The organism is Veillonella sp. CHU740 (assembly GCF_003992055.1).
Taxonomy (GTDB): Bacteria; Bacillota; Negativicutes; order Veillonellales; family Veillonellaceae; genus F0422.
In genome coordinates this window covers 115344-173014 of sequence record NZ_RQVD01000002.1, presented here as the reverse complement: position 1 = coordinate 173014, position 57671 = coordinate 115344, and the positions used below count along the sequence as shown (strand labels likewise).

Sequence of the window (57671 nt, the reverse complement as noted above, 5' to 3'; positions counted from 1 at the left end):
ACTTGCTTCTGGACGAGGTAGAGGTAATTCAGGACGTTCAGGAGGCGGCGGGTTCGGAGGATTCGGCGGTGGCTCTTCAGGAGGCGGTGGAGCCAGTCGACGTTGGTGATATGTATGCATTCGTTGAGGGTATTCAATATGTTGTACTAAACAGTTGCTATGCGTAGTTTGCAAATAGGTATACAAAAATAACATAGAAAAAGATTGATGATATATTGAAAGTTTTCGATTGTGGTGGTATACTGTTTACAGATGAAGTATCTGAGATAACTAGTTAGTACGAAAGGTGGTGCACACGATGGATAAAAAATACGTTTGCGTAGTATGCGGTTGGATTTATGACGAAGCTGTTGAAGGCGTTAAATTCGAAGATCAACCAGCTGATTACCTTTGCCCAGTTTGTGGGGTTGGTAAAGACCAATTCGAAGAAATGTAATTAATTTATTTGGTAAATTAATCCACATACATAAGGGCTCTCCAGTAGGGGAGCTCTTTTTCACATGACAAGCCAGCGCTAAGTCTTGTATGAGTTTTTAGGAAAATCAACAACATATAGTGCTAGTATTTGACAAAGATAGTATAGGTAGCTATAATAGTATAGTCGAGGTAAAATTATGAAACTGCAAGTAGAGCAAGCAAAAGAACAGATTGGACGTATAGTCCCTTTTCTATGTACGACATCAGGGGATGATCTTGGTGACGTATCTGCTTTTCCTTGGAGCCGTCATGATATAACCATTAGTGGTGAGCTTCGTTACGATGGTCAACATTATGTGGTGAATGGCACGATTACGACAAATGGACATTATGAGTGCTCAAGATGCTTAACCGATACTAATTATACCCATACTGTTCCATTTGAAGAGACTTTTGGTGTTTCACATTCCACCTATGGAGACGATGATGTGATTTCTTTCGATGGGGAAGAAATTGATCTAACGGAGACCATTCGGGAAACATTAATCATCAATGAGCCCTCTCAAGTGTTATGTCAGGATGATTGCAAAGGATTGTGTGTTCATTGCGGAGCAAATCAAAATGTTTCACCATGCTCTTGTGAATCCTTTGTGGTAGATCCTCGATTAGCAGTGCTAAGAACATTGCTGAAGGAAGAAAATGATGATTAATACCTAGTGATTATGTTAAGGAGGTGCAGATAATGGCAGTACCAAAGCGTAGACTTTCCAAATGCCGTCGCGATCGTCGTCGTGCTAACTGGAAATTAGAAGTACCTGGTTATGTAGCTTGTCCACAATGTCACGAACCAATGATGCCGCATCGCGTTTGCCCAACATGTGGTTCTTACAAAGGAGAACAAGTAGTTTCTAAAAATGCATAATAGAAACGAATGAAGAGGTCTTGTAAACAGAAGTTTGCAAGGCCTTTTTTGTATGCATTTTCTAAGCGTTTATGGTATAATGTAAGAACATAATAAATAACTCAAGTGAAGATTATATGAGGTGACACTATGTTAAGAGATACAATTTTAGTGACAGGACATAAGAGCCCTGATACAGACTCTATTTGTTCTGCTATTTCTTATGCAAACTTAAAAAATCAAATGGGTATTCCAGCACAACCAATTTGTGCAGGCCAAGCTAATAAAGAAACATCCTTTGCATTACAATACTTTGGATTTGAACATCCTGAGATTGTTACATCTTTTGCAGTTACAGTAGAAGATGTAGTAGAAACTATTCCAGCGGTAGATGCAAAAGCGTCTTTACAAGATGTATTAGCATGGCGTAAACAATATGAAATGAATCGTATTCCAGTGGTGGAGAATGGTAATTCCTACGTAGGTACGATTACAGCACAACGTTTGATTGATGCTTTAGAAGCAGCTATGGGTGGTAATTCTGGTGTAACAGCTAGTGAAATTTGCACAAAAACTTCTTGCCAAGTAATTAGTAAAGAAATTAAATTGCGTGACTTCAAAGCTAACTCCCATATCGGTGGCTATCCAGTAGTAGACAATGGTACATACTTAGGTATCATTCGCTCTAATGTGGAAGCGCCAAAACAAAAAACTAAAGTAGTGTTGGTAGACCACAATGAAAAAGTACAAATTATCGATGATATTGAAGAAGCAGAATTAATCGAAAATATCGATCATCATCGTATCGGTGGTTTAGTGACAGACAATCCTATTTTCATTCATTATGAAACTGTAGGATGTACTTGCACGATTCTTGCTAATTTATACTGGCAATATGGTCAAGAGATTCCTAAAAATATTGCAGGGTTGATGTTATCTGCTATCATTTCTGATACAGTATTGTTCCGTTCTCCTACTTGTACCGAAAAAGATAAAGAAACTGCAAGAAAATTAGCAGACATTGCTGGTGTTAACTTAGAAGAGTATGGCATGGAATTATTAAAAGCTGGATCTGATGTGTCCGACTATTCTGATGAAAAAATTGTTCGTACAGATTTAAAAGAGTTTGAAGCAAATGGTAAAATCATCAGTATTGGACAAATCCAAGTGATGGATACGACAGATATTTTAGGTCGCAAAGGCTGCTTGTTAAAAGCGATGGAAGAATTGCGCAGTGCTAATAATTATAGTGCTTCTTACTTAATGATTACAAACATTTTAACAGAAGCTACTAATTTAATATTTGTTGGTGATGCGAATGATGTGGTAGCAGCTGCATTTAATGCACAACCTGTGGACAATGAAGTATATTTAGAACATACATTATCCCGTAAAAAACAAGTAGTACCACCTATCGTAGGTGCTATGAAAGGCTAATTGATACTAGGGGGTGCGTTGGAGTATAAACTCAGCGCACCCTTGTTCTATGCAAGAGAGGTATTATGATATTTGACGGTTTAAATAAAGAGCAACAAGAGGCTGTATATGCTACAGAAGGGCCTCTACTTATATTGGCTGGTGCTGGGTCAGGAAAAACACGAGTGTTAACATATCGTATCGCCTATTTGTTGACACAAGGGGTAAGCCCCTATGAAATTTTAGCCATCACCTTTACCAATAAAGCAGCAAAAGAAATGAAGGAACGTGTAGAAGGTTTGGTTGGTGATACGGCACATCGTATTTGGCTCAGCACATTCCATTCTTTCTGCGCTAAATTCTTACGTTTTGAATTAGATTCCTTTATGGGATATAGTAAAAATTTTTCTATTTATGATTCTGGTGATTCACAGACTGTTATCAAACAAGCTATAAAGGCATTAAATTTAGATGATAAATATTATCCTGTAGGAGCGATGCAGGCGCAGATTAGTGATGCAAAAAACAGATTGCAGTTAGCTAAGGATTTCAGACGTAATGCTCGTGACTTTTATACGCAACAAGTGTCTAAAGTGTACGATTATTATGAAGCAGAATTGCGTAAAAACAATGCCTTAGATTTTGATGACTTATTATTAGTGGCCGTTAAATTATTGCAAGAAAATCCTACTGTATTAGAAAAGTATAGTCATCGATTCCGATACATAATGATTGATGAATATCAAGATACAAACCATGCTCAATACACATTGGCATCTTTACTAGCCTCTAAATGGCATAATCTATGTGTCGTAGGGGATGTGGATCAAAGTATTTATGCGTGGCGTGGGGCGGATATTCAAAATATCTTAGATTTTGAAAAAGATTATCCTAAAGCAAAACTTATTAAATTAGAGCAAAACTATCGGTCTACAAAAACAATTTTAGAGGCTGCTAATGCTGTCATTGATTACAACGAGGGGCGTCCTGAAAAAGTATTGTGGACAGATAAAGCAGAAGGTGCCAAAATCCGTCATTTTGAAGCACAGTCGGAACAAGAAGAAGGGGCTTTCATAGGGGATACTATTAAAAAGAAAAAAGAGATTCATAATCGAAGCTATGGAGATATGGCGATTCTGTACCGTACAAATGCGCAATCTCGTGTACTAGAGGAATCTATGATTAAACGGGGAATTCCTTATACTATGGTGGGAGGGACAAAGTTCTATGATCGTAAAGAAATCAAAGATATCTTAGCCTATCTACGAATTTTGATGAACCCTTTTGATGATATTTGTTTACAACGTATTATTAATGTGCCAAAACGCAGTATTGGATTAACTACTGTTGGTAAATTACAAGATTTTGCACGTTCTACCAATAGTTCTATGTTTCTAGCCTTAAGCCAATTGGATCAAATATCTACTATTAAAGGGAAAACAAAAGAAAAGTTAGAAGATTTTATGGGCCTAATTTTTACCCTTGTGAATGAAGCTACAGAGCTTTCTGTACAAGGTATTATTGAAGCTATTTTAGATAGAACTGGTTATGTAGTGGAGCTAGAAAATAGTACGGATCCACAGGATCAAGCTCGGTTAGAAAATATCGGTGAGTTAGTGTCTGTGGCAAAGGAATTTATGGATACCAATCCTGAAGGCACATTGCAAGATTTCTTAGAGCAAGTAGCATTGGTGAATGACGTAGATTCCTTTGAACAAGAAGAATCTAAAGTGACCTTGATGACATTACATGCCGCAAAAGGTCTTGAATTTCCAGTGGTATTTCTAGCTGGCTTAGAAGAAGGGTTATTCCCTCATAGCAGGACCTTAATGAACCCTGAGGAAGTGGAAGAAGAGCGTCGTATTGCCTATGTAGGGATTACAAGGGCAGAAGAAGAACTATATGTATCGAATGCTGCTTCTCGTACGGTATTTGGTAAAACGATGAGTTATTTACCATCTCGATTTTTGAAAGAGATTCCTCAGGAATTGGTAGAAGAACTACGTCCTAAACGTACGGTAAAAGAAGAATTGCAACGCAATGTGCCATTTCATCAGTCGGTGGCGAACCGTCCTGTCACAAAACCGATCATTCGGAATCCACAAGTTGTTGACTGGGCTGTAGGTGATACAGCTCTGCATACGAAATGGGGCGAAGGTACAGTGGTTGATGTAGTTGGTGAAGGTGCTAATGTAAAATTAAAAATTGAGTTCCCTACACAAGGGTTGCGTCAAATTATGGCTAAATTTGCACCGATACAAAAAGTAAGGAAATAAATATAATGAAGATTCAAGAAGAAATTCAACAATTGCAAAGAGAATTAGCTCATCATGCCTATTTGTACTATGTAAAAGATGCGCCTATCATTTCAGATTATGACTATGATGTGTTATATCGAAAATTAGTAGATTTAGAAACAGCTCATCCAGAATATATTGTACCTACGTCTCCTACACAACGAATAGGGGCAAAAGTAGAAGGTAACTTTGAAAAAGTAGTGCATGGACAACGCATGCTCAGTTTAAGTAATGTATTCAATGATGCTGAAGTAGAACAATTTGGGGTGCGCTGTGAAAAGGAGCTAGGTCATGCTCCGCAATATGTGGTGGAATTGAAGATTGATGGCTTAGCGGTTAACTTACATTATGAAAATGGTCTCTTTGTGCGAGCTGTCACACGTGGTGATGGTCGTGTAGGGGAAGATGTAACAGCCAATGTAAAAACTATCCAGTCTATTCCATTAGTCATTGAAAATGCACCTCCTTTCATTGAAATTCGTGGAGAAGCTTATATGCCGCACAAGGAGTTCAAACGGATCAATGAAGAACGAGAAGAAGCTGGTTTGCAGACGTTTGTCAATCCACGCAATGCGGCAGCAGGTTCGTTACGTCAACAAGATCCAGCCATTACGGCAAGCCGAAATTTAGATTTTTTTGCCTATGCTATAGGATCTTCAGAAGGATCTAATATACATACACAATACGAATTGCTTCAGCAATTAGAAGCTTTCAAATTTCATGTAAATCCTCATTATAAGTTATGTAATTCTATTATAGAGGTTGTGGACCATATACAGTATTGGGATACAGAGCGTCATAGCTTGCCCTATGATACAGATGGCATGGTGATTAAAGTCAATGATTTTGAAGACCAAGAGACATTGGGGACCACAGCGAAGGATCCCAAATGGGCGACCGCATTCAAATACCCACCAGAAGAAGTGGAAACGATTGTGAAGGACATTACAATCAATGTAGGACGTACAGGAGTGCTCACGCCAACTGCAGAATTGGAATCTGTCTTCGTATCTGGCACGAATGTATCACGGGCTACTTTGCACAATGAAGACTTTATTAAAGAAAAAGACATTCGCATTGGTGACACAGTGCGTATTCATAAAGCCGCAGAAATCATTCCAGAGGTCATTTCTGTGGTGGTAGATAAACGAAAATCGGATTCTGTACCTTACGAAATGCCCAATGCTTGCCCGGTATGTGAATCTCCTACGGTACGTCGTGACGGGGAAGTGGCGATCTATTGTAGTAATGAACATTGCCCTGCAGTAGAGAAGGAAGGGATCATTCACTTCGCTTCTCGTGATGCCATGAATATTGATGGATTAGGACCAAGTATTGTAGAAGCCTTAGTAACCAACCATCGTATTAAAACGGTAGTGGACTTGTATCATTTGAAAGAAGAGGATATTACATCCTTAGAGCGAATGGGTAAAAAGTCGGCGCAAAACTTACTAAAAGCGATTGACGATTCTAAACAACGTGGCTTAGGTCGAGTTTTATTTGGACTAGGTATACGTTTAATTGGTGCTAAAGCAGGGCAAACCATTGCGAAATACTTTACTTCCATTGATAGTTTAATGAATGCCACCATAGATGAGTTGACTAGCATTGATGAAATCGGCCCTACCATGGCAAAAAGTCTAGTAGAATACTTCGGTGATGATCGTAATAGACGATTGGTAGAAGGATTGCGTAGTGCTGGTGTACGATTAGAAGAGGAAGTACAAGAAGCAGCTGGAAATGAATTAGAAGGACAAATTATTGTATTGACTGGTAAGCTCAATTCCATGGGACGTACTGAAGCAGGGGCAATCCTAGAAGCTCATGGAGCGAAGGTAACAGGCTCTGTCAGCAAAAAGACAACCTTAGTGATTGCTGGTGAAGATGCAGGTAGTAAATTAACTAAGGCAGAACAATTAGGCATCCCAGTGATGGATGAGGAAGGCTTGTTGAATTTAATCAAGGATTTCTAGGTCTATCTATTGATAATGAGGTAGTATATCCTCTATAATAAAGAGATAAGCTTAGAGAGGTTACAAATATGGAACATAAGACATTACTGGAATACTTCCAAGACCATACAAGTTCACATCCTTTTGAAGTGTTGCATCATGTAACACTTAAGAATGTATCTCCTGGACATGTGGAACTAGACTTTCACAGTGAAGAACAATTACATAGTAATCCACGAGGCGATGTGTATGGTGGGGTACATTTGAGTTTATCAGATTACCTCATGGGATTGGCTTGTATTACCTTAGGAAAGCAAGTGACAACGGTACAAATCAATGGTAACTTTGTGAAATCATTGCCTAACAATGCAAGAATTCGCGGTGTATCCAATGTGGAGCACAAAGGACAAAGTACGATGGTTACATCTTGTCGTTTGTATAACGACATGGGAGAACTTGTCTATATGGGAAGTGGAACCTTTATGGTTCTTGACGATTTGGTATTACCAGAATTACCATGGTCGTTATTAGATGAAGAATAGTTGGAGGATAGGAATCAATGAAAGAACAATTGCAAGCATTGCAAGAGAAAGCAATTGCCCAAATTCAAGGGGCTGCGAACTTGCAGGAACTACAAGATATTCGCGTTACCTATTTAGGTAAAAAAGGGGAAGTTACATCCTTGTTGAAAGGCTTAGGTAAACTATCTCCAGAAGAGCGTCCTGCTATGGGAGCCTTGGTGAATACAGTTCGTGTCGCATTGGAAGCGGCATTAGACAGTGTACAACAACAAATGGAAGCTGCTGTACTTGCAGCTAAATTAGAACAAGAAACCATTGATATTACATTACCTGGTCGTCCTGTTCGCAAAGGTCATTTGCACCCGTTAACACTAATCAACGAAGAAATTGAACAATTCTTTGTGTCTATGGGCTATGCTGTAGAAGAAGGCCCTGAAATTGAGTCAGACTATTTTAACTTTGAATGCTTGAATTTAGCTGCCGATCATCCAGCTCGTGATATGCAGGATTCTTTCTATATTACAGATTCCGTATTACTTCGTACGCATACATCTCCAGTACAAGCTAGAACATTACAACGCAGCGAAAAAAATGCACCTATCCGCATGATTGCACCGGGAAAAGTATATCGTTGGGACTATGATGCCACACATTCTCCAGTATTCCATCAAGTAGAGGGTCTTGTCATAGACAAGAATATTACCTTCTCTGATTTGAAAGGAACATTGGAATTGTTCTTGAAAAAAATGTTTGGTGAAGATACTGCGGTTCGTTTCCGTACAAGCTTCTTCCCATTCACAGAACCAAGTGCAGAAGTAGATATTTCTTGTTGCATGTGCCATGGTGAAGGATGCCGTGTATGTTCTCACACAGGTTGGTTAGAAATTCTTGGTTGCGGTATGGTACATCCAAATGTGTTGAAATTAAATGGCTATGATCCTAATGAAGTGCAAGGGTTTGCCTTCGGTATGGGTGTAGAACGTATTGCAATGTTGAAATATGGTATTAATGATTTACGTTTATTCTATGAAAATGATAAACGTTTCTTAACGCAATTCTAGGAGGTTATCGTGAAAGCTAGTTTACAATGGATGAAAGACTATGTATCTGTGAATATTGGCGAGAATCCTCAAGAGTTTGCAGATACCTTAACACAAGCGGGTATTCCTGTAGAGGAAGTCATTAACTGTGATACAGGTATAAAAAAAATCTATACAGGAAAAATCGTAGAAATTACGAAACATCCTGATGCAGATAAATTGCAAGTATGCCAAGTAGAATGCTTAACCGAAGAAGGGGAGCCAGTTACGAAACAAATCGTAACAGCCGCTACGAATGTAGCAGTAGGACAGATTGTCCCTGTGGCGTATCATAAATCTCGTTTGGCAGATGGTACAGAAATTAAAAAAGGCAAACTTCGTGGACAAACATCAGAAGGCATGTTCTGTTCTGTGGCTGAGTTCGGCTTATCCACAGATGTAGTATTGCCAGAAGAAGCTACTGGTATTTATATCTTCCCTGAAGGTACAGCTATTGGACAAGATGTAAAAGAAGTACTAGGTCTTACTGATGTGGTCTATGAATTTGAGTTGACGCCAAACCGTGCAGATTGTTTTTCCATGGTTGGTTTAAGTCGTGAATTCGCAGTATTAGATAAAACAGAGGCTATATTCCCAGCTGTGACAGTACCAGAAGAGGGACTATCCATTGAAGGTCGTTTGAATATTTCTATTGCTGATACAGAGTTATGCTCTCGTTTCATGGGGCGTTTGATTGAAAACGTAACAGTTCAAAAATCTCCATTATGGCTACAAAATCGTTTGCGTAATTGCGGTATTCGTCCTATCAATAATGTGGTGGACGTAACGAATTATGTGATGTTAGAATTAGGTCAACCAATGCATGCTTACGACTATGATCATCTTCATGGACATAGTTTAGTGGCTCGTAAAGCTACAGAGGGAGAAGTAATTCAAACCTTAGACAGCAATGATCGCACATTAGCAGATACTATGCTTGTTATCGCTGATGCTGACCGTCCTGTAGGGGTAGCTGGTGTGATGGGTGGGGCTGATAGCGAAGTATCCAATGAAACAACAACGGTTGTATTGGAAGCTGCTGTCTTTAATGGAGCATCCATTCGTCGTACCTCTCGTGCATTAGGTTTACGCTCTGAAGCATCTGGCCGTTTTGAACGTGGTGTGAATAGCGAAGTGACACCATTGGCATTAGATCGAGCAGCACAATTGTTATTGGATATTACACCAGGTGCTACCGTAGCAAAAGGTGTAATCGATGTATATCCAACTGTGAAAGAAGTGCGTACAGTGTCTTTCACGAGTGAAGCTGTGAATGCGTATTTGGGTACGAATATTGCAGAAGAAGAGATGGTTAGCATTTTAACAACCTTATCCTTCGGTGTGAAAGTTGATGGTGAGACATTAGTGGCTACTATTCCATCTTGGCGTGATGATGTAACAGGCATGCCAGATATTGCGGAAGAAGTAGCGCGTATTCATAATTATGATAATATTGCACCTACTACGCCATTGGCACGAATCCAAACGGGTACAGTATCCCCTATGCATGCGTTAGTGCATGATGTGAAACATGCGTTGGCTGAATCTGGTTTAGATGAAATTATTACTTTCAGTTTCATGCATAAAGATAGTTTGCAAGATTTGTTGATTCCTGAAACAGATAGGAGACATCAAGCGATTCCTATTCTGAACCCAATTTCAGAGGAATTCCCTGTAATGCGTACTACTTTGGTGCCTAGCGTATTAGAAACAGCAAAACGCAATGTAGCACAAAAGAATTTAGACTTAGCTGTCTTTGAAGTGGCTGCTGTATACGAACCTAATGCGTTGCCACTTACTGAATTACCAAAAGAACGCATGATGGCAGCAGGGGTTATCCTCGGCAAATGGGATCGCCAAGAATGGAATGTAGCAGCTAGAAATGTAGACTTCTATGATCTAAAAGGTATTATTGAATCTGTATTAGCAAATCTTGGTGTTGAAGAGTATGAAATCAGCCGCAGCCAAGAACATTATTTACATCCAGGTGTGAGTGCTAGTATCACTGTAGATGGTGTAGAAATCGTACGTTTTGGTGAATTGCATCCACAAGTTGCAAGCCATTATGATATCAATGGTAAAGCGTACTTGTTCGAAATGGATTTAGAAGCATTGTTACAAGTAAACCGTAAAGGTATTTCTTTCACAGGTATTTCTAAATTCCCTGGTACAAGTCGTGACTTAGCGATTGTGGCACCAAAAACGGTACAAGCTGGTGAAATTTTGACTGTCATGGAGCAAGAAGGCGGCCAGTATTTAGAAGATGTTCGTATCTTTGACGTATATGAAGGAGAACATATTCAAGAAGGATATCGTAGTTTAGCGTATACGTTATCTTTCCGTTCTCATGAAGGAACATTGGTAGATGCTGATTTTGAAGATAGAATCCAAGCGATTTTAGCAACATTAGCTGATAAAGGTTGTACATTACGATAACATGTAAATCCTACGGGATGTATAGAATCGGTCATCTCTTTCAGGGGTGACCGATTTAGTATTAAGGAGTTATGATGGAATTATTAGCCCCAGCAGGGACAATGGAAAACTTCATGGCAGCCCTTGAAGCAGGGGCTGATGCCATTTATCTAGGCGGCAAGGTATTCAATGCGAGATCTCATGCGGGAAATTTTGAGTACGATGAGTTGCGAGAAGCTCTGCGCCTAGCCCATATATTACAAGTGGGTATTTATGTAACCGTAAATATTCTAGTAGGTGACCGTGAAAGCAAAGCTTTAGCAGATCATCTACGTGAGTTAGAACGCATTGGTGTAGACGGCATTATTGTACAAGATTTGGGTGTGGCAAGAATTGCTCGTCAAGTAGCACCTTCTCTAGAACTTCATGGAAGTACCCAAATGACAGCTACCAATTTAGAGACCGTACAATTTCTAGAACGCTTAGGATTTACAAGAGTGGTTCTATCTAGGGAACTGAGCTTAGATGAGATTCGTCATATTTGTGCACATGCAAAGGCTGAAATAGAAGTATTTATTCATGGGGCCCTTTGTATATCTTATTCAGGACAATGTTTGATGAGTAGTTTTATCGGTGGTCGTAGTGGCAACCGTGGATCTTGTGCCCAACCATGTCGCTTGCCATACCAATTGGTTACTTTAGATGGTGAGCAAATTACACACGACAAAGAAACTTATATTATGAGCCCTAAGGATTTGAACTATAGTGCCTATATGAAAGAACTTATAGAAGCAGGTGTGGCTTCATTTAAAGTAGAAGGTCGTATGAAAAAGGTAAGCTATGTGCATGAAGTCATCGGCACGTATCGGACCATAATTGATCGTGCGGGACAGGCGACACAGGAAGATTTCGCTCGTTTAGAAGAGGGATTTAATCGTGGTTTCTCTACAGCCTACTTAGAAAATAATGGTTCCAAGTCTATGATGACCATCAGTGCGCCTAACCATTTAGGGAAATACCTTGGGGAAGGGCAGGTTAAAGGACGTATGCTGGTCTTGTGCACTAATGAGGCTGTAGCAGAAGGCGACTTGCTGAAAGTCATCGCCCATACGGGAGATGTGCACTATATTACGGTGACGGCGGATATGACTTTTGATCGTGATATATGTCGGATTCCACTTACAGAAGCTGTTAGTGCAGGCAAGGTCTATCGTGCTAGCCAAGGTGGATACACCAAACAACGGGGGTTAAAAGATTTTACTCGTAAATACAAATCCTATATGTTCTTACATGGTGAAGAAGGAAGTACAGTGTCATTGACGATGATGTTAGAGTCTGGTCAAACCGTAACTGTCACTGATGAATATGTATTACAAATTGCTAATAACAAACCTACCTCTGTGGAGAAAATTACGGAGCAATTAGGTCGTTTAGGGAATACGCTATTTGATTTAGACCATGTAACAGTTCCAGAGGGGCCTTATATGTGGCCTAGCAGTGTCTTGAATAGCCTTCGAAGAAGTGCTGTAGATGCTATGGAGGAATTACTTATCGGTCAATACGTCGAGTCCTGGGAAGCTCGTAAAGAGAATTTGCCAAATGGGATGGAACTATTGGGTGATATGACAAAAACTGTAGGACAGGTGTTAGGATTTACACAGGCGGATATCCTAGAATCTAATACAAAACAATTAGAAATCTTAGTGGATTCCTTAGAAGGCCTGCAGCAGGCAGTCAAGACACCAGTAGACCGTATTGTGTTTGGCGACCCATTACACAGAATCCCAGTGGCAGATTCTGTATATCAAGAAGCTGTACAAATGTGCCGTGAGGCTAACAAAGAAATTGTATTTAGTACCCCAAGGGTGATTAAGGATAATGAAAGTACCGCTTTCAGAGATATGGTATCCCATATGGTACAAGCCAATCCAGATGGAATTCGAGTACATTTCCTAGGGGCTTTGGAAGTGTTGCATCAACTGGGATATACCGGTGTGGTGGAAGGTGATACAGGTTTGCAAACTTTCAATTCTCAAACCTTAGGAATATTGAATGATTTAGGATTTAGTACTGTCAATGTGTCCTTAGAAGCGACATTATATCAAATGAATACGATGGCCAGTAAAGGAATTATGCCCATTGGTGCTATTGTACAAGGTCGTGTGGAGCTGATGATTTCAGAGTATTGTCCTATCAGCAGTTTTGCAGGTACAGGCTATAAACGGGGATGCCCTTTAGTATGCACGAAAAAAGAGTATTCCTTACAAGATAGAAAAGGTGAGATATTCCCTATCTATACAGATCCATTCTGTCGTACCCATATTATGAATAGCCGAGAGCTAGATATGAAAAGCTATATCGACGACTTACGCCGTTCTGGGTTACAACGGTTGGTCATTGATGGAAGGCAACGAGGTCCTAAATGGATTGATAAAGAGGTGAGTATGTATCATCAATTACTAGAGGGGGCTGTAAAAGCACCGAGCAAAGAAGGAGCTACTCATATCACACGGGGACACTTTTTTAAAGGAATTTTAGGGGAATCATAATGAATAGTGAACAAGTCTTAGACTTTCAACATATACGACAAAAGCTAGCTGATGTGTGTTCATCTGCCATTGCTAAAGAATATGCACTAAATTTGCAACCTATGCACAACCGTCAAAAAATTGAAGATGCTCTAGATGAAACTGTGGAAGCTATGCGCTCCTTAGAACAAGAAGTGGAGCAACCTATCAGTGGCACGAAAGATATTCGTACTACCTGTTCAAAAAGTCGTAAAGAAATCATTTTGACTCGAGAAGAGCTTTGGGACTTGCATACCACTATCTTGGCATATAATCGGATGCATCGTTTTTTTAAAGAAAAGTATTTGCTCTATCCATTATTATCTTTGTGGGTACAGGATTTACCAAGTCATGATAAGTTGACAAAACGCTTTGAACGGACTTTCGATGCCTATGGTGTGTTATTGGATAGTGCTACACCGAAACTACAACAGTTGCGTATGACCATGAGTCGCACAAAGAATGCCATAAAAAATGATTTACAGCGGATATTACAAGATAAGGATAATCAAAAATACTTTCAAGAAGCTATCGTGACTATGCGTAATAATCGCTACGTCATTCCTGTAAAACAAGAATATCGAGGAGCATTTCCTGGTCTTATCCATGATAGATCTGCGACAGGTGCCACTTTATATATTGAGCCTATGCGGTTGGTAGATTTAAATAATGAATTGCAAGAAGCTACCTTGGCAGAGGAACAAGAAGTACTTCGTATTTACAAAGAACTAACAGAACTTGTACGAGCTCATGCAGATACATTACTGGATGCATGTAAGCGTGTATCTCACGTAGAATTTGTGTATGGTAAGGCGGAGCTGGCTATACGGATGAAAGCTGTTCGTGCCACCATCAGCCAAGGTCGAGAAGTAAACCTACTACAAGCTCGTCATCCTATGTTGGCTCCTAATGTGGTGGTGCCTACTACCATCACTTTGGGGACAAAGTATCGTATTTTACTGATTACCGGTTCCAACACTGGGGGTAAAACGGTATCCTTAAAGACTTTAGGGCTATTGGCATTGATGAACCAAAGTGGATTATGTATTCCAGCGGACAGTGGGTCTACGTTACCAATCTTTCACCATATTTATGCGGATATTGGAGATGAACAAAGCATTGAAGCTAGCTTAAGTACCTTCTCTGCCCATATGTCGCAGGTCATTAGGATTCTAAAAAAAGTAGGACCTAATGATTTAGTACTTCTTGATGAGTTGGGGTCTGGTACAGATCCAGAAGAAGGAAGTGCGTTGGGGATTGCCATTATTGAATACTTCCGTAAAAAGGGCGCATTAATGATGGTCAGCACTCATTATAATGAGTTGAAAACTTATGCATACCAAACGGAAGGTGTCGAAAATGGTCATGTAGAGTTTGATGAAAGAACTTTGCGTCCAACATATCGTTTACATATTGGCGTAGCAGGTAGTTCGCATGCACTTAGCATTGCCGCACGTTTAGGGTTACCACAAGAGGTGGTAGACTTAGCCCGTAAACAGTGGGAGCTGAATGGACGCAGTGCTATGGAAGATATGCTTCGTGACTTAAATCAAGAGCTGAGAAAAACGCAAGAGCGAGAACGAGCTTTGAAAAAAGAACAAGAAGAAGTTCGCCGTATGCGTACCCAAGTGATGCGAGATAAAAAAGCATTACAAGATAAGAAAAAAGTTATCTTAGAAAAAGCACGCGAAGAAGCGCAAAATATGAAGCGTTCAATTCGTATTGAAAGTGAACAAATCATTAAAGAGTTGAAAGGTTCTTTCAATGAAACGGATAAACAAAAGCGTCAAGATGCTATTTCTAAAGCAAGAAAAGGCGTATCCAATGTAGCTGTTCCTACAGGTGTGATAGAAAAACGAGATCGTTTAGATGTGACTAAGGTACAAGTGGGAGATGTTGTGTTCCTAGATAACTTACAATCGTTAGGCACTATATTGGCTATTCAAGGAAAACGGATTCAAGTGGATATGAATGGACTGACAGTGACTGTGAAAGAAAAAGATTTATTAGCAGCCACTCGTGAGGAAGCTAGTGCTTTATTGCGTAAAAAAAATCCTGCACCTATGTCCAATCGTCAACGGAAACGGTCAGGGATGGCTGTAGTTCGCCAACAACAGGCGTCAACGGAGTTAAACATCATTGGTAAAACAGTAGATGAAGCTGTTATAGAAGTAGGTCGATTTATTGATCAAGCTATCTTGGCAGGGTTGAACTCTGTTCGTATTATACATGGTAAAGGAACTGGTGCCTTACGTGCTGGAGTACATGAATATTTAAGGACTTTGCCTGGTATTGGTAATTACGATGTGGCAAGCTTAGATGAAGGTGGTGCAGGTGCGACTACAGTACTGTTGAAATAACGAATCTTATGTTAGGTTTGGTTTGATGACGTTCATGTTTTTCTAAGTTGTAGTGATATGCTAGGGATATAATTCGATTTGTACAAAAATATGCAAATAGAGTATAATTAAGGGAGTTCTATAGGAAATAATGAGCTTTAGAGAGGTGACATATGAGTCCTAGTTTATCAACGTCTGTTCCTCCTCGGAGACGGATTGTGAAAAAGAAACCGGTAAAGAAAAAATCATCATGGAAACGATCCTTTTGGATGTTCTTTATCTTGTTTATATTAATTGTGGCAGGCGCAGGTTGTGGCTTTTTAGGAGCCACTATGTCTTCGTTGCCAGATGTGAGTAATGTAAAACCAGCAGCTTCATCTCAAATTTATGATGCTGATGGGGAGTTAATTACGACGGTTCATTCCACGGAAAATCGATTGCCAGTGAAATTGGCAGATATGCCAAAGAACCTTCAAAATGCATTTATTGCGACAGAGGATAATCGTTTTTATAGTCACCATGGTATTGATCCAATTGGTATCATGCGTGCTTTGTGGGTAAATCTTGCTCATGATGGTGTAGCTGAAGGCGGCTCTACTATTACGCAACAGTTAGCTCGTAATGCTTTCTTAACGCAAGATCGTACATTCAAACGTAAAGTGATGGAAGCACTGTTAGCATTGCGGATTGAACAAAAATATACGAAGCAAGAAATTTTAGAAATGTATATGAACCAAATTTATTTTGGTCAAGGTGCATATGGTGTACAAACTGCATCACATGTATACTTTGGTAAAGATGTACAGGATCTTTCATTAGCACAAATGGCGGTATTGGCAGGATTACCACAAAGTCCAAACTATTACTCCCCATTTACCAATTTACAAGCAGCTAAAGATAGACAGGCTGTTGTGTTGGGACAAATGGTAAAATATGATTACTTATCTCCTGCACAAGCCGAAGAAGCAAAACAAGCAGATTTACAGTTGGCAGAAAAACCAGAAACTACATCTGAACATGGTGGTTTAGGGTATTTCATCGATTATGTGATCAATGAAGTATCTGAACGATATGGAGCTGATGCCATCTATAAAGAAGGTATGAAAATCTATACGACTATCGATAGAAAAGCACAAAGTGCTGCAGAGAAAGCTATGCAAAACTTGCCTGATTACTATACTGATGAAAATGGATTACATCAGCCTCAAGGTGCATTGATTTCTATAAATCCTCATAATGGACATATTGTAGCCATGGTGGGTGGTAGAGGAACAGATTCCTTTAACCGTGCTACTATGGCAGTACGTCAACCAGGTTCATCCTTTAAACCGTTTGTATATTTGGCAGCTTTAAAACATGGCGATAATCCAGGTACTGTGTATGTGGATAAACCGTCGGAGTTCCATGGTTGGAAACCGCAAAACTATTCACGTAAACACTACGGTGCCATGACGATGCGTAATGCGGTAGCACATTCTAATAACGTAGTAGCTGTATTGGCCGCCGATAAAGTAGGTATGTCCAATGTGCTAGATTTAGCAGAAAAAATGGGTATTTCTACTATCCAGGAAGGCGATCGAGATAATTTAGCGGTTGCATTAGGTGGTATGACACATGGAGTTAAACCAATTGATTTGGCTGTTGCTTATGGTGTATTTGCAAATAATGGTGTGAAAGTTAAACCTGTATCCATTACAAAAATCATTGACCGTAACGGCGCTATCGTAGAAGAAGGGTCTCCAGAAGAAACTCGTGTTATAGATGCTAAGTATGCATATATGATGACGAATATGTTGGAGTCTGTTGTAAAACATGGTACAGGTACTAAAGCGTACTTTGGTCGACCAGCAGCCGGTAAAACGGGAACAACTGATGATGAAAAAGACGCTTGGTTCGCTGGATACACTCCTGAGTTAGTCACTGTAGTATGGATTGGTGATGACAGCGGTGCTGAGAACTTACGAGGTATTACAGGTAGTCAAACGCCTGCGATTATCTGGCGTGAGTATATGCAATCTGTCTTAGCGAATACGCCAGCATCTAATTTCCCTGTTCCAGATGGTGTTGGACAAGAAGCCTATGCAGGTAATGTAAATCCAGCTAAAGACAAAAAAGACGATAAAGACAAAAAAGATGACAAAGATAAAGATAAGGATAAAAAAGACGAGGTAAGTAATGATGAAAGTCCATCACCATCAGATGATGGAGGATCTAAAAAACAAGCAGGTCCTACAAAAGAACCAGCTACAGTACCTAAATCCTCGAAAGGTTCAGAATAGGAGATATGTATGATTAGTGCAGCAGAACAGTTTCGCCTCATTTCCCATGGGGTGGCTGATCTTTTACCAGAAGATGAATTTAAAAAGAAATTAGAAAAATCCGTGGCAACTAATACGCCGTTGATTATTAAATTAGGTTTGGACCCAACGGCACCAGATATTCACTTAGGACATACGGTAGTATTGCGTAAGTTGAAATTATTTCAAGATTTTGGACATAAAGTCATTATCTTAATCGGTGACTTTACAGCTCGTATCGGTGACCCTACTGGTAAAAGTGTGACACGTCCTCCATTGACAGAAGAACAAGTCATTACCAATGCGAAAACATATCAAGAGCAAATCTTCAAAGTCTTAGATCCTGAAAAAACAGAAGTTCGTTTCAATAGCGAATGGTTGAGTAAATTAGACTTTGCAGATGTATTGAAATTAGCTTCTAAATACACCGTAGCTCGTATGTTAGAACGAGATGACTTTCACAAACGATATACAGAAGGTCGACCAATTAGCATTCATGAGTTCATGTATCCATTGATGCAAGGTTACGATTCCATCGCTTTGAAAGCTGATGTAGAATTTGGTGGTACTGACCAAACTTTCAACTTGTTAATGGGTCGCCATTTACAAGGTGAAGAGGGAATGCCAGAGCAAACGATTATTACGATGCCGATCTTAGAGGGCCTTGATGGGGTTCAAAAAATGAGTAAATCCCTTGGCAACTATATCGGTATTAGTGAGGCTCCCGCTGAGATGTATGGTAAAGCTATGTCGATTCCAGATGAGCTGATGATGCGTTATTTCATGCTTGTTACAGATATGTCTATTGAAGAGCAAGAACAATTGGCTAAGGACCTAGAATCTGGTACAGCGCATCCAAGAGATGTGAAAATGAAATTGGCTCATACTATTGTTCGTTTGTACCATGGTGAAGAAGCAGCTAACTTTGGTCAAGAAGAGTTTGTTCGTGTGTTCCAAAAACATGCGATGCCAACAGATATTCCTGAATATAAAGTGGCTATTACAGAAGAGCCTGTTTTTGTGCCACAATTACTATCTGATGCAGGATTAACAGCAAGTAATGGAGAAGCTAGACGATCCATTAAAGCTGGCGCATTTAAAATTGATGGTGAAAAATGCAACGAAGAACATATTGTGTTGAAAGACGGCATGGTGTTGCAAGTTGGAAAGCGGAAGTTCATCAAAATCGTCTCTTGTTAGTCTATGTAGCCTGTGGCGGTTTTAACTAAATAGTGCAAAGGGAAGAGCACCACATATTCCTTCTCAAACTGATCCTACGGTAGGTTTGTTCAGGAACATGTGGTGCTCTTCTTGTTTTGTGTGAGTTAGACAGTATGTGACCGCTACAAGGCTACTACGTCTAACTGCGTTCCTCTGGGGTTGCTAGAGCACCACATATACATCGAATAATGCTTGACTATTTATTATATGTGTTGTACTATATAATTAAATTATGAGTACTATTTCTGATGGAGGGATAATCATGAGTCGTGATACTGCATATGTTCTTTGGTTTGATGAATTGCATCGTGAGGATGTGGATATTGTTGGTGGTAAGTCTTCTTCTTTAGGAGAAATGACTTCTTCTACGAATGTTCCTGTTCCTTATGGTTATGCGACGACAGCCCATGGCTATCGTTATTTCATGGAAGAAACTGGTTTGGTGGAACGTATTAAAGCTAAATTAGAAGAATTACATGATGTGGAAAACTCTGCATTGTTACGTAAGGTGACTGCAGAAGTACGTCAAATGATTATGGATGAAGAGATGCCAGCTCCATTGGCTGAGGCGATTCGCAAGGGTTATGAAGAGTTAGCTCAAAAGGTAGGGGAAGAAAACCCATTTGTGGCGGTACGATCCAGTGCTACTGCAGAAGATTTGCCAGATGCTAGCTTTGCAGGTCAACAAGATACATACTTAAATGTTCGTGGTGCTGATATGATCATTGCGAAAGTTAAAGAATGCTATGCATCTACTTTCACAGACCGTGCTACCTATTATCGTGTGAAACAAGGGTTCGACCACATGACAGTAGCTTTGTCTGCGGCTATCCAAATGATGGTATACTCCAAAGCAGCAGGTGTTATGTTCTCTGTGAACATTATGAATGGCGATGATAAATCGATCATCATCGAAGGTTCTTGGGGCCTTGGTGAATATGTAGTACAAGGCACAGTGACACCAGATAATTTCACTGTAGATAAAGCTACATTGCAAATTACAGATCGTATGATTAATGATAAAAATGTGGCATTAGTTCGAAAACCTGATGGAGATTGTGAAGAAATTCAAATTCCTGATGAGCAAGCTCGTGCGCAAGTGATTACTGATGCACAAGTTATCGAACTTGCAACGTATGCGAAAGCAATTGAAAAACATTATGGATGCTATATGGATATGGAATGGGGCATCGATGAGCGCGATGGAAAAGTATGGATTTTACAAGCCCGTCCAGAAACTGTATTCTCTCAAAAGAAAGAAAAAGAAGAAGCTGTAGTAGAGGCGACTACTACAGAACGTAAGATTGTTGTAAAAGGTCTTCCTGCAAGCCCTGGTAAAGCAGCAGGTCGTGCTCATGTCATCGAAAATCCAGAAGATATCGATGATTTCAAAGAAGGAGAAATCCTTGTTACTACTATGACCGCTCCTGACTGGGTTCCAGCCATGAAAAAAGCAAAAGCTATCGTCACAGATGCTGGTGGTATGACTTGTCATGCGTCTATCGTAAGCCGTGAGTTGGGTATTCCATGTATTGTAGGTACAAAATCTCGCAGTGAAGAGGCTACAAAAACGATTACAGATGGTCAAATGATTACTGTGGATGCTACCAATGGTATTGTGTATGATGGCATTTTAGAAGAAGCAACTAAAAAGGCAGAACCTGCAGCAGAAGCACGGTATGTTGAGCCAACTCCAATTACAGGCACTAAAATCTACATGAACTTAGGCGATCCAGACTTGGCTGAAAAATATGGCGTATTACCTTGCGATGGCATCGGCTTAATGCGTGAAGAGTTCATTTGGACTACGTTCATCCATGAACATCCAATGCATTTAATCGAAACAGGTCGTCGTGATTTTGCTATCGATACATTAGCAGAAGGCATGCGTAAAGTATGTGCAGCCTTGGCACCTCGTCAAGTTGTATTGCGTTTGAGTGACTTCAAATCTAGCGAATATCGTGATTTAAATGGTGGTGATAAATACGAACCAGAAGAATCTAGTGCGTTACTTGGATTCCGTGGCGCTTCTCGTTACTATGATGAACGCTATGCACCAGCTTTCTTATTAGAATTAGAAGCCATCAAGAAAGTGCGTAATGAATTTGGCTTTAAAAACTTGCAAGTCATGATTCCATTCTGCCGTACTGTGAAGGAAGCAGCCGAAGTGACTCGTATCATGGCGGAACATGGCTTACAACGTAATGCGGACTTTAAAGTATGGTTGATGGCTGAAATCCCTGCGAACATTATTTTAGCAGATCAATTCAATCAATATGTAGATGGTTATTCTATCGGTTCCAATGACTTGACTATGCTTGTATTGGGTTGTGATCGCGATAATGAAACAGTACAACATATTTATGATGAAAGAAACTTGGCCGTGAAACGTGCTATCAAACATTTAATTGAAACGGCACACAAAGATGGCAAGACTGTATCCATCTGTGGACAAGCGCCAAGTGTATATCCAGAGTTCTGTGAGTTCTTAGTTCGTCATGGCATTGATTCTATTTCTGTGAATCCAGATGCTGTAGTATCCACGAAAAAAATGGTGGCACAACTGGAACAACGTATTATGTTAGATGCTTTGACAGGCAAAGGTCGTCAAAATACAGAAGCTTTAGATTGGTAATAGATGAGGAGGCTCTGGAAAGAGTCTCCTTTTTCATAGAAAGGCAATACTATGAATCTTTCAAAACGACAAGAATCGATCGTGCAAATTGTGAAACAAGAGGGACCCATCACAGGAAAAGCCATCGCTACAAAATTAGATCTAACACGTTCTGCTTTGCGATCTGACTTGACAGTATTAACGATGATGGGGATTTTGGATGCACGACCAAAAGTAGGTTATTATTATGTGGGGAAAGTAGCCAATAATCCTTTGGCGGCAGAAATCAATAGCTTTACAGTAGCACAAGTGATGTCTAGCGTTGTGGCGGTAAGTTCTACGGCATCTGTATATGACACAATCGTTACCATGTTTACAGAAGATGTAGGAACTATTTTAATCTGTGATGATGGCATATTAAAAGGTGTAGTATCTCGTAAGGATTTATTACGAGCTTCCTTAGGTGGATCTGATTTAAATACTATGCCTATTTCTATGATTATGACACCCACCAGTAAAGTAGTAGTAGCATACCCGGATATGCCTGTTGTGGAAGCAGTAGAACGGATGATTGATTTCGAAATTGATTGCGTCCCTGTGATAGATAAGGTATTATTAGAAGCAAATAAGGAATATCGAGTGCTAGGTCGTATTTCAAAGACGACAGTGACTCGTTTATTCTGGGATTGTGGAAAACGATAGGAGTAAGTATGGCTAAAATTATTTATGCAATCTCTGATTCTTTAGGAGAAACAGCAGAATCAGTGGCGCGTGCTACGGCGAGTCAATATGATAAAGAAACGATTGATATCGTTCGTGTGCCCTACATTAATGATGAATTACAAATCAATGAAGTGGTGAAAGAGGCAGCAGCTGGTGGACATGTAATCTGTCATACCATTGTATCGCCAGATCTTCGTGCCTACTTGGATATGGCTTGTAAAGAGCAAGGGGTGCAATCCGTGGATATCATGGGCCCAGTGATGAATGCAGTGGGGACTATGACAGAGACTGAGCCTCGATTGGCACCGGGTATGATTCATAAGCTAGACCAAGAATATTTTAAAAAGGTAGAGGCTATTGAATTTGCTGTAAAATACGACGATGGCAAAAATCCAAAAGGCTTTGAAAAAGCAGATATTGTCATTATTGGTATTTCCCGTACAAGTAAAACACCATTGTCTATGTTCTTAGCCTACAAAAAAATAAAAGCTGCTAATTTACCATTGGTACCAGAAGTACCATTGCCAGAGGAATTATTCCAAATCCCTGGCCGCAAAATTGTGGGATTAATTATTGATCCTTTCAAACTAAACAATATTCGTGAAGAACGTCTTCGTACAATGGGTTTACATGCAGATGCTAATTATGCAAATGTAAGCCGTATTGAAGAAGAATTAAATTACGCAAAAACTGTGATGAGACGGTTGCATTGTCCCGTCCTTGATGTGACAAACAAATCCATTGAGGAAACGGCAGGAATGGTAATGCAAATTATTCAAAAAAATCGTGTCATGGAAACGCGATAAGTGAGGAGGTGTCATATGAGTATTCGTGAAATGCTAGAAGAACGAGAATACACAATTCTAAGTCCTTATGCAGCTAAGAGCAGAGAGTCTGTTCGTGACCGTGAGGAAGAGCAAGATCCGTATCGGACAGATTTTCAGCGGGATAGGGATCGCATTCTTCATAGTAAATGTTTCCGACGATTAAAACATAAAACTCAGGTCTACATTGCACCGGGAGATCATTACCGAACTCGTATGACACATACTTTGGAAGTAGGTCAAATTGGTCGGACTATTGCCCGTGCTTTGCGTTTGAATGAAGATTTGACCGAGGCCATTGCTATGGGCCATGATGTGGGACATACGCCATTTGGTCATGTAGGGGAATATGCTCTTCGTGATATGGTAGGCCATTTCAATCATAATGAGCAAAGCTTGCGCATGGTGGAAAGTATTGAAAAAAATGGACGAGGACTCAACTTAACTACGGCAGTTCGTGATGGTATTTTAGGTCATACAGGTTCTCATATACCGATTACTCTAGAGGGGCAAATTATTCGTACAGCTGACCGTATTGCGTACTTATGCCATGATTTTGATGATGCACTGCGTGCACATATGCTAAAGGTAGATGATTTGCCGAAAGAAGTGGTGCAAGTCTTTGGAGATACCCATTCTAAAATGATTACGGCTATGGTGACAGATATGGTGACATCCTCTATGGATCAACCAGTGATTTCTATGTCAGAACGTGGCGTAGAAACCATGAATATTTTCCGCCGCTTTATGTTTGAGCGCGTCTACCGAGCACCGTCATTAATCCCAGATCGGAACAAAGGTGACTATGTGGTAAAACATCTCTTTATGTATTATAAAGAACACCCAGAGGCCATCCGCCATGAAATTCATCATGACAATCCCATCACAGACCAAGATATCGTGGACTATGTAGCGGGACTAACAGACAATTATGCGATTAAACTATTCACTGAATATTACATACCGAAAGTATGGGATAACTAATCTGCTTTTACAGAAATGCTGCGCCAAGGCGTGGCATTTTTTGTTTGTAAATTTAGGGCGTTCATGCCCTAAATTCTTAAAAATAAAAAGTTTGGGGTATTCATGCCCTAAACTTTCTAAAAATAGAAGTTTGGGGTATAATACATGTAAAAGGAGTGATACGAATGAATCGTAGGAAACAACTAAAAGTACGACACAAATATTTAGAACAGCTGATTGCTTTTAAAGATACAGAACCTGTTAAAGTCATCACTGGAATCAGACGTTGTGGAAAATCTAGCTTGATGCTTTTGATGCAGGAATATTTAATACGGCAAGGAATCCCCGAGGAGCAAATTATAGCTATTAATTTTGAGTCTTTAACATTTCAAGAGATGACCTATAAAGATTTATACAATTATGTGAAAAATAAAGTTACCACAGAGAATACATACTATTTATTTTTTGATGAACTTCAGAAGATTGATCAGTGGGAATTAGCTATTAATTCGTTCCAAGTAGATTTTAATTGCGATATTTATATTACGGGGTCAAATTCGTATTTGTTATCATCGGAATATTCCACTTATTTATCTGGAAGATATGTTGAAATTAAAATGTATCCGTTATCGTTTAGTGAATTTATAGACTTTCACGGATATCAAGTTACAGAATATAAAACGCCCATGGGACATGTTAAGAAACGCGCTGTGAATGAGCAACAGGATATTGTAGAACTAAGTGATTTATTCGATGCGTATATGCGGTATGGTGGTATGCCAGGGATTGCAGATGTAGGATTAGAACAGGATAAAGCTTTCATACTATTAGAGGGCGTGTATTCTACTGTAGTGGTGCGTGATATTTTAGAGCGTGAAAGAAATCGAAAAGGACGGCAAGTCACCGATGCAGAATTACTTAGAAAAATAATTTTATTTTTAGCCGATAATATTGGAAATACTACATCATTTAACTCTATTAGCAATACTCTTGTATCTGAACAGATGATAGTGAATCGTGAAAAACAAGGGAAGCCTGCCAATCAAACGATTGCTGCTTATATAGGCGCGTTAAAAGAAACCTATTTATTCTATGATGTCAAACGATTTGATATAAAAGGAAAAGAATATTTGCGTACCTTGGGTAAGTACTACATTGTCGATATGGGATTGCGTAATTATTTACTAGGAATACGTGATAGGGATCGAGGGCATGCTTTAGAAAATGTAGTATATCTTGAGCTATTGCGAAGAGGATACGATGTAGCTATTGGTAAAATAGATACATTAGAAGTGGATTTTATTGCAACAACAGCAACGGAAAAACTTTATATTCAAGTGACGGAAACAATGAAGGATGAAACAGTAAGACAAAGAGAGCTAAAACCATTACAAAAAATTCCTAATAACTATAAAAAAATAGTTCTTTCTATGGATTTGGCATTAGATGATGATTATGATGGTATACATGTAGTAAGTATAGTAGATTGGCTACTTTCTTAGTTTGACATTTGTTCCTATTTTGAGTAAACTTAAAAGTGGTACTGAACAATGTAGATTGAGTTTTTAGTGTTTATATAAGAGAGTGTGAAAGGAGGGCTATATTGGTTACCGTTAAAGAGAAAATTTTAGCAGCGGCGGCGATTATGATTGAGGAAAGAGGTATATCATTTCGTATGGATGATTTAGCAAAATCTCTTACCATTAGTAAGCGCACGTTGTATGAACAATTTCATTCTAAACATGAAATCGTGGAAACCATTTTAGTCCATGGAGCAGAAGAGTTTTACAGACAACATGAGAATATTGTAAAAAATAAAAATCTCACTTTAGAAGAAGTATTAGATCAGTATTTTAAAGTACGGTCAAATTTGTATGCGGCTTTCAATGGGGAATCTTTCATAGAAATCTTTTTAGCTATACCGCAACTACAAGAAACTCTGAAAAGTTTGTTCAAGAAAGATTGGGACTTGCTCAAAGACTATTTAGTACGCCAACAAGAGCAAGGTTATATTGCTCAATACGTAGATATTGATATTATCATTATGATGTTGCAAGGGGCTGTACGAAACATTGTATTTGAAAGCTCCAGTCATCATGAGGATGTATATACATATATGCCAAAAGTTATTTCAGTCATATTACAAGGTATTATAAATAAGGGTGAAACGAATGAAAAAACAAGCTTATAATGGTTTAGTGGCAGCTAGCTTGGCAGCCCTTGTACTAGTATCTGGTTGTGGTGGACAGGCTCCAGGTCAAGGTCCAACGGAGGTAAACTCCTATAAAATCACAGCTACTGATACAAATGTACAAGAATCTTTTAATGGTACTGTATTAGCACAAAATTCCATTGTGATTCGAGCGAACGTATCCGGTCGAGTTGTGGAAAAATATGTAAAAGGCGGCGACACGGTAAAAGCCGGTCAAGCATTGTATCGTCTCGATGGACGTCAATACGAAGCGAACCTAGTTAGTGCGCAAGCCAATGCAGCACGATCTAGCGCAGCGTACCAAAACTCTCAAGTCGATTTACAGCGCTATCAAACATTGGCCAATGAAGATGCTATTGCCCGCCAAACATTAGATACACAAGCTAGTGTGGCAGCCCAAAATCGCGCAGCCTTAGAAGCGATGGAAGCACAAATTCGCTTAGCGGAAAATAATTTGCAAGATACAGTTGTGTATGCGCCATTTGATGGTACATTAGAAATGGATGATGTAGATCTAGGAACATTTGTGACAGCAGGTCAAACAGCACTTGTTACATTGAACTCTACAGATCCAGTATATGTACAATTTAGCATGAGTGAAGCAGAATACTTAGAATACAAAAAAGCACATCGTTCTGTTGATGGGGAAGTAGAATTGAAATTGTCCAATGGTGAGATTTATGGTACCTATGATGATAATCATAAAATTGTAAGTACTATTAAAGGTCATATCGTAGAAGCAGCGAAAAACTTGGATAATGGTACAGGTCAATTGATTTTGAAAGCGGTCTTCCCGAACCCAAATCATATGTTGTTGCCAAATATGTATGCATCCGTTATTACTAGTGGTGAAACTATTCAAGGGGCTATCTTAGTGCCATCTCGTGCTTTATTACAAGTATTGGATAAAACATTTGTGATGGTCATCCGCGATGGTAAAGTAGAACAAGTGCCTGTCACAACAAGTGGTACTAATGGTAAATACACCATCATTCGTCCTTCCAAAGATGGTAAAGGTCTAACAGTAGGCGATGAAATCGTTGTAGACGGCTTAACAAAAGCGAAAAATGGCGCAGAAGTTAAGGCAACTTTATTAAGCAAGGAAGATATTGAGAAAGGTAATTAGGGTGATATTGTGTCAAAATTCTTTATTAATCGCCCTATCTTTGCTATCGTAATCTCTATTATCATTACATTGCTAGGGTTGATTTCCTTATCAAAACTGCCGATCGACAGATACCCACAGATTTCTCCACCGCAAGTACAGGTACGTACTGCCTACATGGGGGCCAATGCTGAGGTTGTAAGCGAATCGGTAGCGGCAGTCATCGAAAAACAAATCGTTGGCGTCCAAAATATGGATTATATGAAATCCACGAGTACAGGGGATGGCTCCTATAACTTGACAGTTCAATTTGAGCAAGGAACTGATGCCGATATGGATACGGTAAACGTACAAAACCGTGTAGCCCGTGCCTTGGCATCCTTGCCATCCGAAGTACAAACGGTGGGCGTGACCACTACGAAATCATCTGGGGATATGGCCATGGTATTCTCTTTGGTATCTCCAAATGGTAGTTATGATAGAACGTTCTTGAAAAACTATGCTACGAACTACATGATGGATGCCATCCAATCTGTGAATGGTGTTGGTACGGTGCAGGAGTTCGGTGCTGACTATGCCATGCGTATTTGGCTAGATCCTACGAAAATGTCTAAGTATGGCGTTACGATAACAGATGTAAGCAATGCGATTCGGAGTCAAAATAAACAGGCTGCAGCAGGTGCTTTAGGATCTGATCCAATCGACAAAGATCAAGCTTTCAATACATCTGTAAAAGTACAAGGTCGTTTGGCTGAAATTTCAGAATTTGAAAATATCGTAATTAAAAAAGATAAAAAGAATAATTTATTGCATTTAAAAGATGTAGCTCGTATTGAATTAGGCGCACAAAGTTACTCTGTAGAGCCTACAAGCTTCTCAAAAGAGACTGGTAATGATAAACCAGTAGCAGTATTTGCGGTGTCCTTAACAAACGATGCGAACGCATTAGAAACTATTAGCGCTGTAAAAGAGGTTATTCACCAACAAGAAGAAGCATTCCCACCGGATATGCAAGCGAAGATTATTGTAGATAATACAAAATTCGTAAAAGCTTCTATGAAAGAAGTAGTCAAAACCTTTGCAGAAGCCTTGATTCTCGTAGCGATTATTGTTTACTTGTTCTTGCAAACATGGCAGTCCACAGTGATTCCAATGATTGCAGTGCCAGTATCTTTGATTGGTACTTTTGCGGCGTTCCAAGTGATGGGCTTTACTGTTAATACATTGACCTTGCTAGCCATGGTGTTAGCGATCGGTCTCGTCGTGGATGATGCGATCGTCGTAATCGAAGCTGTAGAATATGAAATGCGCTACAATGGGTTGAAACCAAAGGCGGCTACCGTAGCAGCCATGGAAAAAGTACAAGGCCCTGTTATTGGTATTGCCTTTGTATTGATTTCTGTTTTCGTACCTGTTGCTTTTATGGGTGGTCTAACTGGTGTATTGTATAAGCAGTTTGCTTTAACCGTAGCTATCTCAGTCATTATCTCCGCTTTTGTGGCATTGACTTTGACACCAGCCTTGTGCGGGATTATGTTAAAACCACATGTGCAGAAACCAAGCACTAATATAGTAGGACGATTCTTAGAGTGGTTTAATGGTTTCTTAGATCGCAGAATCGATCAATATGGTATCTTATTAGCGCGGTGGGCGAATCGATTGTGGGCTACTTGGTTAGCATTAGCGGTGTTCTTGGTGGCTACTTTTGGAATGATGCGCATGGTTCCGAGTGGGTTCGTACCAGCTGAGGACAGTGGCTACTTTATGGTTGCTGTTTCATTACCTCCAGGTGCTACGACTAGCCGTACGAAAGAAGTATTAACTGATTTAGGACATTTCTTGAATGAAGATAAGGATATGAATGGTACGATTACTGTACCAGGTTTCGATATCTTAGCTGGGGCGGCACAAACTAGTGGTGGTGTTATCTTTACATCTTTAACGGACTGGGGCGACAGAACACAGCCAGATCAACAACTTGGCGTGAAGATTCGCAATACTTTCATGCATGGTTCTAAAGATCCACGAGCTACGATCATTCCGTTGAACCCACCATCTATTCCTGGCCTTGGTAATACAGGTGGTTTCTCCATGTACCTTATCAATAAAGCAGGCCACACTACAGAGCAAATGAATGCGGTAATAGAACAGTTCCTAGCAGAGGCTAGAAAACGTCCTGAGTTCCGCACCGTTTACACGACTTTCAATACGGCCACACCGTCTTATAATTTTGATGTGAATCGTGATAGAGCGGCTCGTGATGGCGTAGCTGTGACAGATATTTATACGGCTTTACAAGGGTATTATGGTGGCATGCAGTTAAATGACTTTACTAAGTTTGGTAAAAACTATAAAGTTATGTTGCAAGCGGACAATCAGTTCCGTACAGATCCTAGCATGAATCATCTGTTAACAGTGCGTAATGCAGCCGGCCAAATGGTACCAGTAGATACCTATATTACACCTCAAAAAACAACATCTGCTTTTGTGGTGACACGGTATAATAACTTCCCAGCTGTGAGCATCGGTGGTAATGCTGCACAAGGTGTTAGCTCTGGTGATGCTATCAAAGCATTGGAAGAAGTGGCGAAAGATACATTGCCACAAGGGTACACCTATGATTGGGGTGGACAAACTCGTGAGGAAATCAAAGCAGGATCCCAAGTGTTGATTATCTTTGGATTCGGTATCGTCTTTGTATTCCTTGTATTGGCTGCCTTGTACGAATCTTGGAAAGTACCATTTGCTGTATTATTATCTGTTCCAACAGGTATCTTTGGTGCCGTGCTTGGTCCATGGTTATTCAATATGATTGGGGCCATGATGAAATCTACACACTTCTTTGCTTTGGATATTTACTTCCAAATCGGCTTGCTTACATTGGTGGGATTGGCAGCGAAGAATGCCATCTTGATCATCGAATATGCTAAGATTCGTGTGGATGAACAAGGTATGAATTATGTAGATGCCGCTATTGAAGCAGCGAAGATTCGTTTACGTCCTATCTTGATGACGTCCTTAGCATTCATCATTGGATGTTTGCCATTGATGTTGGCAAGTGGCGCTGGTGCTGGTGCCCGTGCATCCTTGGGCGTAACAGTAGTATTTGGTATGATTACAGCTACATTCTTTGGGGTGGCAATCATTCCTATGCTGTTCATTATTATGGAAAAAATGGGATTTAAACGTCACTAATTAGGCTATGCAGCCTTAACTGAATATGATAAAGGGAAGAGCACGACATATTCCTACGCAAACTGATACAGTGGTTAGGTTTGCTCCGGAACATGTCGTGCTCTTCTTGTGTTTGTGTGATTTTGGCAGTAAGGGCGCCACAAAGGCTGCTACGCCTCACTGCGTTCCTTAATTATAGATATTTTTCGTTTCTTTAACTAGAAATGACAAAGCCTAACGTAAATGATAAGTGTTCGTAGCACTTATACACGTTAGGCAAGTCAAATTTTCACAAAATTTTGAGATGAGCCTAACGCCAGCACACGTTGATGGCTCTTCTTATTTACAAATCTAGTATAGCATACTTTACGATAAAATACTACTTTTTAGAGTATGCAGTCTTGTGGGTCGTCACTTGTAAGGCTATGCAGCCTTGTGGCGGTTTTAACTGAATAGGATAAAGGGAAGACCGTAACACACCCCTTCACAAACTATACAGTGGTTATGTTTGCTCAGGGGTATGTTATGGTCTTCTGCTTTTGTATCAATTTGTCAATAAGGGGCGCCATGAAGGCTGCTATACCTAACTGCGTTCCTTAATTATAGATATTTTTCGTTTCTTTAACTAGAAATGAAAAAGCCTAACGTAAATGATAAGTGTTGGAAGCACTTATACACGTTAGGCTTATCATCTTTTAAGCTTTGAGATGAGTCTAACGCCTGCGCACGTTGATGGCTCTTCTTTTTACATGTCAAGTATATCATACTTTGTGGAATAATACTACTTGTTTCGCTATGGATTGTTTGGTGGTTGTGAGTAATAAAGCAAAGAGCACGACATATTCCTACCCGAACTGATTCAGTGATTAAGTTTGTTGAGAGAGCACCGTTATCTTATGGTGTTTAAATTGAATAAATAAACATAATTTCAAAATGATGAAAGTATTTAATTCGTTTAAAACTCGGAGGGTGACAGGATAAAATATTGAGATATATGAATATTTTAATATTGCATTCATTAGATGGTATGCATTATAATAGATATATATTTAAAAGTGTAGATATGCAAACTAAACGGGTATGTGCTATAGGAAGTGGCTCATGCCACATTGGTGTTATAGCAGTTTGGGAATTTTAAAATCGTTAAGTATTTAAACTTTATAATATAGATAGTTGATGTAGCAACGCTTTCACATTCATTGTGATGATTTGATATGTATAGAGTATGAAAGTTATTGGATAGTATCCGTCATAGTGGTAATGTGTAAGGAAAGTAGAAAGGAATAGAATGTATGAAAGATAACTTTTCAAAAAAACGTAAAAAATACGCTGTTGCATTGTTGGCTGCAACGGCAGCGACAGTAGCGACGTCATTCAGCCCTAGTGCACCATGGGTGATGGCTAGTGGAGGGGCATCTGATACGGATCCTTTTTTACCACCTGACTTTAATCCTCCAGAATATACGGAGGTGCCCTTTGATCCAAATGCGAATAATATAAATATTCCTTTTTATCATGTGCAAGCAGGTAATAATGTAAGTGTTACAACGAATACTTTTAAAGCAGGAGATTTTAATGGGAACGAGGCAACGTTTAATAATTTTATTGTAAAAGCCAATGATACTCTTGTTGAGGATAGCGATGATATCGTTGTTGATCAAGGTAATAGTGAACATGCTGAAAAAGGTAATGAAAACGGCGTTACTCGTAAGTATAAGTTAACTTTAAGTAAGGAATTAAAAGACAAAATTGACAAAGCTGCTGGCGGCGGTGGCGGCGGAGCGGCTCCGTCTAAACTTGAGGCAGGTACGAATACAACTGTTGAGGGCGATGGTACAGAGGGTAATAAATATAAAGTAAACATAAACCCAGAGTTAACAGGAATTACGTCTATTACTGGTGATACATTGACATTGAATGGTGGCACAACAACCGTTGCGATCAACGATGATGGTGTTAATGTAGGTGGTAAAAAAATTACTAACCTAGCAGATGCAGCGTTAACAGGTAGCTCTACCGATGCTGTAACAGGTAAACAATTACATGAAACGAATGAAAAAGTTGAAGGTAAGTTAGATAAAACAGCAGAACGTCATATTAAACCAGGTGCATATACAGTGGAGAACGGTACTGTTACATTAACATATGTAGATGGTGACGGTAACGACGCAGCAGGAAAAGCAACAATTACTGGTTTAAATGCTGTTAAATCTGTTACATCTGGTGATGAGAGCAAATTAACTGTTGCTAATAATAATGGTGCTATTACAGTAACGCCTGTAGTGGCTACTAATGTTACAGATGCTGGCAATGCAAATAAACTAACGACAGCAAGCGTAGTCAATACAGCCATCAATAATGCAACAAGTCCATTGGCGAATAAAGCCTTATCCAACATCACAGATGCTGGTAAAAAAGTGATTACTGGCTTAGGCACAGAAGTCGTACAAGGTAATGGCGTTACAGTTACTTCTAGCGAAGATGCAGCAACAGGTAAGAAAACATACACTATTTCTGCAGTAAAACCAAACTTTGCAAATGGTACGAACACAACTTTTGAAGGTAATGGCACAGAAGGTAGCCCTTACAAATATAATGTAAACTCAGCGTTAACAGGCATTACGTCGATTACTGGTGATACTGGACTAACATTCACTGGTGCTGGTACTGCAGTAACGATCAATGCGGCCGGCGTAAATGTAGGTGGTGCTAAGGTGACTAACTTAGCAGATGCTGCATTAACAAATAGTTCTACTGATGCTGTAACAGGTAAACAATTACATGAAACGAATGAAAAAGTTGAAGGTAAGTTAGACAAAACAGCGGAACGTCATATTAAAGCACAGGCATACACTGTGGAGAACGGAACGGTTACATTACACTATGTAGATGCTGAAGGTAAGGACAAATCAGAAACAGCTACAATTTCTGGTTTAAACCCAGTGAAATCTGTTACTTCTGGTGATGCGAACACATTAACTGTTGAGAATAATAATGGTGCTATTACAGTAACGCCTATAGTGGCTACTAATGTTACAGATGCTGGCAATGCAAATAAACTAACGACAGCAAGCGTAGTCAATACAGCCATCAATAATGCAACAAATCCATTGGCAAATAAAGCCTTATCCAACATTACAGATGATGGTAAAAAAGTGATTACTGGCTTAGGCACAGAAGTTCTACAAGGTGATGGTGTTACAGTTACTCCAAATGAAGATGCAACAACAGGTAAGAAAACATACACTATCTCTGCGGCAAAATTGAATTTTGCAAATGGTACGAATACAACTGTTGATGGTGATGGTACAAAAGATAAACCTTACAAATACAACGTGAATCCGGCATTAACAGGCATTACGTCGATTACTGGTGATACTGGATTAACTTTCAATGGTGCTGGTACTGCGGTAACGATCAATGGCAATGGTGTTAATGTAGGTGGAGCTAAAGTAACTAACCTAGCAGATGCTGCATTAACAGATAGTTCTAGTGATGCTGTAACAGGTAAACAATTACATACAACGAATGAAAAAGTTGAAGGTAAGTTAGATAAAGCAGCAGAACGTCATATTAAACCAGGTGATTATACAGTGGAGAACGGCACTGTTACATTAACATATGTAGATGGTGACGGTAACGACACAACAGACAAAGCAAAAATTACTGGATTAAGTTCTCTTAAATCTGTTGCTTCTGGCGATACGAATACATTAACTGTTACTAACAATAATGGCGATATTACAGTAACACCTGTAGTGGCTGCTGATATTACAGATGCTGGCGATGCAAACAAACTTGCGACAGCAGGCGCAGTCAATACAGCAATCACTAATGCAACAAGTCCATTGGCAGATAAAAACTTATCCAACATTACAGATGCTGGTAAAAAAGTGATTACTGGATTAGGTACAGAAGTCGTACAAGGTGATGGCGTTACTGTTACTCATACTGAAGATACAACAACAGGTAAGAAAACATATACCATCTCTGCAGTAAAACCGAACTTTGCAGCTGGTACAAATACAACTCTTGAGGGTGATGGTACAACAGCTAAACCTTACAAATATAACGTGAACCCAGCATTAACAGGTATTACGTCTATTACTGGTGATACATTAACATTACATGGTGGTACAACAACTGTTACAATCAATGATGCTGGTGTTGATGTAGGTGGTAAAAAAATCACTAACCTAGCAGATGCTGCATTAACAAATAGTTCTACTGATGCTGTAACAGGTAAACAGTTACATACAACGAATGAAAAAGTAGAAGCTAAATTAGATAAAACAGCAGAACGTCATATTAAACCACAAGCGTATACTGTGGAGAATGGAACTGTTACATTAAAATATGAAGATGCTAATGGCAAAGAAACAACAGAAACAGCTACAATTTCTGGTTTAAACCCAGTGAAATCTGTTGCTTCTGGTGATGCGAACACATTAACTGTTGCGAATAATAATGGCGATATTACGGTAACACCTGTAGTGGCTGCTGATGTTACAAAAGCTGATGATGCAAGTAAACTTGCAACAGCAGGCGCAGTCAATACAGCAATCACTAATGCAACAGCTCCATTGGCAGATAAAAACTTATCCAACATTACAGATGCTGGTAAAAAAGTGATTACTGGCTTAGGCACAGAAGTCGTACAAGGTGATGGTATTACTGTTACTCCTGCTGAAGATACAACAACAGGTAAGAAAACATACACTATTTCTGCAGCAAAACTAAACTTTGCAAATGGTACGAATACAACTGTTGCAGGTGATGGCACAGTAGATAATCCTTACAAATATAACGTAAACCCAGCGTTAACTGGTATTACGTCGATTACAAATGCAACAACAGCAGATGGAGATGGTACGAAATTAACTATCGATGGCGATAAGCTATCCGTAGTGAACAAAAAAGGTGCTGACACAACAACAGTGACAATCGGCAAAGATGGTATTGATGCTGGTAATAAAAAAATCACTAACGTGGCAACACCGGAAGCTGACAAAGATGCAGCCAATAAAGAATATGTAGATGCTCAAAAATGGGGCTTAAAAGTTCAAAATGGCGATAATCCAGCGGAAGCTGTAACAGCGAAAGATAAAGCGATTACATTAAAAGCTAGTGCAGATACAAGTGATGATGAAGCAACTCCTAAAAAAGGTCTTTTAATCACTAAAGATGACCAAGGTAATATCACAGTTGGTCTAGATAAAGCGACTCGTACTGTATTAGATAATGCAGTGAACGGTAGCCAATTGCTCAACGAACGTGTGACAAGCCCAGTCATCTTCGTAGACAAAGATGGTAACCAAGTGTTCAAAACAGTAGATGGTAAATTTGTTACTAAAGATGGTGCAGAAGTTCCAGCAGCTGATTTAGATAAAGTTCATACTAAAGTCAATGCTGCCAAACCAATGACATTGGATAATGTGGCATCTGCTGTTACTGATTTAACAGGTAATACATACCTAGATAAATTAGCAGAAGGTGCAAAAGCTGATAACAAAGTAGCTAACTCTGCGGTGAATGTAACAGATTTACATAACACAGCGAATGCTCTTGTCACAAAAGGTCTTGATTTCCAAGGTAACCTAGGCGATGCAATTCATAAAGACTTAGGCGCAAAATTGGACATCGTAGGCGAAGGCACTGTAGCCGCTGATGCAACAACAGCAGCAAACAACATTCGTACTAAAAATGTTGATGGTAAGCTAGAAATCGGCTTAGTAAAAGACTTAAAAAATATTACATCTATTACAAATGCAGCTCCAGTAGATCCAGCACAACCTGATGCAGCGAAAGTAGCAAGCACTACATTAACAATCAATGGCGATGCATTAACTGTAGAAAACAAACAAGCTGATGGTACAAAAGCAACAGTGACAATCGGCAAAGATGGTATTGATGCCGGTAATAAAAAAATCACTAACGTGGCAACACCGGAAGCTGACAAAGATGCAGCTAATAAAGAATATGTAGATGCTCAAAAATGGGGCTTAAAAGTTCAAAATGGTGATGCAGCAGCAGAAGATGTAACACCAAAAGATAAAGCGATTACGTTAAAAGCTAGTGCAGATACAACTGATGATGCAACAAAACCTAAAAAAGGTCTTGTAATTGCCAAGGACGATCAAGGCAATATCACAGTTGGCTTAGAAAAAGCAGATCGTACTACATTAGACAATGCAGCTAACCTTGGTAACACAGCCTCTGACGGACGTGATGGAAAGGCAGGAAAAGATACAACTGGTGTTGTAGCTGGTTCTGCAGGTGCACAAGGTCCAACAGGTCAAGATGGCTTAAACGGTAAAGACTTAACAAATAAAGTCAATGCTCTTCGTAACGGCGAAGCTGGTACCGTAGTGTATACAAATGCAGCCGGCGATCGTCTTGTGAAAGCAAACGATGGTGAGTACTACAAAGCTAATGAAGTAGGAGAAGATGGGCAACCAACTCAAGGTGCAACTGCGGTAGATAAAACTACAGTGATTGCAAGCTTAGTATCTCCAGATGGCAACACAACTGGAGCAACAACTAAGTTATCTAACATTGCAGATGGTGCTATTTCCAAAGATTCTAAAGATGCAGTAAACGGTAGTCAATTGTTCAACGAACGTGTCACAAGTCCAGTGATCTTCGTAGACAAAGACGGTAACCAAGTATTCAAAACTGCAGATGGTAAATTTACTACTAAAGACGGTGCAGAAATTACTAATGCTGATGATTTAGCTAAGATTCATACAAAAGTGAATGCTGCTAAATCGATGACATTGGATAATGTGGCATCTGCTTTAGGCGAACCAGCTCAAGATGCAGATTACTTAGCTAAATTAAAAGAGGCTAAAGAAGGCAATACAGTTAATAACTCTGCAGTAAACGTAACAGACTTACATAATACTGCGAATGCTCTTGTCACAAAAGGTCTTGATTTCCAAGGAAACCTAGGCGATAAAATTCATAAAGACTTAGGCGCAAAATTGGAAATAGTAGGCGAAGGCACAGTAGCCGCTGATGCAACAACAGCAGCGAACAATATCCGTACTAAGAATGTTGATGGTAAGCTAGAAATCGGCTTAGTAAAAGACTTAAAAAATATTACATCGATTACAAATGCAGCTCCAGTAGATCCAACACAACCTGATGCAGCGAAAGTAGCAAGCACTACATTAACAATTGATGGTAATGCATTAACAGTAGAAAACAAACAAGCTGATGGCAAAAAAGCAACAGTGACAATCGGCAAAGATGGTATCAATGCTGGTGGTAAAACAATCACTAATGTGGCAGATCCAACAGGTAACAAAGATGCAGCTAATAAAGCATATGTAGATGCTCAAAAATGGGGCTTAAAAGTACAAAATGGAGATACTGCTGCAGAAGATGTAACACCAAATACAGGTAAAATTACATTAAAAGCTAGTGCAGACACAAGCGATGATGCAACAAAACCTAAAAAAGGTCTTGTAATTGCCAAGGACGATCAAGGCAACATTACACTTGGCTTAGAAAAAGCAGATCGTACTACATTAGACAATGCAGCTAACCTTGGTAATACAGCCTCTGACGGACGTGATGGAAAGGCAGGAAAAGATACAACTGGTGTTGTAGCTGGTTCTGCAGGTGCACAAGGCCCAACTGGCAAAGATGGCTTAAACGGTAAAGACTTAACGAATAAAGTCAATGCACTTCGTAACGGCGAAGCTGGTACCGTAGTGTATACAAATGCAGCCGGTGATCGTCTTGTGAAAGCAAACGATGGTCAGTACTACAAAGCTGATGAAGTTGAACCTAATGGAGAGAAAAAAACAGGAGCAACTGCGGTTCCTACCAAAGATGTAATTGCTAGCCTAGTATCTCCAGATGGCAAAACAACTGGTGCAACTAATAAGTTATCTAACATTGCAGATGGTGCTATTTCCAAAGATTCCAAAGATGCTGTAAACGGTAGACAATTGTTCAACGAACGTGTGACAAGTCCCGTCGTCTTCGTAGATAAAGATGGTAACCAAGTATTCAAAACTGCAGAAGGTAAATTTGTTACTAAAGAAGGTACAGCAGTTGCAGATTCTGATTTAGATAAAGTTCATACTAAAGTCAATGCTGACAAAGCAATGACATTGGATAACGTAGCATCCGCTGTTAATAATTTAACAGGTAATACATACCTAGATAAATTAGCAGAAGGTGCAAAAGCCGATAATAAAGTAGCTAACTCTGCAGTAAACGTAACAGATTTACATAGCACTGCGAATGCTCTTGTAACAAAAGGTCTTGAATTCAAAGGTAATCTAGGCGATGCAATTCATAAAAACTTAGGTGAAACGCTCGAAATCGTAGGCGAAGGCACTGTAGCCGCTGATGCAACAACAGCAGCCAACAACATCCGTACGAAGAAAACTGATGATGGTAAACTAGAAATTGGTCTAGTAAAAGACCTAACAGGTATTACATCCATCACAGGTGGTGATGCTAATAACGATACAAAAATCGAATTAGGCAAAACGGGATTAAAAATTACCAATACAGTAACACCAGATGCTGGTGGTGCACCAGAAACAAAAACAATTACTATCGGCAAAGATGGTATCAATGCAGATGGTACAAAAATCACTAATGTGGCAACACCAACAGATAACAAAGATGCAGCTAATAAAGAATATGTAGATGCTCAAAAATGGGGCTTAAAAGTTCAAAATGGCACTGATGCTGCAACAGATGTTACACCAGCTAATAAAGTAGTTACTTTCAAAACTGGTACTGGTACAGTAGCACCAACTAACTTGCCAGCAGGTCAAGATAGCCCTACAAAAGACACTGATAATGTAGCACCTAAAAAAGGTATCGTTCTTGAAACAGATAATCAAGGTAATGTGACTATCGGCTTAGAAAAAGCAGATCGTACTACATTAGACCATGCTGCAAACATTGGTAATACAGCTTCTGACGGTCGAGATGGCCAAGCAGGTGCTGGTAAAGATGGTGTAGCCGTAGGTGGTTCTGCAGGTGCACAAGGCCCAACTGGTAAAGATGGCTTAAACGGTAAAGATTTAACATCCAAAGTGAATGCACTTCGTAACGGTGAAGCTGGTACAGTAGTATATACAAATGCAGCAGGCGACCGTGTAGTTAAAGCTAACGATGGCAAGTATTACAAAGCTGATGAAGTAAAACCAGATGGCAATGTAAAAACTGAAACTGAAAATGGTGGTAAAGCTCCTGTAGCAGTGACACCAGAAGCACGTCTAGTAAGTCCAGATGGTACAACAACTGGAGCAACAACTAAGTTATCTAACATTGCAGATGGTGCTATTTCCAAAGATTCCAAAGATGCTGTTAACGGTAGTCAATTGTTCAACGAACGTGTAACAAATCCAACAATCTTCGTAGACAAAGATGGCAACCAAGTGTTCAAAACAACAGATGGTAAATTTGTAGATAAAAATGGGGCAGAAGTTCCTACAGATAAAATTCATACAAAATTGAATGCGGGTGCTCCAATGACATTGGATAATGTGGCATCTGCTGTCGAGAATGCGACTGTTCCTAACGCTGCAGATCCTAACAATGTTACTTTCAAAGAAAAATTGGCGGCGGCTGCAGGTGATGTTGCGACAAAACATTCCGCAGTAAATGTAGAAGATTTACATAAAGCAACTGCAGATACTAGCGATGCTCTTGTCACAAAAGGTCTTAATTTCCAAGGTAACCTAGGCGATGCAATTCATAAAGACTTAGGCGCAAAATTGGACATTGTAGGTGAAGGTACAGTAGCAGCTGGTGCAACAACAGCAGCGAACAACATCCGTACTAAAAATGTTGATGGTAAGCTAGAAATTGGTTTAGTAAAAGACTTAAAAAATATTACGTCGATTACAAATGCAGCAACAGCAGATGGGGCTGGCACTACATTAACAATCAATGGCGATGCATTAACTGTAGTAAACAAACAAGCTGATGGCAAAAAAGCAACAGTGACAATCGGCAAAGATGGTATCAACGCTGGTGGCACGAAGATTACTAACGTAGCTGAAGGTGCGATTAGTAAAGATTCTACAGATGTTGTGATCGGTAAACAATTACATGCTACTAACGAAAAAGTTTCTAATTTAGAAGAAACTAAGCTAAACAAAACTGACGATGTACATGTAAAAGCTGGCACATACACAGTTGATGATACAACAGGTACTGTTGCGTTACCTCTTGTGAAAGGTGATACAGATACGTCTACTGGTAAAAATGTAACAATCTCTGGTATCGTAACGCATGCAGCTCTTTCTAACACAATGGACGCTTACGAATTGCACATCGCTGGGGATAAAGATTCCAAGGCTATAACTACTCTTAAAAAAGGTCTAGCAGTTCGTGGTGCAGAGAACTTCACTCCTGATGCTGCAACGAAAGAAAAGGGTATCAATATCCAAGCTACAGCTACTGAAGGTGGCGTAAATATTAAATTATCTGATACATTAACTAAGATGAAAGGTATTACTTTCACTCCAGCTGAAAACAGTAAAGAGGCAGTAAGCTTAACATCTAATGGTCTTGACAATGGTGGTCATACAATCACAAATGTAGCAGCTGGTCAAAATGATACAGACGTAGTGAATGTGGCACAATTGAAAGGAATTGCAAATGTAGTAGGTGATGTGAATAACCGTGTTAACAGATCGAGTGCACAATCTGCGGCCTTGGCTGGCTTACAAACATTGCAATATGATCCGTTGGAGCCAACACAAATCTCTGCAGGTGTAGGTTATTATAAAGGATCTACTGCATTGGCGCTTGGCGTGGGTCATTATAAAAATGAATCTACTTTGTTCCATGTAGGTGCTTCTGTTAATGGACATGGTGATGAAGTGATGGCGAATGCAAGTGTCACATGGAAATTTGGTTCGCGAGCAACAGAAAGTGCTGTGAAAGATACATACCGTCAAGGTCCTATCAGTGCATCTTATACATTACAAGATAAAGTCTCAGCTTTAGAAGCTCAAAACCAAATACAAAGTGAAAAAATTAATGCTCAAAATCAAGCGATAGAAGATTTGAAGGCACAATTAGCAGAAGTGCTTCAATACATTAGAAAATAATAGTTTCTGGTCTATTATTTTTAGTGTAACAGCATAGCTATTAGTCAAAAAGGGGCTGTAACAAAATGTACATTTTACATGTTTGTTACAGCCCTTTTTGCAAGCAGAAACTACGAAGGTTTTTGAGACAGTAATATCTGCTATATAGATGCTCCTTTTATAGTGTAAGTGAAGTGTATGCTGTTGTTATGAGTACACTTATAATATGCAATTCGTGTAAAAATCGGGGGGGGGGTAGTATATAAGAAAAAAATTATCTAATATGATTGAAACTGCTTGATACTAATGATATTATGTATATGTATTCTTATCATTATTTCAGCAATCACAGGAAAAAAGTGTTCAAGCCTTCTATATAAGGTTTAGGTTGGACTGCATGGTTATGTGTGTATATGTATATGGGGTGTATTATGAAATGATATGACGTATTGCTATCTTGTATTACTCTTTCATTATTGACAAATGTGTGGACTGTATCCGCAGAGGTGATAACAAGAGACAAGTATACTGTGGTGTATTCAAATCCTGGAAAGGAAACGTCTTATACGTACGATGCAACTAAGGAAGATAAACCGTTGAATTTTTTAGCAATTTCTGCATTGGGAGGCACTAATAATATCACGATTAAAGGTAAATTAGAAGATTCTAATGGACCAGCTAGTACGTTCAATACCAATACATCAGTTGTGGGACTACGTGAAGGGGACTATCGTTTTTCACTTAATTCTAAGAAAGCTTATGAGCCATCATCAAGTATCTTGATATCTGATGGCGGTGTTGCTGGAGAGAATAATATTGTATTTGAGGATGTTACCGTTGACAATCATATCATGTCATCTGGGATTCAAACAGTGGATCAAATCAGTGTGAATAGTACCGGAAAGCAGGGCCTTGCGGCTGCGTCGATTACATTTAAAGGGGTGAATACCATCAACACCTTATTAGATGATCCAAAGCTAGATAATTATGCTAGAAAACAGTCAAATGGTATTCAATTATTTAATAATGGCACAACTGTAGGAAACTATCATATACATTCAGAAGCAGGATCTACATTGAATGTGAATGTTACGTCAGCTTCTAGTCATGCTCGTGGTATATTTGTGAATCATTATAATAATACGGTTAGATCAACGGCTGTAAAAAAAGAAACCCCCACTGTGACGGTGATGGAGTTTGATGGTGATGTTAATGTAAAAATAGATAGACATGGTCAAGAAGAGGCAGAAAATTATGGGATTGGTCTCACTTCCAGGGCGAGTAAAAGAGATCGGGATACAATTCCCGATGATTCTAAATTAGAAGCTATATTTAGAGGAAATCTCACTGTAGATGTAACACCTGTATATGATGCGCAGGGTAATCCTAAAAGCATTGGAGACGCTATTAGTGTGGACGGAAAAAATAGCAAAGTTGATATTGTAGGTGGACCCGATAAAGTGATTCAAATCAGAGGGGATATACATGCCTATAATAGTGGTATCGTTAATTTAAATTTAGGTAATAAAGACTCTTATTTTGAAGGCGAGGCTCATATAGGTAAAGAAAAGTTTACATCGAAGCAGAATCTATTTGATGAAACTGTCGATGCTGATGATAATGTCATCCTACGGGCACAGGATATTGAAAAATTTGAGAAACAGATTGAGGGCTGGAAAAAAACACTAGAGAAACCTACCCTATCTGCTAAAGTAAGAGAAAATCTTATGAAAAAGATTGCAGAGGCAGAAGCTTCTATCGAGAAAAGCAAATTGTATTTTGATGAGCATGGCATCATAAAAAATGATGTTATTGATAACACAAATAATGCGATTAATCTTACTATGAGCAATGGCGCTCACTGGAAAGTCACGAATGATTCCATGGTGAAAGATTTGGATTTAACCAAAGGTGCCATTGTAGAATTTGCAGGCGCTAACAAGTATGTCAATGTATCTGTAAAACATTTAATAGGGGATGCAGGAACACTGAAAATGAACGGGAATATTGTCAGTGGTGATTCTGATAGATTGGTGACTCGAAAAGGCAGTGATGGAGTCTATAATATTGTCTATAAAGATGATGGAACAGCTAAAACGAAGGGCCGTGAGCACTTAAAACTTGTAGAAAACTTAGGAGATTTGACTGACAATAAGGCCAAGTATAAATTACTGTATGGTACTACAGATCAAGGCGCCTATGAGTTCACTGTATCTAATTCTGAAACTTCAAAGATAGCCCAAATTGAACCAGATGGAAAGAATGATTTTTACTTAAATCCTACTGGTCGATTGAGTTCTGGAGCTCAGGCTGTTGAAGTACTACATAATATGATATACCAAAGTAATTTGGCTACCATGGGTACACTAGTACAACGATTAGGGGAAATACACCTAGATAAAAAGATGCACAAGTCTAATGACATTTGGGTAAAGTTAATTGGTGGTAAATATAGTAGCGATGGAGATGTAAAGGTAGGTAAATATAGCAATAACTATCACGGCATACAAGGTGGGTTTGATTGGCGAAGAAAGCATGGAGCATGGATTGCCTATCATGGACTTGATGTAGGTATGTTACAGGCCCGTGGCACACTAGATGAATTCAGTGGCTCTATTAAACTCACACAAGCTGCAATAGGTGGGTATTCCGCTTGGGTGCATCCGAAAACAAATATGTATGTTGATCTTGTGGGACGTATCGCTAATTACCGTGGTGGGTTCGACATGATAAACCGTTCTCATACAGATGTATCTTCTGATACTATGCACACTGTATCGTATCTCGGATCAGTTGAATTAGGTAGACGCTTCTATTTCAAGAAAAATGATACACGCAAGTATTATATAGAACCAGAAGCACAATTGACGTATCAAAGGATTGGTGGTTATCCTATGCATATGAAACATGGATTAATATCAGTGACAGATGATTTTAAAGGTTTAGTTCTGCGTATCGGTGCCAGAATTGGTATAGACAGTATCACACCAGGACATATTAATCCATATATTAAGATTATGCATGAACGAGAATTATGGGGAGATACAACGCATACCTTTAATGAAGTGGCTGTGGAAAAACCATCGAAACAAGATAGTTGGTTTACTTATGGATTTGGTGCATCCTATATCAGTAAAGATGAAAATAAACAATTTTATTTTGAAGCACAAGGGTCAACAAAACATAAGGTAAAACAAAATTGGCAAATTAATGCAGGATTTAGACATCGATTCTAATCGTAATACCTCACTATTGGGTCTCCAGTAGTGAGGTATTTGCGGGTTATAGGACAAAATGAGTTGGTTTTAATAGCAATGAGCCTAGTTAAACACTAGGCTCATTGAATTTTAAAGTTGTTTTAAAGAACTTTGAGGTAGGACAAAATGAGTTGGTAAAAAGTCTGAAACCCCTTGCAATTACAGGTCTGATTGATATTTAATTTTCCTAAATAATCTATCGTTAGGAGAGGTGAATAATGAATCAGATAAAATGTATAAATTGTGGATTTCCTTGTCATAAGTATGGGAAAACTAAAAAGGGAACTCAACGTTGGCAGTGTCGTGAATGTAAAACAGTATTTACGAATACTATTGATAGCACGATAAAACACTTTCACCAATTTCTTGCATGGTTGTTAAGCGGTAAAACACAAGATGAGATGTCTGTAAGTAGTCGGACATTTAGGCGAAATACAGTTCAATTTTGGGAAATATGGCCTATGCCACCTAAAATAGAGGCTCATCGGGATATAGTATATGTTGATGGCATTTATTTAGGACGAAAAGTATGTGTATTAATATGTTGTGATGATACACATGTCTTGGGATGGTATGTATGTAGATACGAACATGCAGCAGCATGGGGGGCATTATTACAAAGGATTGCCTCACCTACTATAGTGGTTACTGATGGTGGAGTTGGATTTAAAAAGGCCTGTAAGCGAATTTGGAAAAAGACTAGGATCCAAAGGTGTTTATACCATGTGTTTTGCCAGATTAAGCGATATACAACATCTAGGCCCAAAACATTAGCAGGAACAGAGTTATACGTATTAGCAAAAGACTTATTGGCTATCCATGGAATAGAAGAAATGAAAGCATGGGAAGAACGCTTTCAGAATTGGTCCAAGAGGTATAATACATTTTTGAGTGAAATGATTAGAGATGAGTATGGTAGTTTGCATCCTAAACATGAAAGACTAGTAAAAGCAGAACGGTCTCTTTGTCAGTTGGTGAAACAGGGTATACTATTTACCTATCTTAAAGATGCATTAGTTAATGAAAGAAAGTTGCCAGCTACAAATAACAGGATAGAAGGAGGTATTAATGCCCAATTAAGAGCTATGTTAAGGACCCATAGAGGGCTATCTGTTGAACGTAGGATAAAAGCGGTATTTTGGTGGTGTTATATGCGCTCTCCACATCCATTACCATACGATGAGATTCTCAAGGTAATGCCAACAGATAAAAGTATAGCTAAGATATATAAAGAGATGTCAGAAAGAGAAACTTTAGAAGATATGATCCCTACATGGGGAGATGCAATTGTATGGGGTGATCTACATAATTATGATATATCTATTACGAAAAACTGGGACTAGTCTACCAACTCATTTTGTCCTATAACCCGTATTTGCATTGTATGGTATAATAGAACAATAGCCGATGAACTAGGTTCATTCGATGAGTGAGGTACAAATGAAAGTTATCATTTCAACGTTGAATTCAAAATATATACATTCTTCTTTGGCGTTGCGCTATTTGCAGGCTTATGGAAGAACGAAAGACGAGGCATATGAGATAGTGGAGTACACTATTAATATGCCTATTTTAGATGTTTTAAATAATGTGACCACCTTAGATGCAGATGTAATAGGGTTTGCTTGTTATATTTGGAATATCGATATGACATTGCATCTTTGTTCTATGATTAAAGCGGTTCGTCCTAACGCGAAAATTATATTAGGTGGTCCAGAGGTGAGTTATACTGCTAGGGAATTATTAGAAGACCACCCATATATTGACTATATTGTGCAAGGGGAAGCTGAGGAAGCTTTTACTTCCTTTGTGAAAGTAATTCGTACAGGGCAATCTCCTGTTAATCCCGTCATACCTGGCATCTTAGGTAGAGAGCAAGGCAACATTCAAGGGTCGGAAGAGGCTGTAGAGGTGAAAGACCTAAGCACCATACCATTCCCGTACACAGAGGAAGATATGCTTACCTTAGGGAATAAAATTGTCTATTATGAATCTTCTCGTGGTTGTCCCTTTAGTTGCCAGTATTGTTTATCTGGAAATCGAAACACTGTACGATTCTTTCCACAAGAACGGGTACGTGAAGAGTTGGCTTGGTTCGTTGATCACAATGTGAAACAAGTGAAGTTTGTGGATCGTACGTTCAACTGTGCCCCTCATCATCACATTCCATTGATGGAGTGGATGCGTGACCATGGGGGCCAGACGAACTTTCACTTGGAAATGGAATCCATTTTAATGACTGAAAAAGAGGTAGATATTTTAAGTTCTACTCGTCATGGTCAAATACAGATAGAGGTAGGCGTTCAAAGTACTCATGATAAGACATTGGAGGCCATTCATCGTCGCAATGATTGGGGCCGTATTCAGTCCGTTATCCCTCCGATTATCAAGGCCGGGCGTACTCATGTGCATATGGACTTAATTGTAGGCTTGCCTTATGAAAGCAAAGCTATTTTTGAGAAATCTTTTAATGATCTGTTCAGTTTGCAACCCCATGCGTTGCAGATTGGATTTTTAAAGTTATTAAAAGGCTCTGGCGTGCGTTCTATGGCAGAGTACGAGTATATTGCGAATCCGAAAGCACCTTACGAAGTGTTACAAACCCATGTCTTACCATATGATGATGTACGCATGTTAAAACATTTTGAAGATGTGTTCGAACGATTCTATAATAGTGAACGGTATCGCACAGTATTTGGATACATTAGTGAAAGCTTGATCCAAGAGGGATCGGCCTTTGCCTATTTTGAAGAGATGACCAAGTTATGGTTAGAAAACGGGAATCAGGATAGAAAATTAAATGATGCTGATCAAATAGCATTCCTTTATGAGTTCTTTACCTTGAAAAGAGACCGAGTGGCCTGTGATTTACTGCGCTACGATGTGTTGACTTCTTTCAATGGTAAAATACGGGATGAACGATTTGGTTTATCGAAAGATAGAAAGCAAGAAATGCAAGAGGCAGAGGTATTCTGGCGTGAGGAAAGTTTAGTACAACAATATATCCCTAACTATTCCTTTGTGGAGTGGCGTAAAGTGAGACAAGATTACCACACGATAGAGGTGTGTGGTGCTACATTGCCATACTTAGGGATTCCAAGGGGTTCTTATAGTGCTGTAGAGGTCATCATTGACGTAAAAGGTGAGACGAAACCTTTTATACGCCATCAACAATGTGGGAAAATCCATCTAGATGATTTGGCACATACTACTAGTGTAACTATCAGCGAGGAGGTGTGATATGAGTGATACCACAAAGCCAAAGCGGTATCGTATGATATCTGCTTTTTACAAAGAGCGATATGGGGAAAAGGCTTATAAAATTCCAGTGGCACTGCCGTTGACGTGCCCTAATCGCGATGGATCAGCAGGTGTAGGTGGATGTACTTTCTGTGGTGAAATTGGAGCAGGCTATGAAAATCGACCAGCCTCTATGACGGTGAAACAGCAAATTGATGAAACCGTGGTGCATATTGCGAAAAAGTATAAAGCCTATAAATATATACCGTACTTTCAGAATTTTAGTAATACCTATTTACCACTAGAGAAGTTCCGCCAGTATGTGGAAGAAGCGTGTTTAGAACATGTAGTAGGCATTGCCATTGCCACACGTCCGGACTGTGTACATGATGCCTATTTAGATATTTTAAAAGATATACAAAACAAATATGGTATTGATATCTATGTAGAATTAGGCTTACAATCGGTGAACTATCATACATTACAAAAAGTAAACCGAGGACATACGATGGCGGAGTTTATCGATGCAGTATTGCGCATCAAGCGTTATGGATTTGAAGTGTGTGCTCATATGATACTGAACCTTCCATGGGACACCATGGACGATGTTATTGAAGGAGCGAAAACTTTATCTGCATTACAGGTAGACCAAGTGAAGCTTCATGCATTATACTTAGTAAAGAATACGAAAATGGCACGTGATTATGAGGCTGGTGAATTTACCTTAATCAGTGCAGAAGAATACGCTCGACGAGTGGTAGAATTTTTACGCTACCTAGATCCTAAAATCGTGTTACAACGACTGGTGGGACGTGCGCCAGAGGAAAATACGATTTTTACCAATTGGTCTATGGGCTGGTGGCGCGTACAAGATTTGATTGATCAAATTATGGAAGACGAAGATATTTCTCAAGGCAGCGGTTATGATTATTTACATGGCGCTGCGGTTCAAAAATTTCTGTGAAAGGGAGCATATGGCTAATCAGAGATTTACCATACCTACTTATGACATGGTAGGACCTATCGTGGGACCTCAAGGATCTCACATGAAAGTATTAGAAGAACTAGTAACAGTAGATATATTACATCGAGATACTATTGTGGATATAACAGGTTCAGAGGAATCTGTACAAGTAGCAATGGAAGTGTTAGATGTACTGTTATACTTGTTTAAAAATCATATTAAAATCATCGATCATCATGTGCGAACAGCTACCACGATGATCTTGAAAGGCGAAAAAGAATCACTTTTTCAGCTATATGAAGATACTATCAATGTGACTGTGAAGGGGAATCCTATTATTCCTAAAACAGTGGGCCAAAAACAATATGTAGATAGTATCCGTCGCAATACGATCACCTTTGGCATTGGTCCTGCGGGAACAGGAAAAACCTATTTAGCTGTTGCACTGGCAGCATTTTACTTGAAAAATCGTGAAGTGGATCGTATTATTTTGACGAGACCTGCCGTAGAGGCAGGGGAAAAGCTGGGTTATTTACCAGGAGATTTGCAAGAAAAAGTAGATCCTTATTTACGTCCTCTCTATGATGCTTTACATGATATGTTCGGTGTAGAACGAGTGCAGAAGATGCTCTTACAAGGGACTATCGAGGTAGCACCATTGGCTTACATGCGTGGTCGCACCTTGGAACGTTCCTTTGTTATTCTTGATGAAGGGCAGAATACGACGCCAGAACAGATGAAGATGTTTTTAACACGATTGGGTTATCAATCGAAAATGGTGGTCAATGGGGATCCTACGCAAATCGACTTGCCACCGAAGATAACATCTGGTTTAATTGAAGCAGAGCAAGTATTGCAACGAATCAAGGGGATTCGGTCTATTTATTTCTCAGACCAAGATGTAGTACGTCATGATTTGGTAGGGCGCATTGTGAAAGCCTATGAAGAATATCAACTTTCAGAGAAAGGGAAACAAGAATGATTGTAAGTATTTCCTATGATGAGGGAATCGAACAGAATAGCACTTATGAGGAAGTCATTCAACGGTGCTGTAATGAAGTGGCTCGTGTGTATGGATTACACGAGGAAGATGAATATAGTGTGCTCCTCTGTAACAACGGAAAAATTCAGGAATTAAATCGTGAATACCGTGGTAAAGATATGCCTACAGATGTGTTATCGTTTGCCCTCAATGAAGGAGATGAAGCTTCTATCGAGGAAGAAGGACAGTTATTAGGGGATATTGTCATTTCCCTAGAGCGAGCGGCAGAGCAAGCGAAAGAGTATAATCATGATTTTATTCGTGAACTTGCCTATTTAACTGTTCATAGCTGCTTACACATTTTAGGGTATGACCATATGACAGATGAAGATAAAAAAGAAATGCGCACAGAAGAAGAGTTTGTACTTGGTAATTTAGGTTATGTACGAGAGGATATGCCATATAATGAATAGTGGAAAAGGATTTAAATCAGGCTTTGTAGCCGTTGTAGGACGACCAAATGTAGGAAAGTCTACATTAATAAATGCATTGATTGATGATAAAATTGTCATCGTATCTGATAAAGCGCAAACAACACGGAACCGTATTGTTTGTGTTTATACAGATGAAAAGAAACAAATCGTATTCATGGATACACCGGGCATACATAAGCCAAAACATAAATTAGGTGAATTCATGGTAGACCAAGCGGTAGATTCTTTGCGTGAAGTAGAAGCTGTATTATTTGTGGTAGCAGCGAATGAAAAACGTGGCCCTGGAGATAACTTCGTCATTGAGCAATTGCGTAAGGTGAATGTACCAGTGTTCCTCATTGTGAACAAAATTGATACGATGGAAAAACAAGACTTGTTGGAGGCTATTGTATCCTATGAAAATAGCTATCCTTTTGAGGCGGTTGTGCCGATTTCTGCAAAAGAAAAAGACAATATTGAAGAAGTGGTAAACTTACTAGAAAAACATTTACCAGAAGGTCCGAAATACTTCCCAGATGATATGATTACAGATCAACCCGAACGTTTGATTATCTCTGATATTGTGCGTGAAAAAATCCTGTTACAGACTCATGATGAAATTCCCCATGCTATCGCTGTCGATGTAGATGAAATGAAAACGAGAGACGATGGCACGACCTATGTACGAGCTACTATTTACGTAGAACGAGATTCCCAAAAAGGTATCATCATTGGTAAACAAGGAGCTATGTTAAAAACTATTGGCCGCCAAGCTCGTGGTGATGTAGAGCGTTTATTGGCTACAAAAGTATTCCTAGATTTATGGGTAAAAGTGAAAAAAGATTGGCGCAATAAATCTGGTATGTTGTCGGAATTAGGATATCGTAATTAAATAGTAAGGTATATAATATTACTCATCATGTTATATCCAGTATAGGGTATTTGAATACAGGGTCTATCTCGGTCCTAAGAAGTTGTCAACAATATAAGATACATGTATAGGTATACAAGTTATTAATAGGAAAGGAATGATTTATATCGATACCCCCGTCACGGGTGGCATGATTCTATTTGCCATCTTTTGTATTTTAATTATTAGTGTATTTGTGATTAGTAAGTTTTCTTTTGCTCGTCTTCGCGAAGAACATTTAGAAGATATGGATACATTGAGCGATGGAAAAAAAGAAGAATTACGAGAGTTATATCAACGACCTGAACGGTTTATGAATACGTCTACATTCTTTATTTTGTTTTTTATTATCGTCTTAGCTGTGTATGTGGGGCGATATTTAGAAGTTAGTACAGATGTTATACTGCAACAGCTAGGATTTTATGATACAACCTATGCGATTGTAGTAGAGTGGATTGTATTAGCATTATTTGCGGTAATAGTGCTCATATTCGGTGAAATTATTCCGAAAGGGTTAGCGCTATCCTTTCCAGAACGTTATGTAGGCTTCAGTGTAACTATCGTTCGTATGGTTGGGAAAATAGTATTACCCTTTGTATATTTAGCAGAGTGGATTGGAAATACTATATTAAAAACTTTCAAAGCTCCGTATCGTACAGAAATTGACCTTGTTCATACAGAAGAAGAAATCCGTGCGTTGGTGAGCCGTAGCCATCAACAAGGTGAAATTGACCATGTAGAAGGTGAGCTCATCGACAATGTATTTGACTTTGTTGACCGCATTGCAAAAGAAGTTATGATTCCTCGGCAAGATGTGGTATGTGTATACACCCAAGATAGTTTTGAAGAGACCATGCATATCGTATCCTCTACAAGCCATACGAGATATCCATTGTGTTTAGAAGACAAAGATCATATTATCGGTCTTGTCCATATTAAGGACTTAATGGAACGTCGTGAAGAAGCAAGTAAAGATTTACGTTCCATACGTCGTAATATTCTTATCATTCCAGAAGTGATGAAGTTATCTGTTCTATTACAACACATGCGGACACGTCGTATTTATCAAGCTATTGTGGTGGATGAATACGGTGGTATGGTAGGCTTAGTAGGTTTAGAAGATATCCTAGAAGAACTGGTTGGAGATATTCAAGATGAGCATGAACGTGATCTACCGGCTATTGTGGAAAATTCCAACGGTACTTACAATTTTGCCGGAAAAGTATTAGTTGATGAAGTGGAAGATCTATTAGATATTTCCTTCGGTGATGTGGACGAAGATACTATTGGTGGTGTTATATTTGGTATGTTAGAACGAACTCCAGCCGTTGGTGATGTGATCACCGTAGATGGATATACTTTCACAGTCACAGAAATGCAGGGATATCGTATCGAACGTGTATATGCCGTGCCAGTGCCTGTTGAAGAAAATATAGATGACGAATCAAATTAATAGATACTGTATGCAAGAATCATGCGGATTTTATGTTTGTGTAGACTATATAGAGTATGTATATGTAGAAGAATATCAAGAGTATATACAAGGATAATACATGTATTGCTGAATTAGTAGTAATATACTGTTAAGTGTGAGGTATTGTAGATGAAAGCAAATACATTTACCAGCGAAGCCATCGTACTGTGGCGTAAAAAACGAAAATACTATAGTATTTATGCATTCCTCACGAAGTTAGAAGGCATTATACTTTGCTCTGTGCCTCATAAACGTAAAGCTAACTATAAAGAAGGAGCGTATTTGCAACCTTTAAGCCGTTTATATTTGACCGTAGCTCCTAACGGAGACATGTACGATATTATCCAGATAGATGGGATTTCTACACGTGATTATGAAAGTTTAGAAGATATTTCCTATGCTACCTTTAGCGGTGAACTAGTAAGTGCTTTGTTTGAAAAAGGTAAATTAGACCGCAGTGTATATACAAATATGAGCCGATTTTTACAAGCCATACAAGATAAACCAGTACGATTAGGATCTATTGTATTAGGTTGGCATATGTTAAGCATTGCTGGATTCGTGCCTCAAGGGTCACATTTTCAAGATCCAGAGACCATAGTAAGCTTATGTGATGAACTCTATGAAACCTGTCAATATGTAGTGAAACAAGAGTTACAACAAGGTATAACAATGCTTTTGAACTATGATTGGATTCCTACAAGGCCTTTACGTCTTACTGCGAATCAATGGGATCAATTAGAAATTCTATTACGGAAACTTTTGACATATCAACTAGGATATACATTGCATAGCATTGAGTTTTTAGAGACGATGATATAATTAATAAAAACGCGGTCATGTGACCGCGTTTTGTTATTATAAGATACTAAAATAGTTCTATGATAAAATGTAGTTTCTAAAAGTAATGTATAATAAAGTATTAAATATTTAATAAATCGGTATGGGTACCAGTATCTACTAATGTAAGAGTTAAGATATCATCTTCTAACATATAAATTAATAGCCAATCTGGTTGAATATGACATTCTCTAAAACCTTTGAACTTACCTTTGAGGGCGTGATCATGATATTTTTCTGGAAGTGTATCTCCATTTGCAAGCATGTACACCACTGAATCTAAGAGGGAAAGATTTAGACCTCTTTTTTTCATAAGTTTATAACTTTTCTTGTATGCAGTAGTAAACTTAATTGTAAACATATTATGCCTCTAATGCTTCTTTTAGATCTTCTATGGTAGTATAACCAATTACATTAGGATTGTTAGATAAAAGTATAGCTTCATTCATAGCATCTAATACTTTAGTGGAATAGTTTGGTACTTCTATTGAAAATGGAATTCCACCTCGTAGTATACATTGGTTTAAAAACATATTTACAGCACTAGACATATCTAAACCGAGTAATCCAAAAAGTTCAGTAGCTTCTTTCTTTACATGTTCGTCGATACGTATTTGTGTAGGAATTGTAGCCATAGTCTTACCTCCTTTTTTCTTATTTTACTACATTCAGTTTACAATGTAAATTAAATGTAGTTATAAAATAATAAGGGGAATATTAACTTTTGCTCAATTTGCTAATGATATAGGCTGTTACAATGGTTGCCAATGATGTTCCTACGATGGTAGATAAGCTAGCTCCTAAGAATGGGTTACTATCGAGGAAACGATGGTACATAACAGTGCCGGATGCCCAACAAATGATGTATAGTGTTGGACCATGGTCAAGGTGTGGACAACGGCGTAATAAGAAATAATGGGTTAATAAAATAGCAATCATAGGAGCAAATACAGATCCGATGGTGTATAAGAATGGTATGATATTATCCATTGGATAAACGGATGCACCGATGGTACCGATGATGGTAACGATAATACCGATGGTACGACCAGAGTATTTAGATTGCAAGCTTTCAGAGGAAATACCAGCAGATAAGGCATCCATAAAAGTAGTTGTGACAGTAGAGAATACGATGATAATTAATCCACCAAATCCTAAGCCAGCATGAAGAAGTACCTTTGCAATGTTGCTTTCATTTGTATAGAGTGCAGCAGCAAGGCCTAACACATACATGACAGAACTAGTTACACCATACACAATGGCACTAGCCGCAGTACCTGCTACAGGGTTCTTGGATAATCGAGTGTAATCGCTGATTAGTGGTAGCCAAGATAATGGCATAGCAATGGATAATTCTAAGGCCGCTGTGAAAGTCATTTCATCAGTGATGATTCCTTGGCTATGAATGGAACTTTCTTGTAATAAGCTAATCAACAAATAGATACAGAGGATACCTAAGCCGTAGCCCATGATACTGTTGATATAGCCCATGTTACGGATACCGATAAAGAGCCATACAATGATGAGAGCACCTATAATGACAGTCCAGGCAGTGAATGGTAGATTCCATAACTCTACGGCACCAAGAGCACCGTCATAAATCATAATACCGGTCCAACCGATCAGTTGTAGAACGTTTAAAATGGAAAACAATTTCATGCCTCCATTGCCAAAGACAGTGGATACAGTTTGCATAGAACTCATGTGTTCACGAGCGCCGATGAGTCCAGCGCCAAATAATAACAAACAGCCGATGACGTGACCGATGATGATGGCTAATAGTCCGTCCGAAAATCCTAGAGGCGCAAAATAGGTGCCTGTCATAATTTCTGCAATGGAAAGAGCGGCGCCGAACCAAATGAGGGACAACCGCGATGATGAAAGTTTTGAATCAGTCATGAATACTCCTATCCATGCCAGTGGGAACAAAAAAGACTAATCCAAAATGATTAGCCTGTAGATGATAGATATTCTTAAGAGACCTAGTAGTACAAGAAGGATCCATATAGTAATATGTCCTTGTGTATTTGTATAGGTACTATAAAAAATATACTAATATATCCCTACGTTGGCATTATCCAAATCAGGTTATGGGTTACAGCACATAGCTGACTCTCAGCCCGCTTTTGCGAGCACCCCTTATAGATGTATTATACGAATTGAATGATACTACGTCAATAGGAATTTATATTGCATTGGATCCTATTTCATGTTATAACTAAATTAATATAAGAACCACTAGGGGTGCTTATGCTGAGATTGATGAGTGTCAAAACCCTAGACCTGAACCAGATAATGCTGGCGTAGGAAAGTGGATGGCATCGAATACTAGGAATTGTACAAGAACCGTCCCAAGGATTGGTTCTTTTTTGTTACTAGTAAAGGAGATACCTATGAAATTACATAGAGCATTAACGATTGCAGGAACAGATCCAACAGGTGGTGCAGGGGTGATGGCGGACTTGAAAAGTTTTCAAAGTCGTCACGTCTATGGCATGGCTGTCATTACATCCGTGGTGGCACAAAACACAAGAGGTGTAACGCAAATTGCCCATATGGATGTATCCATGATTGAAGCACAGTTACAATCGGTGTATACAGACATTATACCAGAAGCAGTGAAAACGGGTATGTTAGCCACAGCAGAAATGATGGAACTCATAGGAACATATATAGATCCTAAGGTACCCTATGTGTTAGACCCTGTGATGATTGCCACCAGTGGGGATCGATTGATTTCCGATGAGGCGGTGAAAGCTTTACAAAGCAAATTGATTCCGAAAGCGACCTTGATTACACCGAACCGTAGTGAAGCTGAGGTATTGGCAGATATGAAAATTGATACAGTAGAAGCTTTGCATACAGCAGGGATACGCATTTTACAAGAATTAGGCCCTCAAGCGGTGATCATCAAAGGTGGTCACATCGGTGAGGAGGCTACAGATTACTTGTTTACAAAAGATACTATGTCCATGCGACGCTCTTGGACAAGTCCTAAATATGACACAGTACACACCCATGGTACAGGTTGTACATTCTCTGCTGTTATAGCAGCAGAACTTGCCAAAGGGAAATCCCTAGAAGAAGCCATTACCATTGGTAAAGAATATATTCGGTTAGCTATCTTACATAACCCTGGATTGGGAACTGGGAATGGACCTGTGAATCATATGGCCTATGGAGATGAGTATTCTGAATAATCTATCCAGTTCTATAGGTATGATGCAAGTCATATCGAATAGTTTGAGTATCGTGGTATACTATAACTAATCTTTATAGTTGGGATTAAAGAAACGAGGATTATTTTGAAACATCATGATATAGATATAGTGCGATCCATGATGGGGTTGTACTTCATTTGTGGGACACCTAACACTAAGGATATTCACAAGACCCTTACAGAAGCTTGTAAAGGCGGTATT

General features: G+C 39.1%; 37 protein-coding genes and 2 riboswitches (2 of these 39 cut by a window edge). Of the genes, 34 read left to right on the top strand and 3 right to left on the bottom strand.

Annotated features, from left to right (window positions below):
- The 32 genes from EO115_RS02070 to EO115_RS01915 form a co-directional block, all read left to right on the top strand.
- Nucleotides 1–109: the end of a YgcG family protein gene (locus EO115_RS02070; protein WP_126937327.1), read on the top strand. 665 nt of this gene lie to the left of the window's left edge; 109 of the gene's 774 nt are visible here — the last part of the coding sequence; the start codon falls outside the window, past its left edge; its stop codon occupies nt 107–109.
- Between the two features lie 189 nt (nt 110–298).
- Complete coding sequence (locus EO115_RS02065; RefSeq protein ID WP_126937326.1) at nt 299–436, top strand: rubredoxin; 138 nt, start codon at nt 299–301, stop codon at nt 434–436.
- Nucleotides 437–614: 178 nt separating this feature from the next.
- Complete coding sequence (locus EO115_RS02060; RefSeq protein ID WP_126937325.1) at nt 615–1127, top strand: DUF177 domain-containing protein; 513 nt, start codon at nt 615–617, stop codon at nt 1125–1127.
- 32 nt (nt 1128–1159) lie between these two features.
- Complete coding sequence (rpmF, locus tag EO115_RS02055) at nt 1160–1339, top strand: 50S ribosomal protein L32 (RefSeq protein WP_009354192.1); 180 nt, start codon at nt 1160–1162, stop codon at nt 1337–1339.
- A 129-nt stretch (nt 1340–1468) separates the two neighbouring features.
- Nucleotides 1469–2755 (top strand): manganese-dependent inorganic pyrophosphatase, encoded by a 1287-nt coding sequence (locus EO115_RS02050; protein WP_126937324.1) that lies wholly within the window; start codon nt 1469–1471, stop codon nt 2753–2755.
- Between the two features lie 65 nt (nt 2756–2820).
- Complete coding sequence (gene pcrA, locus EO115_RS02045) at nt 2821–5010, top strand: DNA helicase PcrA (RefSeq protein ID WP_126937323.1); 2190 nt, start codon at nt 2821–2823, stop codon at nt 5008–5010.
- 5 nt (nt 5011–5015) lie between these two features.
- A complete protein-coding gene (ligA, locus tag EO115_RS02040) occupies nt 5016–7004 on the top strand; it encodes an NAD-dependent DNA ligase LigA (RefSeq protein WP_126937322.1) in 1989 nt (662 codons plus the stop codon).
- Between the two features lie 68 nt (nt 7005–7072).
- Nucleotides 7073–7525, top strand: coding sequence for a PaaI family thioesterase (locus EO115_RS02035; RefSeq protein ID WP_126937321.1), 453 nt, complete (start codon nt 7073–7075; stop codon nt 7523–7525).
- Nucleotides 7526–7542: 17 nt separating this feature from the next.
- Complete coding sequence (gene pheS / locus EO115_RS02030; RefSeq protein WP_126937320.1) at nt 7543–8565, top strand: phenylalanine--tRNA ligase subunit alpha; 1023 nt, start codon at nt 7543–7545, stop codon at nt 8563–8565.
- 9 nt (nt 8566–8574) lie between these two features.
- Nucleotides 8575–11019, top strand: a complete 2445-nt coding sequence (gene pheT, locus EO115_RS02025; protein WP_126937319.1) for a phenylalanine--tRNA ligase subunit beta — start codon at nt 8575–8577, stop codon at nt 11017–11019.
- 71 nt (nt 11020–11090) lie between these two features.
- On the top strand, nt 11091–13547 hold the full coding sequence (locus tag EO115_RS02020; protein ID WP_240628903.1) for a DUF3656 domain-containing protein: 2457 nt from the start codon (nt 11091–11093) through the stop codon (nt 13545–13547).
- On the top strand, nt 13547–15925 hold the full coding sequence (locus EO115_RS02015; RefSeq protein ID WP_126937318.1) for an endonuclease MutS2: 2379 nt from the start codon (nt 13547–13549) through the stop codon (nt 15923–15925). The genes EO115_RS02020 and EO115_RS02015 overlap by 1 nt, the downstream gene beginning before the upstream one ends.
- Nucleotides 15926–16077: 152 nt before the next feature.
- Nucleotides 16078–18183 carry a transglycosylase domain-containing protein gene (locus EO115_RS02010; protein WP_126937317.1) on the top strand — a complete coding sequence of 702 codons (2106 nt, stop codon included), beginning with the start codon at nt 16078–16080 and terminating at the stop codon, nt 18181–18183.
- A 9-nt stretch (nt 18184–18192) separates the two neighbouring features.
- Nucleotides 18193–19401, top strand: a complete 1209-nt coding sequence (gene tyrS / locus EO115_RS02005; protein ID WP_126937316.1) for a tyrosine--tRNA ligase — start codon at nt 18193–18195, stop codon at nt 19399–19401.
- A 283-nt stretch (nt 19402–19684) separates the two neighbouring features.
- The gene (gene ppsA, locus EO115_RS02000) at nt 19685–22057 is read left to right on the top strand and encodes a phosphoenolpyruvate synthase (RefSeq protein ID WP_126937315.1); all 2373 of its coding nucleotides are present in this window, start codon (nt 19685–19687) and stop codon (nt 22055–22057) included.
- 51 nt (nt 22058–22108) lie between these two features.
- Nucleotides 22109–22738 carry a CBS domain-containing protein gene (locus EO115_RS01995; protein WP_126937314.1) on the top strand — a complete coding sequence of 210 codons (630 nt, stop codon included), beginning with the start codon at nt 22109–22111 and terminating at the stop codon, nt 22736–22738.
- An 8-nt stretch (nt 22739–22746) separates the two neighbouring features.
- Entirely contained in the window at nt 22747–23565 is an 819-nt protein-coding gene (locus EO115_RS01990) for a pyruvate, water dikinase regulatory protein (RefSeq protein ID WP_126937313.1), read from the top strand.
- Nucleotides 23566–23580: 15 nt separating this feature from the next.
- Entirely contained in the window at nt 23581–24567 is a 987-nt protein-coding gene (locus EO115_RS01985; RefSeq protein ID WP_126937312.1) for a deoxyguanosinetriphosphate triphosphohydrolase, read from the top strand.
- Nucleotides 24568–24731: 164 nt separating this feature from the next.
- Nucleotides 24732–26048 carry an ATP-binding protein gene (locus tag EO115_RS01980; protein WP_126937311.1) on the top strand — a complete coding sequence of 439 codons (1317 nt, stop codon included), beginning with the start codon at nt 24732–24734 and terminating at the stop codon, nt 26046–26048.
- Between the two features lie 101 nt (nt 26049–26149).
- On the top strand, nt 26150–26737 hold the full coding sequence (locus tag EO115_RS01975) for a TetR/AcrR family transcriptional regulator (RefSeq protein WP_126937310.1): 588 nt from the start codon (nt 26150–26152) through the stop codon (nt 26735–26737).
- Nucleotides 26718–27884, top strand: coding sequence for an efflux RND transporter periplasmic adaptor subunit (locus EO115_RS01970; protein ID WP_126937309.1), 1167 nt, complete (start codon nt 26718–26720; stop codon nt 27882–27884). The genes EO115_RS01975 and EO115_RS01970 overlap by 20 nt, the downstream gene beginning before the upstream one ends.
- Nucleotides 27885–27893: 9 nt before the next feature.
- Entirely contained in the window at nt 27894–31058 is a 3165-nt protein-coding gene (locus EO115_RS01965; protein ID WP_126937308.1) for an efflux RND transporter permease subunit, read from the top strand.
- A gap of 1271 nt (nt 31059–32329) precedes the next feature.
- Complete coding sequence (locus EO115_RS01960; RefSeq protein ID WP_126937307.1) at nt 32330–42130, top strand: YadA-like family protein; 9801 nt, start codon at nt 32330–32332, stop codon at nt 42128–42130.
- Between the two features lie 575 nt (nt 42131–42705).
- Nucleotides 42706–45345, top strand: coding sequence for an autotransporter outer membrane beta-barrel domain-containing protein (locus EO115_RS01955; RefSeq protein ID WP_126937306.1), 2640 nt, complete (start codon nt 42706–42708; stop codon nt 45343–45345).
- Nucleotides 45346–45584: 239 nt separating this feature from the next.
- Complete coding sequence (locus tag EO115_RS01950) at nt 45585–46709, top strand: IS1249 family transposase (protein WP_126937305.1); 1125 nt, start codon at nt 45585–45587, stop codon at nt 46707–46709.
- A gap of 97 nt (nt 46710–46806) precedes the next feature.
- Nucleotides 46807–48606 (top strand): DUF4080 domain-containing protein, encoded by a 1800-nt coding sequence (locus tag EO115_RS01945; RefSeq protein ID WP_371413239.1) that lies wholly within the window; start codon nt 46807–46809, stop codon nt 48604–48606.
- Between the two features lies 1 nt (nt 48607).
- Nucleotides 48608–49570: a TIGR01212 family radical SAM protein gene (locus EO115_RS01940; RefSeq protein ID WP_126937304.1), complete on the top strand. Its 963-nt coding sequence runs from the start codon at nt 48608–48610 to the stop codon at nt 49568–49570.
- A 10-nt stretch (nt 49571–49580) separates the two neighbouring features.
- Nucleotides 49581–50552 carry a PhoH family protein gene (locus tag EO115_RS01935; RefSeq protein WP_126937303.1) on the top strand — a complete coding sequence of 324 codons (972 nt, stop codon included), beginning with the start codon at nt 49581–49583 and terminating at the stop codon, nt 50550–50552.
- Nucleotides 50549–51025: an rRNA maturation RNase YbeY gene (gene ybeY, locus EO115_RS01930; RefSeq protein WP_126937302.1), complete on the top strand. Its 477-nt coding sequence runs from the start codon at nt 50549–50551 to the stop codon at nt 51023–51025. Before EO115_RS01935 ends, ybeY begins: the two co-directional genes overlap by 4 nt.
- Nucleotides 51018–51917, top strand: coding sequence for a GTPase Era (gene era, locus EO115_RS01925; protein ID WP_126937301.1), 900 nt, complete (start codon nt 51018–51020; stop codon nt 51915–51917). The genes ybeY and era overlap by 8 nt, the downstream gene beginning before the upstream one ends.
- 136 nt (nt 51918–52053) lie before the next feature.
- Entirely contained in the window at nt 52054–53388 is a 1335-nt protein-coding gene (locus tag EO115_RS01920; protein WP_240628899.1) for a hemolysin family protein, read from the top strand.
- Between the two features lie 150 nt (nt 53389–53538).
- On the top strand, nt 53539–54231 hold the full coding sequence (locus EO115_RS01915; protein WP_126937300.1) for a DNA repair protein RecO: 693 nt from the start codon (nt 53539–53541) through the stop codon (nt 54229–54231).
- A gap of 100 nt (nt 54232–54331) precedes the next feature.
- Here the strand turns inward: EO115_RS01915 and EO115_RS01910 are convergent, their stop codons facing one another.
- The 3 genes from EO115_RS01910 to cytX form a co-directional block, all read right to left on the bottom strand.
- Nucleotides 54332–54610: a type II toxin-antitoxin system YafQ family toxin gene (locus tag EO115_RS01910; RefSeq protein ID WP_126937299.1), complete on the bottom strand. Its 279-nt coding sequence runs from the start codon at nt 54608–54610 to the stop codon at nt 54332–54334.
- 1 nt (nt 54611) lies between these two features.
- Nucleotides 54612–54884 (bottom strand): type II toxin-antitoxin system RelB/DinJ family antitoxin, encoded by a 273-nt coding sequence (locus EO115_RS01905; protein ID WP_126937298.1) that lies wholly within the window; start codon nt 54882–54884, stop codon nt 54612–54614.
- An 82-nt stretch (nt 54885–54966) separates the two neighbouring features.
- Entirely contained in the window at nt 54967–56148 is a 1182-nt protein-coding gene (gene cytX, locus EO115_RS01900) for a putative hydroxymethylpyrimidine transporter CytX (protein ID WP_126937297.1), read from the bottom strand.
- 144 nt (nt 56149–56292) lie between these two features.
- A riboswitch (TPP riboswitch) is annotated at nt 56293–56399 on the bottom strand.
- Between the two features lie 80 nt (nt 56400–56479).
- Nucleotides 56480–56576, top strand: a riboswitch (TPP riboswitch).
- A 66-nt stretch (nt 56577–56642) separates the two neighbouring features.
- Here cytX and thiD point away from each other — a divergent pair.
- Both thiD and thiE read left to right on the top strand, forming a co-directional pair.
- Nucleotides 56643–57449, top strand: a complete 807-nt coding sequence (thiD, locus tag EO115_RS01895; protein ID WP_126937296.1) for a bifunctional hydroxymethylpyrimidine kinase/phosphomethylpyrimidine kinase — start codon at nt 56643–56645, stop codon at nt 57447–57449.
- A gap of 105 nt (nt 57450–57554) precedes the next feature.
- On the top strand, nt 57555–57671 hold the beginning of the coding sequence (thiE, locus tag EO115_RS01890; protein ID WP_206168422.1) for a thiamine phosphate synthase. Its footprint extends 555 nt past the window's final position; the window shows 117 of its 672 coding nt (coding positions 1–117); its start codon is at nt 57555–57557; the stop codon falls past the right edge of the window.

Coding starts and splice junctions, on each gene's coding strand:
- EO115_RS02065 (WP_126937326.1), top strand. CDS start 299: ATGGATAAAAAATACGTTTGCGTAGTATGCGGTTGGATTTATGACGAA.
- EO115_RS02060 (WP_126937325.1), top strand. CDS start 615: ATGAAACTGCAAGTAGAGCAAGCAAAAGAACAGATTGGACGTATAGTC.
- rpmF (WP_009354192.1), top strand. CDS start 1,160: ATGGCAGTACCAAAGCGTAGACTTTCCAAATGCCGTCGCGATCGTCGT.
- EO115_RS02050 (WP_126937324.1), top strand. CDS start 1,469: ATGTTAAGAGATACAATTTTAGTGACAGGACATAAGAGCCCTGATACA.
- pcrA (WP_126937323.1), top strand. CDS start 2,821: ATGATATTTGACGGTTTAAATAAAGAGCAACAAGAGGCTGTATATGCT.
- ligA (WP_126937322.1), top strand. CDS start 5,016: ATGAAGATTCAAGAAGAAATTCAACAATTGCAAAGAGAATTAGCTCAT.
- EO115_RS02035 (WP_126937321.1), top strand. CDS start 7,073: ATGGAACATAAGACATTACTGGAATACTTCCAAGACCATACAAGTTCA.
- pheS (WP_126937320.1), top strand. CDS start 7,543: ATGAAAGAACAATTGCAAGCATTGCAAGAGAAAGCAATTGCCCAAATT.
- EO115_RS02020 (WP_240628903.1), top strand. CDS start 11,091: ATGATGGAATTATTAGCCCCAGCAGGGACAATGGAAAACTTCATGGCA.
- EO115_RS02015 (WP_126937318.1), top strand. CDS start 13,547: ATGAATAGTGAACAAGTCTTAGACTTTCAACATATACGACAAAAGCTA.
- EO115_RS02010 (WP_126937317.1), top strand. CDS start 16,078: ATGAGTCCTAGTTTATCAACGTCTGTTCCTCCTCGGAGACGGATTGTG.
- tyrS (WP_126937316.1), top strand. CDS start 18,193: ATGATTAGTGCAGCAGAACAGTTTCGCCTCATTTCCCATGGGGTGGCT.
- ppsA (WP_126937315.1), top strand. CDS start 19,685: ATGAGTCGTGATACTGCATATGTTCTTTGGTTTGATGAATTGCATCGT.
- EO115_RS01995 (WP_126937314.1), top strand. CDS start 22,109: ATGAATCTTTCAAAACGACAAGAATCGATCGTGCAAATTGTGAAACAA.
- EO115_RS01990 (WP_126937313.1), top strand. CDS start 22,747: ATGGCTAAAATTATTTATGCAATCTCTGATTCTTTAGGAGAAACAGCA.
- EO115_RS01985 (WP_126937312.1), top strand. CDS start 23,581: ATGAGTATTCGTGAAATGCTAGAAGAACGAGAATACACAATTCTAAGT.
- EO115_RS01980 (WP_126937311.1), top strand. CDS start 24,732: ATGAATCGTAGGAAACAACTAAAAGTACGACACAAATATTTAGAACAG.
- EO115_RS01970 (WP_126937309.1), top strand. CDS start 26,718: ATGAAAAAACAAGCTTATAATGGTTTAGTGGCAGCTAGCTTGGCAGCC.
- EO115_RS01960 (WP_126937307.1), top strand. CDS start 32,330: ATGAAAGATAACTTTTCAAAAAAACGTAAAAAATACGCTGTTGCATTG.
- EO115_RS01950 (WP_126937305.1), top strand. CDS start 45,585: ATGAATCAGATAAAATGTATAAATTGTGGATTTCCTTGTCATAAGTAT.
- EO115_RS01945 (WP_371413239.1), top strand. CDS start 46,807: ATGAAAGTTATCATTTCAACGTTGAATTCAAAATATATACATTCTTCT.
- EO115_RS01940 (WP_126937304.1), top strand. CDS start 48,608: ATGAGTGATACCACAAAGCCAAAGCGGTATCGTATGATATCTGCTTTT.
- EO115_RS01935 (WP_126937303.1), top strand. CDS start 49,581: ATGGCTAATCAGAGATTTACCATACCTACTTATGACATGGTAGGACCT.
- ybeY (WP_126937302.1), top strand. CDS start 50,549: ATGATTGTAAGTATTTCCTATGATGAGGGAATCGAACAGAATAGCACT.
- era (WP_126937301.1), top strand. CDS start 51,018: ATGAATAGTGGAAAAGGATTTAAATCAGGCTTTGTAGCCGTTGTAGGA.
- EO115_RS01920 (WP_240628899.1), top strand. CDS start 52,054: ATGATTTATATCGATACCCCCGTCACGGGTGGCATGATTCTATTTGCC.
- EO115_RS01915 (WP_126937300.1), top strand. CDS start 53,539: ATGAAAGCAAATACATTTACCAGCGAAGCCATCGTACTGTGGCGTAAA.
- EO115_RS01910 (WP_126937299.1), bottom strand. CDS start 54,610: ATGTTTACAATTAAGTTTACTACTGCATACAAGAAAAGTTATAAACTT.
- EO115_RS01905 (WP_126937298.1), bottom strand. CDS start 54,884: ATGGCTACAATTCCTACACAAATACGTATCGACGAACATGTAAAGAAA.
- cytX (WP_126937297.1), bottom strand. CDS start 56,148: ATGACTGATTCAAAACTTTCATCATCGCGGTTGTCCCTCATTTGGTTC.
- thiD (WP_126937296.1), top strand. CDS start 56,643: ATGAAATTACATAGAGCATTAACGATTGCAGGAACAGATCCAACAGGT.